The 57,484-nt window shown below is 49.2% G+C and carries 56 protein-coding genes and 3 other annotated features (1 of these 59 cut by a window edge); of the genes, 43 read left to right on the forward strand and 13 right to left on the reverse strand.

Going from position 1 to position 57,484, the window contains the following annotated elements; genetic code table 11:
* The coding region (locus C508_RS0111075; protein WP_018703637.1) for a helix-turn-helix domain-containing protein at positions 1-194 on the reverse strand (194 nt) is incomplete at its 3' end.
* Positions 195-362: 168 nt separating this feature from the next.
* Positions 363-689, reverse strand: a complete 327-nt coding sequence (locus tag C508_RS0111080; protein ID WP_018703638.1) for a DUF1904 family protein — start codon at positions 687-689, stop codon at positions 363-365.
* Between the two features lie 144 nt (positions 690-833).
* On the opposite strand from C508_RS0111080, the gene C508_RS0111085 reads away from it, so the two are divergent.
* From C508_RS0111085 to mobB, 7 genes are all read left to right on the forward strand, one after another.
* Complete coding sequence (locus C508_RS0111085) at positions 834-1,331, forward strand: GNAT family N-acetyltransferase (RefSeq protein ID WP_018703639.1); 498 nt, start codon at positions 834-836, stop codon at positions 1,329-1,331.
* A gap of 99 nt (positions 1,332-1,430) precedes the next feature.
* On the forward strand, positions 1,431-2,234 hold the full coding sequence (locus tag C508_RS0111090) for a penicillin-binding transpeptidase domain-containing protein (RefSeq protein ID WP_018703640.1): 804 nt from the start codon (positions 1,431-1,433) through the stop codon (positions 2,232-2,234).
* Positions 2,235-2,247: 13 nt separating this feature from the next.
* Entirely contained in the window at positions 2,248-3,186 is a 939-nt protein-coding gene (locus tag C508_RS20715) for a molybdenum cofactor synthesis domain-containing protein (protein ID WP_018703641.1), read from the forward strand.
* Positions 3,187-3,199: 13 nt separating this feature from the next.
* Positions 3,200-4,216 (forward strand): molybdopterin-binding protein, encoded by a 1,017-nt coding sequence (locus C508_RS0111105; protein WP_018703642.1) that lies wholly within the window; start codon positions 3,200-3,202, stop codon positions 4,214-4,216.
* A 23-nt stretch (positions 4,217-4,239) separates the two neighbouring features.
* Positions 4,240-5,466, forward strand: a complete 1,227-nt coding sequence (locus C508_RS0111110) for a molybdopterin molybdotransferase MoeA (RefSeq protein ID WP_018703643.1) — start codon at positions 4,240-4,242, stop codon at positions 5,464-5,466.
* A 9-nt stretch (positions 5,467-5,475) separates the two neighbouring features.
* Positions 5,476-6,075 (forward strand): molybdenum cofactor guanylyltransferase, encoded by a 600-nt coding sequence (gene mobA / locus C508_RS0111115; protein WP_018703644.1) that lies wholly within the window; start codon positions 5,476-5,478, stop codon positions 6,073-6,075.
* On the forward strand, positions 6,065-7,192 hold the full coding sequence (mobB, locus tag C508_RS20720) for a molybdopterin-guanine dinucleotide biosynthesis protein B (protein WP_018703645.1): 1,128 nt from the start codon (positions 6,065-6,067) through the stop codon (positions 7,190-7,192). Before mobA ends, mobB begins: the two co-directional genes overlap by 11 nt.
* A 134-nt stretch (positions 7,193-7,326) precedes the next feature.
* Here the strand turns inward: mobB and C508_RS0111130 are convergent, their stop codons facing one another.
* Positions 7,327-8,733: a sodium:solute symporter family protein gene (locus tag C508_RS0111130; RefSeq protein ID WP_018703646.1), complete on the reverse strand. Its 1,407-nt coding sequence runs from the start codon at positions 8,731-8,733 to the stop codon at positions 7,327-7,329.
* A gap of 158 nt (positions 8,734-8,891) precedes the next feature.
* Positions 8,892-9,099 (reverse strand) — a binding site (T-box leader).
* Between the two features lie 158 nt (positions 9,100-9,257).
* On the opposite strand from C508_RS0111130, the gene C508_RS0111135 reads away from it, so the two are divergent.
* Both C508_RS0111135 and C508_RS0111140 read left to right on the forward strand, forming a co-directional pair.
* A complete protein-coding gene (locus C508_RS0111135) occupies positions 9,258-9,920 on the forward strand; it encodes a cytochrome c biogenesis CcdA family protein (protein ID WP_018703647.1) in 663 nt (220 codons plus the stop codon).
* Between the two features lie 9 nt (positions 9,921-9,929).
* Complete coding sequence (locus C508_RS0111140) at positions 9,930-10,499, forward strand: TlpA family protein disulfide reductase (protein ID WP_018703648.1); 570 nt, start codon at positions 9,930-9,932, stop codon at positions 10,497-10,499.
* 164 nt (positions 10,500-10,663) lie between these two features.
* On the opposite strand, the gene C508_RS0111145 is transcribed toward C508_RS0111140, so the two are convergent.
* From C508_RS0111145 to C508_RS0111170, 5 genes are all read right to left on the reverse strand, one after another.
* Complete coding sequence (locus C508_RS0111145; RefSeq protein WP_018703649.1) at positions 10,664-11,422, reverse strand: energy-coupling factor ABC transporter ATP-binding protein; 759 nt, start codon at positions 11,420-11,422, stop codon at positions 10,664-10,666.
* Positions 11,419-12,231 carry a cobalt ECF transporter T component CbiQ gene (cbiQ, locus tag C508_RS0111150; RefSeq protein WP_018703650.1) on the reverse strand — a complete coding sequence of 271 codons (813 nt, stop codon included), beginning with the start codon at positions 12,229-12,231 and terminating at the stop codon, positions 11,419-11,421. Before cbiQ ends, C508_RS0111145 begins: the two co-directional genes overlap by 4 nt.
* Positions 12,232-12,279: 48 nt before the next feature.
* On the reverse strand, positions 12,280-13,302 hold the full coding sequence (locus C508_RS0111155) for an energy-coupling factor ABC transporter permease (RefSeq protein WP_018703651.1): 1,023 nt from the start codon (positions 13,300-13,302) through the stop codon (positions 12,280-12,282).
* Between the two features lie 234 nt (positions 13,303-13,536).
* A complete protein-coding gene (locus C508_RS0111165; protein WP_018703652.1) occupies positions 13,537-13,953 on the reverse strand; it encodes a cupin domain-containing protein in 417 nt (138 codons plus the stop codon).
* A gap of 78 nt (positions 13,954-14,031) precedes the next feature.
* Positions 14,032-14,475 carry a MarR family winged helix-turn-helix transcriptional regulator gene (locus C508_RS0111170; protein ID WP_018703653.1) on the reverse strand — a complete coding sequence of 148 codons (444 nt, stop codon included), beginning with the start codon at positions 14,473-14,475 and terminating at the stop codon, positions 14,032-14,034.
* A gap of 151 nt (positions 14,476-14,626) precedes the next feature.
* On the opposite strand from C508_RS0111170, the gene C508_RS0111175 reads away from it, so the two are divergent.
* The 13 genes from C508_RS0111175 to C508_RS0111245 all read left to right on the forward strand — a co-directional run bounded on the left by C508_RS0111175 (position 14,627) and on the right by C508_RS0111245 (position 30,528).
* Positions 14,627-14,965, forward strand: coding sequence for a zinc ribbon domain-containing protein YjdM (locus tag C508_RS0111175; RefSeq protein WP_018703654.1), 339 nt, complete (start codon positions 14,627-14,629; stop codon positions 14,963-14,965).
* A 463-nt stretch (positions 14,966-15,428) separates the two neighbouring features.
* The gene (gene thiS, locus C508_RS0111180; protein WP_018703655.1) at positions 15,429-15,623 is read left to right on the forward strand and encodes a sulfur carrier protein ThiS; all 195 of its coding nucleotides are present in this window, start codon (positions 15,429-15,431) and stop codon (positions 15,621-15,623) included.
* Position 15,624: 1 nt separating this feature from the next.
* The gene (thiF, locus tag C508_RS0111185) at positions 15,625-16,437 is read left to right on the forward strand and encodes a sulfur carrier protein ThiS adenylyltransferase ThiF (RefSeq protein WP_018703656.1); all 813 of its coding nucleotides are present in this window, start codon (positions 15,625-15,627) and stop codon (positions 16,435-16,437) included.
* A 3-nt stretch (positions 16,438-16,440) separates the two neighbouring features.
* The gene (locus C508_RS0111190) at positions 16,441-17,205 is read left to right on the forward strand and encodes a thiazole synthase (RefSeq protein WP_018703657.1); all 765 of its coding nucleotides are present in this window, start codon (positions 16,441-16,443) and stop codon (positions 17,203-17,205) included.
* A gap of 2 nt (positions 17,206-17,207) precedes the next feature.
* Positions 17,208-18,362 (forward strand): 2-iminoacetate synthase ThiH, encoded by a 1,155-nt coding sequence (gene thiH, locus C508_RS0111195; RefSeq protein ID WP_018703658.1) that lies wholly within the window; start codon positions 17,208-17,210, stop codon positions 18,360-18,362.
* A gap of 2 nt (positions 18,363-18,364) precedes the next feature.
* The gene (locus tag C508_RS0111200; protein ID WP_018703659.1) at positions 18,365-18,967 is read left to right on the forward strand and encodes a thiamine phosphate synthase; all 603 of its coding nucleotides are present in this window, start codon (positions 18,365-18,367) and stop codon (positions 18,965-18,967) included.
* Positions 18,968-19,596: 629 nt separating this feature from the next.
* Entirely contained in the window at positions 19,597-21,009 is a 1,413-nt protein-coding gene (locus C508_RS0111215) for a sigma 54-interacting transcriptional regulator (RefSeq protein ID WP_018703662.1), read from the forward strand.
* A 28-nt stretch (positions 21,010-21,037) separates the two neighbouring features.
* Positions 21,038-24,556 (forward strand): pyruvate:ferredoxin (flavodoxin) oxidoreductase, encoded by a 3,519-nt coding sequence (gene nifJ / locus C508_RS0111220; RefSeq protein ID WP_018703663.1) that lies wholly within the window; start codon positions 21,038-21,040, stop codon positions 24,554-24,556.
* 121 nt (positions 24,557-24,677) lie between these two features.
* The gene (locus tag C508_RS0111225) at positions 24,678-25,205 is read left to right on the forward strand and encodes a ferredoxin domain-containing protein (RefSeq protein ID WP_018703664.1); all 528 of its coding nucleotides are present in this window, start codon (positions 24,678-24,680) and stop codon (positions 25,203-25,205) included.
* 448 nt (positions 25,206-25,653) lie between these two features.
* Positions 25,654-27,369 (forward strand): LytS/YhcK type 5TM receptor domain-containing protein, encoded by a 1,716-nt coding sequence (locus C508_RS18415; RefSeq protein WP_018703665.1) that lies wholly within the window; start codon positions 25,654-25,656, stop codon positions 27,367-27,369.
* On the forward strand, positions 27,344-28,102 hold the full coding sequence (locus C508_RS0111235; protein ID WP_018703666.1) for a LytR/AlgR family response regulator transcription factor: 759 nt from the start codon (positions 27,344-27,346) through the stop codon (positions 28,100-28,102). Before C508_RS18415 ends, C508_RS0111235 begins: the two co-directional genes overlap by 26 nt.
* Positions 28,103-28,248: 146 nt before the next feature.
* Positions 28,249-30,030: a carbon starvation CstA family protein gene (locus C508_RS0111240; protein ID WP_039797337.1), complete on the forward strand. Its 1,782-nt coding sequence runs from the start codon at positions 28,249-28,251 to the stop codon at positions 30,028-30,030.
* A 216-nt stretch (positions 30,031-30,246) separates the two neighbouring features.
* Positions 30,247-30,528, forward strand: a complete 282-nt coding sequence (locus tag C508_RS0111245; protein ID WP_018703668.1) for a CC/Se motif family (seleno)protein — start codon at positions 30,247-30,249, stop codon at positions 30,526-30,528.
* 58 nt (positions 30,529-30,586) lie between these two features.
* Here C508_RS0111245 and C508_RS20845 read toward each other — a convergent pair whose 3' ends face one another.
* Positions 30,587-30,712, reverse strand: coding sequence for a hypothetical protein (locus C508_RS20845; RefSeq protein ID WP_018703669.1), 126 nt, complete (start codon positions 30,710-30,712; stop codon positions 30,587-30,589).
* Positions 30,713-31,224: 512 nt separating this feature from the next.
* On the opposite strand from C508_RS20845, the gene C508_RS0111255 reads away from it, so the two are divergent.
* The 6 genes from C508_RS0111255 (at position 31,225) to C508_RS0111280 (ending at position 36,937) form a co-directional block, all read left to right on the forward strand.
* Positions 31,225-32,181, forward strand: a complete 957-nt coding sequence (locus C508_RS0111255) for a bile acid:sodium symporter family protein (protein ID WP_018703670.1) — start codon at positions 31,225-31,227, stop codon at positions 32,179-32,181.
* A gap of 134 nt (positions 32,182-32,315) precedes the next feature.
* The gene (locus C508_RS18420; RefSeq protein WP_018703671.1) at positions 32,316-33,212 is read left to right on the forward strand and encodes a PhzF family phenazine biosynthesis protein; all 897 of its coding nucleotides are present in this window, start codon (positions 32,316-32,318) and stop codon (positions 33,210-33,212) included.
* Positions 33,209-34,120 (forward strand): alpha/beta hydrolase, encoded by a 912-nt coding sequence (locus tag C508_RS18425; RefSeq protein ID WP_018703672.1) that lies wholly within the window; start codon positions 33,209-33,211, stop codon positions 34,118-34,120. Before C508_RS18420 ends, C508_RS18425 begins: the two co-directional genes overlap by 4 nt.
* Before the next feature lie 67 nt (positions 34,121-34,187).
* Complete coding sequence (locus C508_RS0111270) at positions 34,188-34,595, forward strand: MerR family transcriptional regulator (RefSeq protein WP_018703673.1); 408 nt, start codon at positions 34,188-34,190, stop codon at positions 34,593-34,595.
* A gap of 24 nt (positions 34,596-34,619) precedes the next feature.
* Positions 34,620-35,741: a DUF362 domain-containing protein gene (locus tag C508_RS0111275; protein WP_018703674.1), complete on the forward strand. Its 1,122-nt coding sequence runs from the start codon at positions 34,620-34,622 to the stop codon at positions 35,739-35,741.
* Between the two features lie 113 nt (positions 35,742-35,854).
* On the forward strand, positions 35,855-36,937 hold the full coding sequence (locus C508_RS0111280; protein ID WP_018703675.1) for an aromatic acid exporter family protein: 1,083 nt from the start codon (positions 35,855-35,857) through the stop codon (positions 36,935-36,937).
* 59 nt (positions 36,938-36,996) lie between these two features.
* On the opposite strand, the gene C508_RS0111285 is transcribed toward C508_RS0111280, so the two are convergent.
* Positions 36,997-38,016, reverse strand: a complete 1,020-nt coding sequence (locus tag C508_RS0111285; RefSeq protein WP_018703676.1) for a TRAP transporter substrate-binding protein — start codon at positions 38,014-38,016, stop codon at positions 36,997-36,999.
* A 14-nt stretch (positions 38,017-38,030) separates the two neighbouring features.
* Positions 38,031-41,102: a bifunctional diguanylate cyclase/phosphodiesterase gene (locus tag C508_RS19510; RefSeq protein ID WP_018703677.1), complete on the reverse strand. Its 3,072-nt coding sequence runs from the start codon at positions 41,100-41,102 to the stop codon at positions 38,031-38,033.
* A gap of 247 nt (positions 41,103-41,349) precedes the next feature.
* Between C508_RS19510 and C508_RS0111295 the strand changes: the two genes are divergently transcribed.
* The 6 genes from C508_RS0111295 (at position 41,350) to C508_RS0111320 (ending at position 46,959) form a co-directional block, all read left to right on the forward strand.
* Positions 41,350-43,119 carry an ABC transporter ATP-binding protein gene (locus tag C508_RS0111295; RefSeq protein WP_018703678.1) on the forward strand — a complete coding sequence of 590 codons (1,770 nt, stop codon included), beginning with the start codon at positions 41,350-41,352 and terminating at the stop codon, positions 43,117-43,119.
* A gap of 40 nt (positions 43,120-43,159) precedes the next feature.
* Positions 43,160-43,411: a binding site (T-box leader), on the forward strand.
* 266 nt (positions 43,412-43,677) lie between these two features.
* Positions 43,678-43,930: a binding site (T-box leader), on the forward strand.
* 54 nt (positions 43,931-43,984) lie between these two features.
* Complete coding sequence (locus C508_RS0111300; RefSeq protein ID WP_018703679.1) at positions 43,985-44,464, forward strand: PTS sugar transporter subunit IIB; 480 nt, start codon at positions 43,985-43,987, stop codon at positions 44,462-44,464.
* Entirely contained in the window at positions 44,461-44,952 is a 492-nt protein-coding gene (locus C508_RS0111305) for a GNAT family N-acetyltransferase (RefSeq protein ID WP_018703680.1), read from the forward strand. Before C508_RS0111300 ends, C508_RS0111305 begins: the two co-directional genes overlap by 4 nt.
* A 13-nt stretch (positions 44,953-44,965) precedes the next feature.
* Complete coding sequence (locus C508_RS0111310) at positions 44,966-45,730, forward strand: PTS sugar transporter subunit IIC (protein WP_018703681.1); 765 nt, start codon at positions 44,966-44,968, stop codon at positions 45,728-45,730.
* The gene (locus C508_RS0111315; protein WP_018703682.1) at positions 45,714-46,541 is read left to right on the forward strand and encodes a PTS system mannose/fructose/sorbose family transporter subunit IID; all 828 of its coding nucleotides are present in this window, start codon (positions 45,714-45,716) and stop codon (positions 46,539-46,541) included. Before C508_RS0111310 ends, C508_RS0111315 begins: the two co-directional genes overlap by 17 nt.
* 22 nt (positions 46,542-46,563) lie before the next feature.
* A complete protein-coding gene (locus C508_RS0111320; RefSeq protein WP_018703683.1) occupies positions 46,564-46,959 on the forward strand; it encodes a PTS sugar transporter subunit IIA in 396 nt (131 codons plus the stop codon).
* A gap of 92 nt (positions 46,960-47,051) precedes the next feature.
* Here C508_RS0111320 and C508_RS19515 read toward each other — a convergent pair whose 3' ends face one another.
* Entirely contained in the window at positions 47,052-47,942 is an 891-nt protein-coding gene (locus tag C508_RS19515; RefSeq protein WP_018703684.1) for a cupin domain-containing protein, read from the reverse strand.
* Between the two features lie 194 nt (positions 47,943-48,136).
* Here C508_RS19515 and C508_RS0111330 point away from each other — a divergent pair, with 194 nt between their 5' ends.
* From C508_RS0111330 to C508_RS0111345, 3 genes are all read left to right on the forward strand, one after another.
* On the forward strand, positions 48,137-48,466 hold the full coding sequence (locus C508_RS0111330) for a cupin domain-containing protein (RefSeq protein ID WP_051086811.1): 330 nt from the start codon (positions 48,137-48,139) through the stop codon (positions 48,464-48,466).
* Positions 48,467-48,787: 321 nt separating this feature from the next.
* On the forward strand, positions 48,788-49,798 hold the full coding sequence (locus C508_RS0111340; RefSeq protein ID WP_215731971.1) for a nucleoid-associated protein: 1,011 nt from the start codon (positions 48,788-48,790) through the stop codon (positions 49,796-49,798).
* 70 nt (positions 49,799-49,868) lie between these two features.
* Positions 49,869-50,381, forward strand: coding sequence for a hypothetical protein (locus C508_RS0111345; RefSeq protein WP_018703688.1), 513 nt, complete (start codon positions 49,869-49,871; stop codon positions 50,379-50,381).
* Between the two features lie 75 nt (positions 50,382-50,456).
* On the opposite strand, the gene C508_RS0111350 is transcribed toward C508_RS0111345, so the two are convergent.
* Complete coding sequence (locus C508_RS0111350) at positions 50,457-52,394, reverse strand: AsmA family protein (protein ID WP_018703689.1); 1,938 nt, start codon at positions 52,392-52,394, stop codon at positions 50,457-50,459.
* 274 nt (positions 52,395-52,668) lie between these two features.
* Between C508_RS0111350 and C508_RS18440 the strand changes: the two genes are divergently transcribed.
* From C508_RS18440 to C508_RS0111380, 6 genes are all read left to right on the forward strand, one after another.
* The gene (locus C508_RS18440) at positions 52,669-53,922 is read left to right on the forward strand and encodes a glycosyltransferase family 4 protein (RefSeq protein ID WP_018703690.1); all 1,254 of its coding nucleotides are present in this window, start codon (positions 52,669-52,671) and stop codon (positions 53,920-53,922) included.
* Between the two features lie 166 nt (positions 53,923-54,088).
* Positions 54,089-55,159, forward strand: a complete 1,071-nt coding sequence (locus C508_RS0111360; protein ID WP_018703691.1) for an HD-GYP domain-containing protein — start codon at positions 54,089-54,091, stop codon at positions 55,157-55,159.
* Positions 55,160-55,275: 116 nt separating this feature from the next.
* Positions 55,276-56,307: a threonine aldolase family protein gene (locus tag C508_RS0111365; protein ID WP_018703692.1), complete on the forward strand. Its 1,032-nt coding sequence runs from the start codon at positions 55,276-55,278 to the stop codon at positions 56,305-56,307.
* Positions 56,304-56,546, forward strand: coding sequence for a DUF2164 domain-containing protein (locus tag C508_RS0111370; RefSeq protein ID WP_018703693.1), 243 nt, complete (start codon positions 56,304-56,306; stop codon positions 56,544-56,546). Before C508_RS0111365 ends, C508_RS0111370 begins: the two co-directional genes overlap by 4 nt.
* 43 nt (positions 56,547-56,589) lie before the next feature.
* Complete coding sequence (locus C508_RS0111375; RefSeq protein WP_018703694.1) at positions 56,590-57,111, forward strand: hypothetical protein; 522 nt, start codon at positions 56,590-56,592, stop codon at positions 57,109-57,111.
* Between the two features lie 26 nt (positions 57,112-57,137).
* A protein-coding gene (locus C508_RS0111380) for a hypothetical protein (RefSeq protein WP_018703695.1) crosses the window boundary here: on the forward strand, positions 57,138-57,484 show its 5' portion. 40 nt of this gene lie beyond the right edge of the window; the window shows 347 of its 387 coding nt (coding positions 1-347); the start codon lies at positions 57,138-57,140; its stop codon lies off the right edge, out of view.

Consider the following 57,484-nt stretch of genomic DNA (forward strand, 5'->3'; position numbering starts at 1 on the left):
GGATACACTCGATTACTTTTCTGCGGTTTTAAGCCAGCTTCACCTTCTGACTGGTACTGAAAAATCCATCTCCTCACTAGTTTCTGATCAACTTCCAGAGTGTTTGCTATATCGGCTATGCGCATGCTTTTGGCCAAATACCTCTTGCAAGCATCTATCTTCAAAGTGGCCGATACTTTTTCTTTATGTGGCATAAAATTACCCCCAGACAAGACAATGTGTTTTTTCATTGTCCTATCTAGGGGTAGCATATCACTTTCCGAGTGCGGTCCTTTATCGATAAATAAAACGCTAAACGTCGTAGCCCTCCTTCGTACCCTCCATGTACTCCCTTTACTCCTGTTACCAGTCCGGTCTTCGTTTTAGAAATGAACCCCGTTTTCGTAGTACCGAAGCTCTTGCAATGGGATAAAGAATACATCGACTTGAGCGTGTCCGGCTAGGCGTATGTGGCGAGTGATTGCCTCGGCGGTACGGTCCTGTACGTCTTGGCCTCGTTCAAACCAATTGACTTGCACTAAGGGTGTTGCAGCTGTTCGCTGGCCGTCAAAATAATAGGTTGAAGCCGGCACTTCCAAGGTGAAGTAGTCTCGGGGACAGCCGACGATTTGTTCTAGTTCATCGACGAGGGCGGTGCTGAAGGCTTGGACGTCTTTGCCGGGAAGACCTTTGAATATCAATTGCGGCATCATGGTTCCTCCTGTTAATGAATTATAGTGTATAGCATTTCGCGCCAGAGGCGAATAGTTCCTGCTGGAAATGTTTGAGAGCAGGAATCCGGCAACGGGTCCAGAAAAATAGTATAAAAATAAGACAGAGAAGAGGTAACGGAAATGGCGGAGGTTGTTTTTCGGGAAATGCAGGAAGAATACTTGGATGCGGTGCGGGATATTTATCTGCACTATATCCTCAATTCAACAGCGACCTTTCATGCACGGCCGCTGACGCGGGAGGACATGCGGGAAATTGTTTTTTTTGAAAATGAAAAATATAAAACCTTTGTTATTTTTCGCGAGGAAGAGCTTTGCGGGTATGTGCTCTTGACGCAACATAAGAAAAGAGAAGCTTATGATACGACAGCGGAAGTAACCGTGTATTTGAAGCCGGGGTGCATTGGGGGCGGGCTGGGAAGTTTGGGCCTGCAGCATTTAGAACAATATGCCCGAAAGCAAGGGATTCATGTGCTGGTAGCTACGATTTGCGGCGAAAACGAAAAAAGCATTCGCCTAGTAGAACGAAACGGCTATTTTCGGTGCGCTCATTATAAAGAGGTAGGTCTTAAGTTCGGGCAATACTTAGATATTGTAGGGTATCAAAAAATTTTAGCGTAAGAAATCTGTCAGGATTGCTTTAGGAAAGCAATAGGAGACTGTTATGGTTTGCAGCAAGCGCTGCTTGTACAATGATTGCATACGAAAGGGGGAGTATGCATGAAATATGGATATAAGGTATTGTTGTGGCTGCTTCTTTGGCAGGGAATGGTTTTGGGGCAGGCTTTGGCCGCTCCCAGCGAGGTGCGTGAGGATTTAGCGGAGTATTTTCAAGGCTTTTCCGGGACTTTTGTATTATATGATTTGGAGACGGAGCGATATATTGTTTATAATGAAGAGCATAGCCGGAAACGATTGTCTCCCTGCTCCACCTTCAAGATACCGAATTCTTTGATTGGACTGGAAACAGGAGTCGTGGATAAGGAAGACGTATTTACCTTGAAAAAATGGGATGGGACCCGTTATGATTTTCCCTATTGGAATCACGACCACACGCTGGCGTCAGCCACGAAGGAATCGGTAGTCTGGTATTTTCGAGAATTGGCAAGAGATATCGGCGCTGTAAGAATGCAAAGCTATTTGCAAATGATCGACTATGGCAATAAAGATATTTCCGGCGGGCTGACGCAATTTTGGCTGGGTTCTTCCTTGCAGATATCGGCTCGGGAGCAAGTGCGGTTTTTGGCGCGTTTAGAGCGGGGAGAGCTGCCGTTTTCTCAAGATACGCAGGCCATTGTGTATAAGAATATCACTGTGGCGGAGAAAAATGGCGCTATCCTTATGGGGAAAACCGGTTCGCGCTTGCAGGACGGACATTGGAATTTGGGCTGGTTTGTTGGTTTGGTGAAAAAACAGGGAGAAACGTATGTGTTCGCAACCAATATTGAAGGAGCGGATGGGGCCATGGGAGGTAAGGCCAGAGAGATCAGTCTGGCGGTATTGAAGAAAATGAACGTATTGTAAGGAGGCGCTGGGGATGAAATCCTATGAAATGGCGGTTCTGGTTTTGAGCGACAAGGGCGCGCGCGGCGAGCGGCAGGATCTGAGCGGTCCTGCGGTTCGTGAAGTATTAGGCGCGCAGTATCCGGTTGTGTATTATAAAATGATCCCTGATGAAAAAGAGGAAATTATCCGGGAACTTTGCTATATTTGCGATGAACTGGCGCCGCCGTTGCTAATTACTTCCGGCGGGACCGGCTTTTCCGAACGGGATGTTACGCCGGAAGCGACCATGGAGGTAGTGGAAAAGCTTACGCCCGGCATTCCGGAAGCCATGCGCTTCTACGGCATGCAGAAAACGCCGAAAGCCATGCTTTCACGGGCGGTAGCCGGTATTCGGGGCAAGACGCTGATTGTGAATCTGCCTGGCAGTGTAAAAGGCGTGAAAGAGTCGTTGGAAGCCATTGCTCCGGCGTTGGCTCATGGCCTGGGGATTTTGCGCGGCGATGCCCAAGAATGCGGGCAGCCTAGTGCGGAAAAACGGGCGTCCGTGCTGGCGGTGAATCGCAGTGAGAAAAAAGGAGAAATCAAGGTTCCTATTGCTAAGGGATATTTTGCGGTGGATTGCGGCTTGCAGGGAGACGCTCATGCTGGAGACTGGCACCGTCAGGTGAGCCTCTTGGGCTATGAGAGTTTTGAGAAGATACGGCAACTGGGCGTAACTGATCTGGAACCCGGTGTTTTTGCGGAGAACTTGACGACAGAAGGCATAGAACTCTTTACGCTGCCTGTGGGAACTCGCCTCCAAATTGGCGAGGCGTTGCTGGAAGTGACGCAAATTGGCAAGGAGTGTCATCTAGGCTGCGCCATTCGCGAAAAAACAGGAGACTGCGTCATGCCCAGAGAGGGTATTTTTGCAAAGGTGCTAAAGCCGGGCTGGATTGCTCCAGGAGACTTGATTGAGATTGTAGCATAAGGGGTTGCAGAAAATGAAAACCATTAGGACGCAGGATGCGCTTGGAACCGTCCTGTGTCATGACATAACAAAGATTGTGCCGGGAGAGTTTAAAGGTCCGGCGTTTCATAAGGGTCATATTGTGACGGAAGAAGATATTCCCGTGCTTTTATCTTTAGGCAAAGATCATCTCTATGTATGGGAACTGCAAGATGGATTTGTACATGAAAATGACGCCGCCTTGCGTTTGGCCAAGGCGGTAGGCGGCGGTGGTCTTGCCATGACAGAACCGGAGGAAGGCAAGGTGAATCTTCTTGCCGAACAAGACGGTCTGCTGCTGATCGACGAGGAGCGCTTGCTGCGCTTGAATTTGCTGGGCGAAGTGGCGGTGGCTACCCGCAGCCAAGAACGGACGGTGAAAAAGGGCGATATTGTGGCTGGGATTCGTGTGATCCCGCTGGTTTTTGCAGAAGAAAAAATGCAGGAGGCAGAGGCCATCGCTGCGGAGATGGACGTCATTTCCGTACTGCCGTTCCAGCCCTGCAAAGTTGGGATTATTACAACGGGAAACGAAGTGTATTACGGCAGAATTGCTGACCGTTTCGGGCCGGTTGTAAAAGAAAAAGTGGAAGTCTTTGGCTGCACTGTGGTGCGGCAGGCGCTTGTGCCGGACTCGGCGGAGGAAATTGCCCAAGCGGTGCAAAGTCTACTGGCGGAAGGGTGCCAGTTGATTTTGACTACAGGCGGCATGTCGGTGGACCCGGATGATGTGACGCCGGCCGGTATTCGTCTGGCCGGCGCCAGAATTGTTTCTTACGGGGCGCCGGTTTTGCCTGGTTCGGTATTCCTGATGGCGTATATGGGAGTTGTGCCGGTACTGGGACTGCCGGGCTGCGTCATGTACAACAGTACGACTGTTTTTGACTTGGTGCTGCCCTTGGTGTTGGCTGGGAGGGTAGTAACCCGGGAAATAATCGCTCGCTGGGGCGTAGGCGGCTTATGCTTAAATTGCGAGAGCTGCCATTTTCCAGATTGTTCGTTTGGGACGTAATGAGATGAGGGAGGAGCGGCTTTGTGAAGAAAAATGTGTCCATGGAAGAGGCGCAGCAGCTTTTTGCAGCGCAGGCTGCGCCTGTGGGAGAACGAAAGATATCCCTGGCGGAAGCGGCGGGAAGCGTGTTGAGCCGGGATGTGTTTGCGCCTCTGGACTTGCCTCCTTTTGATCGTTCGCCCTTAGACGGCTATGCGCTGCGGGCGGCGGATGTCCGCCAAGCCTCCAAGGTACAGCCGGTGGCCTTGCGGGTTGTGGAAGAGGTGCGGGCTGGCTTTGTCGCTTCCCGGGAAGTAGACGAAGGCTGCGCCGTTAAGATCATGACCGGCGCGCCTTTGCCGGACGGAGCCGATGTAGTAGTGCCTTTTGAAGACGTGGAACGTAAAGGCGGCGTGGTGTGCATTACTGCACCAATGGCAAGCGGCAGCAATGTCATATATGCTGGCGAAGACTTTGCGGCAGGAGAATTGGCAGCTAAAAAAGGGGCTCTTCTAACGCCGCCTCTTGTGGGGCTGTTAGCCGCCTTGGGCATGGAAACGGTTCCTGTTTACGGGAAATGCAAGGTGGCTCTCTTCAGCACGGGGGACGAGCTGATAGAACCGCCGCAAGCGTTGCGGCCGGGGGCAATTTACAATTCGAATCTACATAGCCTGCGCGCCTATTGCCGCATGGCGGGCGCGGAAACCGTGGCGCTTGGTACAGCGGTTGATGAAGAAGGGGCGATTACAGCACAGTTGGAAGAAGCGCTGCGGCAAGCTGACTTGGTGGTGACCACAGGCGGTGTATCCGTAGGAGACTATGACTTGCTTCCGGCGGCCTTGCAAAAGGCGGGTGCCAAGGTTTTATTCCACGGCTTGGACATGAAACCAGGTTCGCCAGCTATGGGAGCGGTCTGCTGGGGTAAGCCGGTCTTGGCGCTTTCCGGTAATCCGGCAGCGGCGTTGATTGCCTTTGAGCTCGTGGGAGCGCCGCTTCTGAAAAAAATGCTGGGGTGGCAAACCGTTCTGCCGCAGCGGGTTGACGTTATTTTAGATGATGAGTTTGCGAAGGCCAGCGGGCAGAGGCGCTTTGTGCGGGTGCGGTTAGAGGTGCAAGGGACGCAATTGCATGCCAAACTGGCGGGGAAGCAGAGCAATGGGGCGCTGCAGTCTATGGTAGCAAGCAATGCTTTGTTGGATGTGCCTGCAGGCAGCGGGCCGTTGAAAGCAGGTCAGCTAGTTACGGCGGTGTTGACAGGACCTTTGGCGTAGGAGGAGAAGATGGCGGTAAGCGGCATTGTACTGGCAGGCGGGCGGAGCTTGCGCATGGGCAAGGATAAAACGCAGCTTATGTGGGGGCGGCATACGCTGCTGGAGAACGCGGTTTGCCGCCTGCGGGGTCTTGCGGACGATATACTTGTTGTTGGTAGCCTGAAAGATACATGTTGTTTGCCGGGAATCCGGCAAGTGCAGGACCGGTACGCGGGCTGCGGTCCATTGGGCGGCATTCATACAGGGCTGCTGGAGGCAAAACACGAGGCGGTCCTAGTTCTTTCCTGTGACATGCCTTTTGTAACCGCAGAATTGACGGCGTTTTTAGCAGCTAAGAAAGAGGGATTTGCCGCGGTAATTCCGCGTTGCCGAGGGCATGTAGAACCTTTGTGCGCAGTATATGCTCGCAGTTGCTTACCTGTTATCGAAGACTTGCTGCAAGCGGGGGATAATCAAGTGCGGCAAGTTTTTGCCAAGGTTAACACTTGTTATATAGAAGAAGCGGAATTGGAACGGTTTGGTGATGTGCAGCAGTTGTTTTTCAATCTAAATACGCCGCAAGATTGGCAGGAGGCTTTACGCCGCAAGGAGGTAGGGTATGGAAACTAACAAAATTCCGATCGTCTCCTTCGTCTCGGCTTGTTCCGGGGCCGGTAAAACGACCTTGCTGGAAAAGGTTGTAGCCATTTTAAAGCAGCGCGGCTTGCGTTTGGCGGTAATCAAGCATGATGCGCATCGTTTTGAGATGGACCACCCAGGCAAGGATACCTGGCGTTTAGCGCAAGCAGGAGCCGATGTCGTGGCCATTTCCTCGCCGGAAAAAGTTGCATTGCTGGAAAAGGTACCTGCTGAAAAATCACTGGATGAAGTGTCGGCTATGATTTCCGGCGTGGATCTCATTTTGACCGAAGGCTTTAAACAAGGCGGCAAGCCTAAAGTTGAAGTGTATCGCGCCGAACTCCAAGCGTCTCTACGCAGTTCCGCGGAGGAATTGCTGGCGATTGCCGGCGATGCGTCCTTGCCGGGGGTTCCTTGTTACGCCTTGGATGACGCGGCTGGGATTGCGTCGGAGTTGCTGCGTTATCTGGAAAGCTTTCAACAAAAGAAAAGTATGATAAAGAAGACAGCCGCTTTGCAGGTTGGGATCGTGCTATTTCCGCAAGTGGAAGAGCTTGATTTCATAGGGCCCTTTGAAACAATCAATTATGCTAATAAAATACGGCCCGATTCGATTCAGGTGCATCTGGTAGCGGAAAGGAATGAGCCGTTGCAGGCGTTTAATGGATTGCGGTTGTTGCCGGATTGTACACTGGCGCAGTGTCCGAAGTTGGATATTGTAATTGCCCCTGGAGGCAAAGGTCGCTTTGCAGCCATGAAGAATCCAGTGATTCAGGATTTTTTGCGGCGACAGGCAGTCTGGGCTCGTTATTTGACATCGGTATGCACAGGGGCTTTTTTATTGGCCGAAGCAGGGCTGCTTCTAGGTAAACGGGCGACTACCTACCACACGGCCATGGAGGAGTTAGCGGCTTACGGCGTGAAAACGGAAGCGAGCAAAGTAGTTCAGGACGGAAAGGTCATTACCGCGGGCGGTGTCAGCTCCGGCTTGGAACTGGGGTTGTATTTGCTGCAGTGTTGCTTTGACTTGGACTTAGCATGCGAAGTCGCGCGGAAAATAGAATATGAGGCGGGTTTGGATTTTTTGAATAACCTGTCACGGACTTAATCCGATAAAGCGATAATCGTGTAAGTAATGGGATACTATATGTGAATGAAAAGTTAATTGAGTGCATATGGAAAAGGGACTGCAGCTTTTTGGCCGCAGTCCCTTTGATTATTCTAGTTTGCTTATTTGGTTGCTTAGGCGCACTCTTCTTCGACAACCGCAATGCTCTCGCGGTCTAGCGCATAGGTAAGGAAAAACGTACCTAAACAGGCTAGCCATTCGAGATAAATCACATGCGGCAGGATGCGTACGGCCGGTACGGTCTGCCAGAGGACCAGAACGACGACGCCGGTGAGGATGGTGTTGAAAGCCGAATTTTTGCGGCAAAATCTGGGGGCGAACAGGGTGAACAGTACAATAACGCTGAAAGCCGCCATGAGGCTGAGGCCGATCATAAGCGTGCTGATAATGCCGCTGATGGTCATGGCCAAGGTCAGTGTTAAAAGGCCTAAAAGGACAACCGCGCCTTTTGTGATGCGCAGGAAATTTTGCTCGCTTACATTAGGATTGACGAATTTTTTATAGATATCCTGAGAAAACAAGGTGGCGGAGCTGAGCAGCAGGTTGCAGGCGGTAGAAACGTCGGCGGCCCAAAGGGCGGCCAGGGTAATACCTGCCAACACTGGGTCCAGGGACATAATGGCTTTCGGCAGCGCCAACGCAGGGCTGACATCAGGGAACATGGATTTCGCCATTACGCCCATGAGAGCGCTGACAAAGCCGATGGGGAGCATCATCAAGCCGCCGATAATGAAGCCGCGCTGAGCCGTGCGGACGTCTTTGGCGCCCAAGGAAATCTGGATGATGCTTTGCAGTGAAAGATTAACGGTGACAAGAACCACAATCCAGGTGATAATGCCCATAACGCCGACGCCGTCAAAAAAATCCATGTAGGGAACGTTTTGCGGCAACTGCAGTTGGAGCTTGTTCAAACCGCCGACCTGGCTGACGCCGACGATGGTAGCCAGGATAATACCGATGTATTTTAAACTGACGTTGAGGAGGTTGGAAAGGCTGGCGGACCACATGCCGCCGAGGGAGGTAATGCCGATAAATACAGCGGCGCTGGTCAGCATGCCTGTAGTCAAGGTGAAGACCTCCGGCATAAGGGCGCAGAGAATGCTGCCGCCGGCAATGTATTGTAAGGACATAACGACAAGCTGCACAATGATTTGGCAGGCAATGCCGGCGATCATGCCTTTTTTGTCATAGTAGCGGCCTAAAAGTTCCGGGATAGTGGTAATGTTAAGCTCACGATATTTTTTGGCGACCAACAGTCCCATGACGATGGCGCCGATGCCCCAAGCAGTGGTGTACCAGCCGGCAGACAAGCCCACCTTGTAAGCTTGCTCGGCTACGCCGATAGTGGAAGCGCCGCCGACAGCTAAGCCGACGATAGAGACGGTAATCAAGGGGGTCGTCAGCTTGCGGCCCGCTAAGACATAGTTCGTCGCCGAACCGGCGGAGCGGCGCTTGGCATAGTAGCTGATTGCGAATAAGAGCACAATATAAAGACAAACGATTAAAAAAGCAATATTCATAATTTCTACCTCCTGAAGTATCTTACCCATGAAAAAAGTATATGCTTTCTTTCAGGCTGGCCAGCAAACTGAAAGAAAAAACCGCCCCTCTGATAGAGGGACGGTTGAAGCCGTGGTACCACCCAAATTGAATCTTGAGAAATAAAAAAGAGTCGTACCGAAGGGGCGACAATGCCGCGGTACCACCCTGTTTCAATCCGAAGATCTACTCATACGCCCGTAACGTGGGCTTTGCGGCACAGCCTACTTTGAGTTCAGCCTGCAGTTCCGAAAGGAACTTCATTTCGTTTGTTCATCTGGCTTGCACCAACCGCCAGCTCTCTGTATGACAAGGACGAAACTACTTTCTTTCATCATCACCAGTAAACGCAATTCAATTGTTAAACTGATTATAGCTAGGTGATTGTATACTTGTCAACTGTTTTTTAGCAGATAAGGGCAACGGCTGAAAGGAATCGTGCTTTGAAAAGCGAATGTATGGTAAAAGAAACTGTAGTTAATCTGCATAATAGGAAAGGGATTTTATGGAGTACCTTATTTCATTTCTAGAAGGGATTATTACCTTTGTTTCGCCGTGTATGCTGCCTCTTTTGCCGTTGTACGCCGCTTATTTTGGCGGCGGCGCTTCTTCGGGCAAAGCGTTATTGCATGCGTTGGGTTTTGTCTTGGGCTTTACTTTGATTTTTGTTACCATGGGGGCTTTTGCGGCGACGGCAGGTTCTTTTTTGCGGGAGTACCAAGGACAGGTTGATTTGGTAGCTGGCGCGATTATTGTTCTATTTGGCTTGAATTATGCGGGGCTATTTTCAATTGGTTTTTTGAACCGTACCTATGCGGTTGACGTGCAGGTGCGTCCTTTGGGAGTGGGCTCGGCGATTCTTTTCGGCATGGTCTTTGCATTAGGGTGGACTCCTTGTGTAGGCGCTTTTTTGGGTTCGGCGTTGCTCTTAGCTTCGCAACAGGATTCGGAGGTTCGCGGTATAGTGATGCTTCTTTGCTATTCTCTGGGGCTGGGGATACCTTTTGTTATAGCGACGATGCTGCTGGATCATCTCAAAGGCGCTTTGGCGGCGGTGAAAAAAAATTATCATGTGATTAACAAGATTTGCGCGGCCTTGCTTATTGTTTTAGGCTTGTTAATGATGTCCGGTTGGTTGGGAGTGTTTTTAGGGATGCTTAGTTTTTAGGAGGCAATGATGAATAAGAAAATTTTAGCATTAGTAATTGTCTTGGTCGTTGTGCTGGTCGGAGCTGGCGTTGCGTATCGGTCACTGACGACAGATACGGGGACGCAAATAAAGCAAAGTCAAGAAGCGGCAAGTTCGCAGGGCGGAAAAACCGCTAAGCGACAGGCGCCTGATTTCTCGGTGTTGGATGCCGAAGGCAAACAGGTGTTATTGTCTTCTTTGCGAGGCAAGCCGGTTGTTTTAAATTTTTGGGCTAGCTGGTGCGGGCCTTGCCGAGAGGAAATGCCGGATTTCCAGCAGGTATATACATTGTACCAGGGACGCGTGCAGTTTATGATGGTCAACTTGACAGACGGCTCGCGGGAAACCCAGGGGAAAGCCGCGGAATTTGTGAGGCGCAATGGTTTTTCGTTTCCTGTATATTACGATACGAAACAAGAAGCGGTAAAAGCGTATGGCATTACCGCCATTCCTACGACCTTCATTTTGGATGCGGACGGGATGGTGGTTAGTCAGTCCCAAGGGGTTATGCGCAAAGAAGTCTTGCAGAAAACATTGGAGCAAGTGCTGGCGCGGTAATTAGACGGACACGGAAGACTGAAAGCGAGTTGAACAAGAGAACCTAATGAAAAACGCGGCCATTCGAATTTTTTCGAGTGACCGCGTTTTAATTCAATTCTATATTCCGTAACCCTCTGTTGTATCCTCTGATTCTCAGGTTCTCCTGTGCAAAAGTTTTTGCGTTACCCTTTCACCTTCGAGCAGATGGGGCATTTTTGCAAAGAGAAAGGCAGCTCCAGATGCGCCTGGGCTAAGAGATCTTGATCCGTAAAGATGCTTTGTGTGGGACCGTCGGCGAGGATGCGTCCGTTTTGCAGAACCACGGTACGCTCGCACAGTTCCAAGGCCAGGTCAAGATCATGAGTGGCAATGAGTTTGGTGTGCTGAAAGCTGCGCAAAAGCTGCAGCACACTGCGCCTCGCCCAAGGGTCTAGGAAAGCGGACGGTTCGTCCATAACCAAAATAGCGGGTTCCATGGCCAGGACGGTGGCGATAGAGACGACGCGCTTTTGACCGCCTGAAAGACGATACGGCGGACGATCATTGATATCCCAAGCGCCGACGCATTCCAAAGCCGTGCGGACGCGACGGGCTACCTCGTCGGCGGGAAGACCTAAATTTTGCGGACCGAAAGCGACATCTTCGTATACTGTCGGCATAAATAGTTGATCGTCAGGATCTTGAAATACCATGCCGACGGTGCGGTGAATATGATTTAAAGTTTCCTTGGCAACGGGAAACCCGCCGATATTTACGTCCCCGGCAGTAGGAAGAGCGGCGCCGCAAACATGAGACAGCAGTGTGGTTTTGCCGGAACCATTGGCGCCAACAATAGCGACCGCTTCTCCGTGCCCGATGTCCAAAGTGATATTTTGCAGAGCAGCGGTACCATCCGGGTACAGATATTGCACATCGGTAAAAGTGACTTTGTGATGACTCATGGGGAACCTCCTATCAATAGGCTGCCGAGAATTAGCGGTAGATTGAATTGGCGGCAGAGCAAAAAAAATGCGCTCCACGCAAGAAAATAGCCTGTATCACGGCTGCGCCAGGAGGGTAGGAGGTTGCCGGGCATTTCTCCGCTAAAGCCCCGGCAGCTCATGGCCTGGTAGATCCGTTCCGCTCGTTCCATACTGCGAAGCAGCCATTGTCCAAGAAGTGAGCCCCAAGCATGCATGGCTATGGCATTTCCCTGAAAAGAACGCATACGGTAGGCTTGCAAAATGCGGCTGCTTTCTTCTAATAATAGATGCAGATACCGGTAAAGAAATAATAGTTGAACCACAAGGGCTTTGGGGCAACCTAACGTACGTAAGGAGGCGCAGAGCGGCTGTAAGCCAGTCGTTGCAATTAGCAGCAAAGACGCGGATACGCTGAAAAGCAGCTTGCAGGCAATGACGCCAAAGGAAACCCAGCCTTTAGAGATAGTAAATCCCCCCGGTAATATGTAAATAGCTTGGTCAAAAAAAGGATTAAATAGGCCGAGCATGAGAACAACCGGGGCGGCTATCAGTAACCGTTTGGCGATGACGGCGGGAGGGATGCCGCCGAGAGTGCAGAGGCCAATCGGGTATAGGCAAAGCGGTAACAGCGCCGAAAACTCGTATTTATTAAAAGAAGCGAGGATGAGTAAAAACAACAGTGTTGTCAGCAGTTTAGTTGTGGGATGCAGCTGTTGAAGGAACGCTGTCTGAGAAGACAATGCTTCCAGACAACGCAAATCCAGCCAGGATGATTCGGCCTTAAGCATAGGCGCATGTAACTCGCTTTCTATTGGGATACAACTTTTTTAGGATACTTAATGATGTTTGGCGACATAGCGCAGGGCTTTTCCGGTGAAAAAAGCTAAGAATAAGGTGAGGCAAGCGCCAAGCATGCCAGCCACAGATTTGCCCGCGTCTACAGAAGGCCAGGAAGTATCTTTGCTATCAGCAGCTGCTTCTGCTGTTTCTTCGCTCTTGAAATTATAGTCCGGGAAGGGAGAGTACTTGTTTTGCCATTGTTGCACCAGCGCATGAACCTCACTACTGGCTGTCAATTCTTCTTGGCCGCTTGTTTCTGCGATAGACCACTCCAGCCCGTCTGGTTGTGTGGAGGCAAACCAGGAAAGACCGCCAGCGATGAAAAGGGCCAGGCAGAAGAAAGCAGCTAAACTAGTTCGATGTATGTTTCTAGTAGGAGCCGGGCCGGATAGTATGTGCGGCGCCGCTTGAGCCAGAAAGCTGACAACTGCTGCTACAACCAGTCCTTCCACTAAGCCGATGGCCAGATGGATGGGCTGCATCAGCAATACAAAGGTGCCAAAAGGAAGTTCGCTGATGCCGGAAAACAATGTTTCTAGAACTACGCTAAAAGCGCCAGCTTGCAGTCCTAATACACCGGCCAAAATGGAAGCAGCAAGGATGCGGCCTTTAGAAAAAGAGCCTTCGGCAATGGGCTTATATATATAGGGATAAGCCAGATAACAAGGGAAAAAGCCTAGGTTGAAAATATTACAGCCGAGCGCTAAAAGACCGCCGTCGGCAAAAAATAAAGCTTGGATCATTAAGATAGAAGCAATCGTGAGAAAAGCGGCATGAGGACCCAAAAGAATGGCCAAGAGCAGGCCGCCTCCTAAGTGACCGCTGGAGCCGGTGGCGGGAATGGAGAAATTAATCATTTGAGCGGCAAAGACAAACGCGCCCAATACGCCCATTAAGGGGACTTTGCGTTCTTCTAAATCATTTTGTACTTTTTTGGCAGCGTAAGCGGTCAGACAAGCGGTTACACCCCACATTGCGCCGCCAACTGCTGGAGAAATTAGAGCATCGGCCATGTGCATACAAAGGTCACTCCTTGTTGTCATTTTCTTTTTCTGGCGTCTTGCTCATCTCCGGCAAGGCGCACAAAAAAGCTCCAATCAGCTTGGAGCATGACTTTCGTAGTCATTTGACAACCTTCGTGGCTGTTTTATAGTACACAACATTCTACGTGCCGTGCTGATTTCCTTCTTAGAGTTGAGTATAAGAAAGAACCGAGTTTGCGAAAAAGTAAACTCGGTTCTTTCGTTTTCTTTTTAATGCATCCAGGAAGTTTTGGTATCCAAGAGGATACCGTCATCTCTGGTGGCCTGGGTTAGACTGTGTTCTTGCGCTTGAATGCAGACAAAGTAAAGGTCTTCGCTGTCGCTGGCTTTCCAACTGCGCTCGCCAGCAGGGGCAACACGAATCAGGGCGCCTTCTTGTACGGGAAATTCTTCGCCGTCCACAAAAAAGACGCCGCTTCCCCGTAAAATCAGATACAGTTCTTCGTTTTTCTTGTGAGCGTGTACAAAGGGCATGGCAGTGCCGGCGGCCAAGCGGTTTAGCGACATTTCGCAGCCTGTAAGGCCTAAGTCTTTGCCGACAAAAAGTTTTCCTGAGAAGCCGTTATACTCTTTCTCCTGTAGTGTTTCAAAAGGACCGGCATTTAAAATAGAATAATTTTTTTTCATGGTAGTTTCCTACTTTCTTTTTATTAGTGTACATACACCTGAACGTTTAAATGAAAATGGTTGGCTGCTTACAGACTCTTAGGGCGCTAATGCCTCTAATTTGTTTAGTAAGGCAGTTAGTTTAGCTGTATCTTCTTTGCCCAGATAGGTTAGGAGCAGTTCTTGCGCTTTTTCCCAGCAGGACCAGCCTTCTTCTGCGGTTTGCCGCCCTTGGGTTGTCAAGGAAACCAATTTGGTTCGTGAGTCTTTGCCTTGCTGTAAAATGATAAGACCGTTTTCCAAAAGCGGTTTCATATTGCGGTTTAACGTTGTGCGATCAATGCGCATGTTTTGAGCTAACTGGCTGATCGTCAACGCATCCGTTTCTTTGAGGCGGAGCAGCATGGACAATTGAGCGATGGTAATGCCGCATGGCTTGAGCTGTTCATCGTAGAACTGGGTGACAGCTCGCGATGCACGGCGTACATTCATGCAATTGCAGATGCTGGGTTGTTTAGGGTACGTAAGTAGTTTGTTTTTCATAGTTGCAGATTCCTTTGGTGCATATACACTTAATTATTTATAGTCTAAAGCTTACTTTAGTTAAAGTCAAGAATAAAGTATAATCATAAATTGAGAAAGTCTTTATGATATAATACAATGCAAAGAAAACCTAAGAATGGAGAATGTGTAGATGTCGACATTGCCAAATTGTCCTAAATGTAATTCCGAATATACCTATGAAGATCGGGGCCTTTTTATTTGTCCGGAATGCGCTCATGAATGGGCTGGCGGGGAAGCTGCAGCGACGGAGGAAGGCCTGGTAGTCAAAGACGCCCATGGAAACCGCCTTGCCGACGGCGACGCCGTGACCATCATCAAGGACTTGAAAGTGAAGGGAGCTTCTTCTTCCTTGAAAATTGGTACTAAAGTGAAGAATATCCGTTTAGTGGAGGGTGATCATAATATTGATTGCCAAATTGAAGGCTTTGGCGCCATGAAGCTGAAATCGGAATTTGTGAAAAAAGCCTAGTATTGCATTGTTATGCAAACAATAGTATACTGAAAAACAATTAAAGAAGCACAAAATGGGGAACACCACCAAAAGGGTGTCTCTTCGTTTTGTGCTTTTTGTTTTGTCGTCACTGTGAAGTCAGAACATAAGCTGTTGGCAAAAAAAGCAGATGGCAACATTGTATTTGAGACAAGATTTGCGCTCGCCTCGAAAAAATCGGCGCAGTCGGCAGTTTCTTAACTCGCTGCGCTCAAACAGGCGAAACTGTGCTCCGTCTTAGCCGATTTTTCGTCCTGCGGACCGTCTTGCTCCAATAAAAGTCTCAAATACAACGCCAGCCATCATGGTTGCCTTGCTATTGAAAATTTGTATTTACTCTCGTGTCCACCTTCTATTCTATTTACCCGTCACCCTCAGTCGTGCCCTCCCTATACTCCCTATACTCTTGTTTAAAATTCGTACCTAAAAGGAGGTGATCGTTATGCGTGTGAATGGCGAGAAAGTTTGCCTGGAAAAATCATTGCCCCTGGCGGCCTATTTGGCGGCAAGAGGTTTTGACTGCCGCATGGTTGCCGTGGAGCGCAACGGACAGATTGTGCCCAAAGCAGACTATGAGAAAGTAGAACTACAGGAAGAGGATATTCTGGAAATCGTGCGCTTTGTAGGAGGCGGCTGAGATGAAAATTGAAGTTAACGGCAACGAAAGGGAACTGTCCTGCCGCACGGCCTTTGCCGTGAGAGAGCAGCTGGGAAACGACACGGATGTGCTGATTGTCAATGGCTTTCAGACAGACGAGGATTGTGAACTGCAGGACGGCGATACGATAGCGCTCATTAAAAAAGGCGTGCTGCCGCCGCAAGCGGAATTGGAAAGCCTGATGCGCTCCCGCCATACGCCGCATGTGCACGACAAGCTTAAAGCAGGCAAAGTGGCGATTGCCGGTTTGGGCGGGTTAGGCTCTAATATTGCGGTTATGCTGGCGCGCATTGGCGTTGGCAAGCTGTTTTTAGTGGATTTTGACGTCGTAGAGCCAAGCAATTTAAATCGCCAAAGCTACTATGTGAGTCACCTGGGCCTACTTAAGACGGAGGCGCTGCAAGAACAACTGGCCCAAATTAATCCGTTTATTCAAGTGGAAACGCGCACGGTTCGCGTGGAAGAAGAAAATGTAGTGGAACTTTTTCAAGGGTACGACGTGATTTGTGAGGCTTTTGACAAGCCGGCGGCTAAGGCTATATTAGTGAACACAGCTTTAGAAAAGCTGCCTCAAGCAAAGATTGTGGCGGCTTCCGGCATGGCTGGTTTTGGCAGTGCGAATACGATACAAACACGACAGGTTATGGAACGGTTATATGTCTGTGGCGATTTAGAAAGCGCCGCTTGCCGAGGGCGCGGCTTGATGGCACCGCGCGTACAAGTTTGCGCCGGGCATCAAGCCAATATGGTGCTGCGCCTGCTTGTGGGCGAATTAGAAGTAGGAGGAATGTAAAAAATGACAGATGTATTGAAAATTGGCGGTCGAGAATTTAAGTCTCGCTTGATTTTAGGGTCGGGAAAGTTTTCATTGCCGCTGATCCAGGCGGTTATCGAACATGGTGAGGTAGATATCGTGACGCTGGCGCTGCGGAGAGCGAATGTGGGCGGTCAGGAAAATATCTTAGAATACATACCGAAGGGCATTACGCTGTTGCCTAATACCTCCGGCGCCCGCAACGCCGAGGAAGCGGTGCGTATCGCCAGACTGGCCCGGGAGCTTGGGTGCGGCGATTTTGTGAAACTGGAAGTCATAAGGGACTCAAAGTACTTGCTGCCGGATAATCAGGAAACCATTAAGGCAACGGAAATCTTGGCTAAAGAAGGGTTTCAGGTTATGCCGTACATGTATCCGGACCTAAATGCAGCCAGAGCCTTGGCTGATGCCGGAGCGGCGTCGGTCATGCCCTTGGGCGCGCCTATTGGCAGTAACAAAGGGTTGTGCACGAAGGAGTTTATTCGGATTTTAATTGAAGAAATTGATTTGCCGATTATTGTTGACGCTGGCATTGGACGTCCTTCGCAGGCCTGCGAGGCAATGGAGATGGGGGCGGCTGCGGTGATGTGCAATACGGCGATTGCCACCGCCGGCGATGTGGCGCAGATGGCGCGCGCCTTTAAGCAAGCAGTAGAAGCCGGGAGGGAAGGCTATCTTGCTGGTTTAGGACGGGTGCTGGACGGGGCGGAAGCTTCCAGCCCGTTGACCGGATTTTTGGAGGCGTAAGCATGGAAAAAGCAAGAGTCAATCATATGGAATACCAGCCGGGCATGGAGGCGCTGGAGTCGGATGTGCTTGAAAAGGTGCTGAAGCGGACTGCGGCGTATGAATACCAAAACTATACAACTACGGATGTGCGGCGCGTTTTGGCTAAAGAATCGATCTCGTTGGAAGATTACGGCGTACTGCTGTCTCCGGCGGCGGGAGACTGTTTGGAGGAAATGGCAGTGCGCGCTCGCTGGGAGACGCGTAAGCATTTCGGCAATTCCGTGCAGATGTTTACTCCTCTTTATATTGCCAATTACTGCGAGAATCACTGCGTGTATTGCGGTTTTAACTGTCAAAACCGCATTCATCGGGGCAAGCTGACGCTGGAGGAGATTGAAAGCGAACTGCAGACTATTGCTAAAACTGGGCTGCAGGAAATTCTGCTTCTTACCGGCGAGACGCGCAAGCAATCCGGCGTGGAATACATTGGCGAAGCGGTCAAATTGGCGGCGAAATACTTTTCGACCGTTGGCATTGAAATTTATCCTCTCAATTCGGATGAATACGCTTATTTGCGCGCCTGTGGCAGTGATTTCGTCTGCGTATACCAAGAAACCTATAATCCGGAAAAATACGAGCAAGTTCATTTGAGCGGACCCAAGCGCATTTTCCCCTATCGTTTTCACGCGCAGGAGAGGGCTTTGTTGGGCGGGATGCGCGGTGTGGCCTTCGGAGCGCTTTTGGGGTTGGACGATTTCCGAAAAGACGCTTTTTCCGTTGGCGTTCACGCTTATTTGATTCAGCAGAAATATCCTCATGCGGAGATTTCTTTTTCTACGCCGCGCTTGCGCCCGTATATCAACAATGCAGCCAATAACGCCAATGACGTTCATGAGAAACAACTGCTGCAGGTGATGCTGGCGTATCGTCTGCTCATGCCTTTTGCAGGTCTTACGATTTCTACCAGAGAGCGAGCCGGGTTTAGGGATCATGTCATTGGCCTTGTGGCGACAAAGATCTCTTCCGGCGTCAGCGTGGGCGTTGGCGGGCATAGCGAAGAGGAAAAAGGCGACGAACAGTTTGAAATCGCCGATCCCCGCAGCGTTGACGAGGTCCATCAAATGGTGCTGGCCCGCGGCTTGCAGCCGGTATATACGGATTATCTGCGGGTGTAATTATGGCGGAATTGATTTGCGTGACCCAGCGTAGTTTGTGTTCCGATGATTTTTTGGAGCGTATCCGCCGTTTGGCCCAGGCGAAGCCGCAAGCGATTTTGCTGCGGGAGAAGGATTTGGGGGAAGCGGATTATGAAGTGCTGGCGCGGGAAGTGCAGGAACGCTGCGCTCCGTGGGGCGTACGTCTTATCGTGCGCCGCTACGTTGGTGTAGCTAGGCGACTTGGTTTAAGGCAAGTGCATTTGTCCATGGAAGAACTGCGTCAGGCGGAACCTGGCATGTTAACGGAACTGCAAGTGGGCGTTTCGATTCATGCGGTGGAAGAGGCGACGGAGGCCCAGGCTTTGGGAGCGGCGTATCTTGTTGCCGGGCACATTTATACGACCGATTGCAAAAAAAAGTTGGAGCCGCGCGGCCTGGACTTTCTGCGCGAAGTGTGTCAGACAGTCAGCATACCTGTATTCGCCATTGGCGGTGTGACGACGGAGCGGGTGCCGGAGCTGCTGGCTTGTGGGGCAGCGGGCTGCTGTGTTATGTCAGGAGCGATGCAATGCTCTACACCGGAAGAATATATTTGCAGCATGCTTACGAAAAATCAAATATAAATAAAAAAACAAAACAAAAATGTAAAATGAATTATTGACAAAGGGAAATGCTTGCGGTATATTTTAAAACATCCTCGGAAAAATTTTATAAACAAAATGTGATGAAGGAACCTGTGCTTTTCGAAACCTGCTTCAGAGAGTCGGCGGTTGGTGCGAGTCGGCAGCAGCGTAAAAGTGCGAATCATTCCGGAACAGCAAGGCTGAAGCCTCTTGGAGGACTAGGCTGCGCCGGTCTCAGCTTCCTGCGGGAAGTGCAGTCGTTATTCTGCTAAGGTTGATGGACCTGATGAGAAACAGAGATAAACTCTGTAAAAGGGTGGTACCGTGAGAGCGACGCCTCTTGCCCCTTTAAGCTGTCTAGCTTAAGGAGCAAGAGGCGTTTTTGTTTTTAGAAGTGTGTCAAAGTGTTATACTTAATCTACAGAATAGAACAAAAATATCACGAAATCTTATATCTTTATCCGCTTGCCTGCAAGGGGGCGTAGAGCTGAAAGGCGCGCCAAAGCTGGATTTGAAAAGAAAATTCCGCAAAATTATGAACTTGGCATTTGAATTGCTTAGTCTTAATAACGTCGTGTTGACGCAAAAGCGGGCTAGAGCGGAAAGGATCAAGGAAAGGAAGGAAGTTCATGAGTTTATTGGCCTCGCATACGGAGGAAATGTTTTATACCATTTTGGATAATCTGCGGGAAGCCGTCAATGTAGTAGATACCAAAGGCTATATTACTTACGTGAACCCCAGCTCCGCCAATTATGCTTCTGCGCGCGTCGAGGACATGATTGGTAAACATATTACCGAGTACTATCCGCATGCAGCGCTCTTGGATGTAATTCGTGACCAAAAACCGCTGTTGGATCAAAAAATGGCGCAAGGAAATGGGCGGACCTTTATTGTGAATGCAGTGCCCTTGTACCGGCAAGGCGAATTTTACGGAGGCGTTTCCACGTTTCGGGACATTACTGAACTGGATGAATTGGCTCGGACGTTGGAGTATCTGGAAAATGAGTTGACTTTAAGCCAGGGAAGCGGTATTTTTGACAGCTTCATCGGCGCGGATGGATCTTTACGCAATGCGATTTTTAAAGCGCAGCGCAGTATTGCTTCGGTCGGCGGTCCGAGGCATTCGGTGATTTTGGGAGAGACTGGCACCGGAAAGACGATGCTGGCTCAGGGGATGTATCATTTTGCCCGCAAAATTGGCATTTTGAAGGAAGGCGCACCTTTTGTCGAGGTGAATTGCGCACAGTTTACCAATGCGGACATTGCGGCCATGGAGATCTTCGGTACTGATAAGGGGGCTTTTACGGGCGCCTTCGATAAACCTGGTCTTGTGGAAGTGGCTAATGGGGGCGTGCTGTTTTTGGATGAGGCTCATGCCTTGGTTCAGCACCAGACCATGCTGCTGAAGCTTATCGAATCCGGCTTAGTGCGGCGCATGGGAGGTCGGACCGAGCATGAAGTGGATGTCATTATTATTGCGGCGTCCAGCCAAAACTTAAAAGAAGTATTTTTGCCGGAACTTTACCAGCGTTTGGCTCAGTACCAGATTGAGCTGCCGCCGCTGCGGGAGCGCAGCTTCCAGGAAAAACAGCAGTTTTTGGAACAGTTCGTGGAGCTATACTGTCAAAAGGCGCAAGCCCGTTACAATGTGCGGCTGAAGGTTCATTTTACAAGCAGTGCGGCGGAGCTGCTTTTAGCGGCGGTTTTTGACCGCAATGTCCGGCAGTTCCGGGATGTAGTCAATGCTAGTATTGACGCTGTCGCGCCGATGGTGAATCATCTGTCGCAGGGGCATGAGCTGATTAAGCTGGTAGTGGACGAAGATGACATCCCCATGGCTATGCTGGAAGCGAAAAGCGTCATGAAAGATGCAGCTGCATCGGCGGCAAAGCAGGAGAGCCTGGAAGAGCTTCTTCTCAGTTTGTCGGCATTGGGTCTGGGGGTGCGCAAGATATCCGCAGAACTGAAACGAAGAGGGATTTCTTTAGCATACTATCAAGTGGCGTATAAGCTGAAAAAGCTGAAAAAAGATAGAGAATAGTTTGGGTAAAAAGAAAGGGGCAAGGACAATGAGTAGAAAAATGAAGACCATGGACGGCAACACGGCGGCAGCGCATATTTCGTATGCCTTTACCGACGTAGCGGCCATTTTCCCCATCACGCCTTCGTCGAATATGGCGGAGAGCGTAGATGAGTGGGCGGCGCAAGGGCGCAAAAACCTTTTTGGACAGACTGTGCAGGTTGTAGAAATGCAATCCGAAGGCGGCGCGGCTGGTGCGGTGCATGGTTCCTTGCAGTCGGGAGCGTTGACGACGACCTATACGGCGTCCCAAGGCTTGCTCTTGATGATTCCGAACATGTATAAGATTGCTGGTGAATTACTGCCTGGCGTATTTCATGTCAGCGCTCGGGTGGTTGGCGCTAATGCGATCAGCATTTTTGGCGATCACTCTGATGTGATGGCAACCCGTCAGACCGGGTTTGCGATGCTGGCGGAAAGCAGCGTCCAACAGGTCATGGATTTGTCGGCAGTCGCTCATTTGGCGGCCATCAAAGGACGCGTGCCATTCCTGAACTTCTTCGACGGCTTCCGTACGTCTCATGAAGTGCAGAAGGTCGAAATGCTGGAGTATGATGAGCTGGGGAAACTCTTGGATATGGAGGCGGTTAATTCCTTCCGGCGCGGGGCGCTTAACCCGGATCATCCGGTATTGCGCGGCACTGTGCAGAACTCGGATATTTATTTTCAGCAGCGGGAAGTATCCAATGGCTACTGGGAAAAGCTGCCGGAGATTGTTGAAGAATACATGGCGGAAATCAGCAAGCTTACCGGGCGGGAGTATCACTTGTTCAATTACTACGGAGCGCCCGACGCGGAGCGCTTGATCATTGCCATGGGCTCCATGTGCCAGACCGTCGAAGAAGTAGTGGATCATCTGAACGCCAAAGGCGAAAAGGTGGGCCTGCTGAATGTGCATCTGTACCGCCCGTTTTCACTGAAACATTTCTTCCAGCACATTCCGAAGAGCGTTAAGAAAATTGCCGTGCTGGATCGTACCAAGGAATTGGGCGCACCGGCGGAACCGCTGTACTTAGATGTGAAAAGCGCTTTTTACGGTACAGACTGGCAGCCTCTTATCGTCGGCGGCCGTTGCGGCGTAGGCGGCAAGGATGTTACTCCGAAGCACATTATGGGTATCTTTGACAACTTAAAGGCAGCGCAGCCTAAAGATCACTTTACTGTCGGTATTTTAGACGATGTCAGCCATTTATCTTTGCCGGAAGGTGAGGATATCGATACTACTGTGGCTGGAACCAAAGCTTGCAAATTTTGGGGTCTTGGCGCTGATGGCACGGTAGGCGCCAATAAATCTGCGATCAAGATTATTGGCGACAAAACCGATCTGTATGCGCAGGCGTACTTTGCGTATGATTCCAAAAAATCCGGAGGCATCACGGTTTCGCATCTGCGTTTCGGCAGCCAGCCAATCAAGTCTCCCTATTTGATTGATAAAGCTGATTTTATATCCTGTTCCCAACAATCTTATGTTGATAAATACGATTTGCTGGCAGGCCTAAAACCGGGCGGCGCATTCCTTTTGAACACCAACTGGTCTGCAGCGGAACTGGAAACCCATCTGCCGGCGGCGATGAAACGCTACTTGGCGGAGAAAAATATTCGTTTCTATACGATCAACGCTGTAGGTATTGCGCAAGAGCTGGGCCTTGGGGGCCGTTTCAACATGATTATGCAGTCGGCTTTCTTCCAACTGGCGCAGATTATTCCCATTGAAAAAGCCGTGCAGTACTTAAAAGATTCCGTAGTCAGCACCTATGGGAAAAAAGGCAATAAAGTGGTGGGAATGAATCACGCTGCCATCGACAAGGGGATCGCCGGTCTGGTACAGGTGAATGTGCCGGCAAGCTGGAAAAATGCATCATCGGCGGCTCAGAGTGCGCAAACGAATGACGTACCGGCGTTTATTAGCGACGTGCTGGTGCCGATGAACCGTCAGGAAGGAGACAGCTTGCCTGTAAGCGCGTTTCTGCCTCATGTGGATGGTACGTATCCTATGGGAAGCTCGGCTCATGAAAAACGCGGTATTGCCATTAATGTGCCGGAATGGCAGCCAGAAAACTGTATTCAATGTAATCAGTGCTCTTTCGTTTGTCCTCATGCCAGCATTCGTCCCATTCTGGTGAATGAAGCGGAAAAAGCGGCCGCTCCGGCAGGCTTTACCGTTAAAGACGCTGTTGGCGCGAAAGATCTCCATTTCCGTTTGGCTATTTCAACGCAAGATTGCACTGGCTGCGGCAATTGTGAACAAATCTGTCCGGCTAAAGTAAAAGCGCTGCAAATGAAGCCGTTGGCTTCACAGGAATCGCAGGTTGCCCTTTGGGATTATGCGGTGTCGCTGACTCCGAAAAAGAACCCTGCTAATCCCTTTACGGTCAAAGGCAGTCAGTTTGAGCAGCCGCTCCTGGAGTTCTCCGGCGCTTGCGCAGGCTGTCTGGAAACAGGCTATGCCAAACTGGTGACGCAGCTTTATGGTGATCGGCTCATGGTTGCTAACGCTACCGGCTGCTCTTCCGTTTGGGCGGGGAGTACGCCTTCGGTTCCATATACGACCAATCATCGCGGACACGGGCCTGCCTGGGGCAATTCTCTCTTTGAAGACAACGCCGAATACGGTTTGGGCATGGCGTTGGGCGTGAAACAACTGCGTCAGCAATTGGCGCAAAAGGTGGCGGAAGCCGCTGCCTTAGACTTGGGTGAAGAGTGGAAAAAGGCTTGTGCGGACTGGCTGGAACATTACGAGGAAGGCGAAGGCAGCCGGGAACGGGCGGATCGTCTCGGCGCCATGCTGGAAGGCGTAAAGAATCAAAATGAACTCTTGAGCTATTTGCATGAAAACAAGGATTTTCTTGTCAAGCGTTCTCAATGGCTCTTTGGCGGCGACGGCTGGGCCTATGATATCGGTTTTGGCGGTCTGGATCATGTGCTGGCTTCCGGCGAAGACATCAATGTGCTTGTGTTCGACACCGAGGTATATTCCAATACCGGCGGTCAGTCGTCCAAGGCGACGCCAGCGGCGGCTATTGCTAAATTTGCCGCCAGCGGCAAGAAAACCAAGAAGAAAGATTTGGGACTCATTGCGATGAGCTACGGCTATGTGTATGTAGCGCAAATTGCCATGGGCGCAGACAAAAACCAAACGCTCAAAGCCATTGCCGAGGCGGAAGCCTATCCAGGGCCGTCCTTGATTATCGCGTATTCACCGTGCATCAACCATGGACTTAAAGCTGGCATGGGCTGCAGTCAGCTTGAAATCAAAAAAGCGGTGGATTGTGGTTACTGGGCGATGTATCGTTACAATCCGGTCCTCAAGGAAAGCGGCAAAAATCCCTTTGTGCTGGATTCCAAGGAGCCGACGGCGGATTTCCGCGAATTCTTGCTGGGCGAAGTGCGTTATTCGTCTCTCTTAAAGCAGTTTCCTGAACAAGGAGAAGCTTTGTTTGCGAAGACAGAACAAGATGCCAAGGAACGCTTGGCTGTCTACAAACGTTTGGCAAGTCAAAGCGAATAAACAATACGTAAGGCAGTATGCAAAAGCATACTGCCTTACGTATAAGTGCGTACTTGTTTTTAAAGACCCTATTGCTTATGATGAGACCATAGAGTCAATTTGAAAACAAGGGGGATGCGCAGTGATTATTACATCTCAAGACGCGGAACAACGGGGCTTAGAGCAGGTGGCAGATCTAATGTGCGTAGCGGCGCGGACAGCGCCCAAGGCCAAAGGCGTGGATAATTTGGAGACATTGTTGGTTTCCGGTGAAGAAAAGGACCGTCTGTCCGCTGAAATGCGACGCATTGCGGTAGAATCGGGTATGGCCTTTTTTGATCGGGATGCAGGGTGTCTGGAAAAAGCGCCGGTGGTGCTGCTCCTAGGGCAGAAGGTTAAACCCATAGGTGTTAAGCCTTGTGGTTACTGCGGCCATGGCGACTGTGCCACCTGTGCGCAAAACGGCGGCAACTGCGCTATGAGCATCGGCGATTTGGGTATTGCTATCGGTTCGGCGGCGCATGTGGCGTCGGCGCATCATGTAGACAGCCGAGTTATGTTCAGTGCGGGTCGGGCGGCGCTCAATTTGAAGCTGTTTCCGGCAGAAGTAACCATTGCGTACGCCATTCCTCTCAGTGTGAGCGGCAAGAGTCCTTTTTTTGACAGGTAAGGAGCCAGTGATTTACTCGCTGTTCACGCCCAAATAGATCTTTTTCCGTTAAACTTTGTCAGAAATCCTCGGCAGAGCGCCGCTATGCCTTCGTTTTCTTCCTCGTTTAACAAAAAAATCTCTTATTGAGGCGAGGCGCTCATTAAATCATTGGCTCCTTGGAGTTCGCATTTTAGGTAGCGTACTCAGCGAAGTAGCAGCTCCTTGAAGTAGAATTACAAAAAGAAAAGAAGCAAAGCAATCGTTTGCCCAGCGATTGCTTTGCTTTTTTTAAAAATTTTGTGGCCCTCATGCGTACCCTCCGATTACTCCCTTTATTCTTGTTCAATTCCCGGGCCTCTCTGATTTCCTTACTTTCTTTTAATACAGACGGGCAGGAAGCTCTTTTATTTTGCCAGCGTACTCGCTAGAATAAGGAGAGTGGATAATCACAAACGAGGTGTGCATAATGGAAGATTCCTTGTTGCTAAAAATGGCGGAACGCATGAGTATTGCGGCGACGCTGGCTTTTTTACTTTCCCAGACATCGTTGTTGCAGCGGCTAAATTATCGGTCAGTGACCATTTTCGACAAAGTGAAGCTGGCTGTGATTTTCGGATTGATCGGTATTGTCGGTACCTATGCGGGCATTCCGGTGGACGATGCATTAGCCAATTCAAGGGTGGTAGGCGTCATGGCGGCGGGGCTTATTGGCGGGCCTGTCATGGGAGCTGCCGCCGGGCTGATTGCTGGCGGGCATCGGTATTTTTTGTTTGGCGGTTTTTCCGCTTTTTCCTGTGCCCTAGCCAATCTGGTAGAAGGGCTGTTTGCCGGGATGGTGCGCAAATGGTATCCTCATGCGGCGCTGCCTTGGTGGGTGGTACTGGCGAGCGGCGTTGTCGGGGAAGTGCTGCAAATGGCTATTATTTTGCTGACGGCCAGACCGTTCGACATGGCATTGACGTTGGTAGAGCATATTGCATTGCCGATGATAGTGGCTAACTCCATTGGTTTGACTATTTTTATGGCTATTATTCGTATGACTATGGATGTACAGCAGCAAGCTGGCGCGGCGCAGTCGCAAAAAGCGCTGGCGATTGCCGCGGAGACACTGGCTTATTTCCGGAAGGGCTTGGATGAAGCGTCTGCACAAGCGGCCGCTGATATTATCTATGCTACCGGCAGTTATCATGCTGTGGCGGTAACCAATGCTACGGAAGTACTGGCTTTTGTGGGAGATGAAGCGGAACACCATCGGGATCGGCGCCATGAATTAACGAAGGCTACCTTGCGGGTGTTGGATAGCGGCGAAATCTATGTAGCTAGGACGCGCGAAGAAATTGGCTGTCCTTGTGGTATTTGTCGCCTAGAGAGTGCCATTGTAGCGCCGTTGAAGCGGGGCGAGCAAGTAATTGGCAGCTTTAAACTTTACTATACGAATTCCAAGCTTTTAAATCAGTCGGATGTGGTTTTTGCCAAAGGATTGGCGCAGCTTTTTTCAATTCAACTAGAACTGGCGGAAATTGACCGCCAGGCAAAACTGGTAGCTCGGGCAGAGTTGAAAGCGCTGCAGGCGCAAATTAATCCTCATTTTTTATTTAATACGCTCAATACGATTACTTCGCTGATTCGCACCAAGCCCGATCAGGCGAGGGAACTGCTGCAGAAGCTGGGCTCTATTTTTCGCTTTGCTTTGCAAAAAGCGGGGCATGCCATTACCTTGGAAGAAGAGCTGGCGCAGGTGCGGGCGTATTTGGCGATTGAAAAAGCCCGTTATGAGGAAAAATTGTGTATTGAAGAAAATATTGATGAACGCTTAGGCGCTTGTCTAATACCGTCTTTGATTATCCAACCTATTGTTGAAAACGCTGTGGTTCATGGTTTGAAGCCTAAAGTAGAAGGCGGAACCATTTGGCTGGATGTGCAGCAGCGAGGCTCGGATGTGGTTATTGTGATTCGCGATGACGGCGCGGGTATGGATTTGCAGACGTGTCATCCCCTGGAGCAGAATTCAGTGGCGCATATTGGCATGCAGAATGTACATGAGCGTTTACAGGGACAATATGGCGGCTCCTATGGGCTGACCGTACAAAGCGCCCCGGAAGAGGGAACGGTGGTCACCTTGGTGCTGCCGTGCAAGACAAGGAGTGAAGAAGAGCATGCTCAGCAGCATCATTGTGGATGACGAGAGGCCGGCCAGAGACGAACTGTGCTACCTATTGTCGCTGGTTCCAGGCGTAGCGGTGAAGGGAGAAGCGCAAAATGCCGCCGAAGGAATACAGTTGGCGGCCCAGGAGCAACCGGATGTAGTGTTTTTGGATATTAGCATGCGAGATATGGACGGTTTGGCGGCGGCGGCATTGATTCGCAAAGTAGCTCCCGGGACGATGATTGTGTTTGCTACGGCTTATGATGAGTATGCTATCAAAGCCTTTGAATTGGGGGCGGTGGACTATCTTCTTAAGCCTTTTGAGGAAGAGCGGATTCGGCAGACAGTGCAGCGCTTGCAGGCATATCAAAAAGAGGAAAAACATGCGGCAGTAGAGCGGGTTGATGAAGTGCTGGAAGAGGCGAGAATTCAAATTGATAAGCTGCCCGTAGAAAAGAATGGCAGTATTCGTCTTTTGAATTATGGGGAAATTGTCTACGCTTATGCTAAAGCCGGCAATGTGACCGTTGTAACGGCAAAGGATGAAGCCATCTATAACGGAACGTTGTGTGAGCTGGAAGAACGCATGAATGGTACGCACATGATGCGGGTGCATAAAAGCTATGTAGTCAATTTAGATAAGATTCGGGAAGTGGTGCCCTGGTTTAAAGGAACCTATTGGCTAAAGATGGAGCATTATCCAGAAGTAGAAATACCTGTAAGTAAAAGCCAAATTAAAGAACTAAAAATCATTTTGGGCTTAAAATAACTTTATTTCCATTGGCATCCCATAATTTCCATTGGCAAGGCATTTTGTTCTGTTTATACGATATGCGTTTATTTATTGAATTTTGTATCTTATGCTGGAATTGCAGTATTACTAAAATTCAATATTTGGAGGCAAGTTGTATGGTTATGAATGGTTTGTATCTCGTTCTAATCTCGGCATTGGTTTTGAGCCTGTGCTATCGCTTCTATGGTGCCTTCATCGCCGCAAAGGTGCTGGCCTTGGACGGAAAGCGTCCAACACCGGCTGTTGTGCATGAAGACGGTCATGATTATGTGCCCACCAACAAATGGGTGCTCTTTGGACATCATTTTGCCGCTATTGCTGGCGCAGGTCCGTTGGTCGGACCGGTCTTGGCGGCGCAGTTTGGTTATCTGCCGAGCATGTTGTGGATTCTGATTGGCGCCTGTTTGGGCGGCGCGGTTCATGACATGATTATCTTATTTGCTTCGATTCGCCATGACGGTAAATCCATTGCGGAAATCGCCAAAGAAGAAATCGGCCAATCTGCAGGCTTGGCAGCAGCTATCGCCGTTATCTTCATTTTGGTCATTACCATGGCCGGCATGGGGATTGCCGTGGCAAATGCGCTCTTTAACAGTCCTTGGGGTGCTTTTACCGTAGGGGCTACCATCCCGATAGCTCTTTTCATTGGTGTTTACATGCGTTACCTGCGTCCCGGCCACATCGGCGAAGCATCTTTCGTTGGCGTGGTTCTGGTGATTGCGGCGGTTGTAGGCGGTGCTTGGATTCAGCATTCTTCATGGGCTCCTTTCTTCACACTAAGCCGCGTGCAACTGGATATCATTTTACCGCTGTATGGTTTTGTGGCCGCCGCACTTCCTGTATGGCTGCTGTTGGCGCCTCGAGACTACTTGAGCACCTACATGAAAATCGGCACTATTGGTGCGTTGGCCTTGGGGATTATCATTGTGCAGCCGCAGATTCATATGCCTGCAGTGACTTCGTTCATCAGCGGCGGCGGCCCGGTTGTGCCTGGCCCGGTTTGGCCTTTTGTCTGCATTACCGTAGCTTGCGGCGCTATTTCCGGTTTCCACTCGGTTATTGCGACCGGTACGACACCAAAAATGCTGACCAATGAAAGTGAAATCCTGCCTATCGGCTTTGGTGCCATGCTGGCGGAATCTTTTATCAGCGTCATGGCTTTGATTGCTGCAACCAGCTTGATTCCTGCGGATTATTTTGCAATTAACAGCGTGCCCGAAGCGTTTGCGAAATTAGGTATGAACGTCCAAGAACTGCCTATGCTTTCGCAAATGGTAGGAGAAAATGTGGCTGGCCGTCCCGGCGGTGCTGTTTCGCTGGCGGTGGGCATGGCCCATATTTTCTCGCAAATTCCTGGTTTGGGCGAATTTATGTCCTTCCTCTATCACTTTGCCATTATGTTTGAAGCCCTCTTTATTTTGACGATCATTGATGCCGGCACTCGTGTTGGCCGATACCTGCTGCAAGAAGTAGGAGGCATGATTTACAAGCCGTTGGGAGACGCCAACTGGACACCCGGCGTTGTCTTCACAAGCGCACTGATTTCCTTTGCTTGGGGTTACTTGATTTTTGGCGGCTCGATTGCCTCCATTTGGCCTCTTTTTGGTCTTTCCAATCAGCTTTTGGCTAGTATGGCGTTGGCTATCGGCACGACGATGCTGCTTCGTATGGGCAAAGCCAAATACGCCTGGGTTACCCTGGCGCCGCTTTGCTTCATGCTGGTGACGGCGGTAACCGCTGGCTTCTATAACATCTTTGAGTTCTACCTGCCTAAAGGGCAGTTGCTGTTGGCGGGGGCCAGCGTGGTCATGATGTTCCTCATTGTCTTTGTCATTGTGGACTCTGTTAAAGTATGGCGGTCTATTTTGAAAGATACGCAAAAGAACTTGAAACAAGCCATGTAAGGTAAACGAAAAAATGTCCCTGGAAACGGCAGTAAGCCAGCTCCGGGGACGTTTTGTTTCCATGCCGGAATTTGTAAAAGGAACCGCGAAATACACTTCCTGTTGTCTCTTGTACGCTAGAGAGAGATTTGCTACAATAAGAATACAACGGATAATGATTATGAAATACTATCTTTGAGATTTTTGCTATCGCGAGTTGAAAAACGGAGGACGACTATGCTGACTTTTACAGAACCGGCCCGCTCTTTGGCTCGGGAAAAGAAGAAACCTGTCTATCTGGAAATGGCGCCGATTATCAATGAATGCTGTTTTGCTATGAGAGAGAGTCCGGCAGTGCGTTTTGGCGAACCTAGGGATAAAAGCTTGTATCAACTGGCTTCCATTGAAGGCTTGTCCGTATATGTACCCAAGGAACTGCCCGATATTCCGCTGAAGATCAACGTGCGCAATATTTTGGGTTGGAAAACCTTATTTGTAGAAGGTTGGAAGCTGGCGTAAGGTTTATATTAAAAATAAAGAACCGCTTTGCCTCGCTTAAAGGGGAAAGCGGTTCTTCTTACTTTTTCTTGCTGTTTTGTTGCTGCTTGCGCGCTTGTTCCGCTTGGCGGCTAGCAAAGAATTGAGTGCTTTTTTTAGCGGCCAGCTGATTTTTATAGCTGCTTTTGTCGGAAATTTTGCCCATGATCATACCTCCTATTGATTCTGTTTCTATTGTAGCATGAATCAATAGACATGTGGGGAGAGAAGTTTGTTGTGAGTTCCATATAACAAAAAAAGCATAAAAACATAAAAATGTTGACATGTGTGTAAATGTAGATTATAGTAAGGCTGTGGCAAAACTGGAAAATTTCATACGTAAATGTAATGAGGGAGAACTCTTGCTTTTATGTCGTTTCAGAGAACCGGCGGGTGGTGCGAGCCGGCAACGAAGGAAACAGGATCGTCGCTCCTGAACAGCAACGCTGAAACCGCAGGGAGTAGGCCGCGCCGGTCTCGGCTTTCTTTAGAAAGTGCAGCCGTTAACCTGCTAGGGTTGTTGGACCCGATGAGAGACAGATGATTTCATCTGTGAAAAAGGGTGGTACCGCGAGAGTAGCCTCTTGCCCCTTTGAGTCTTGGACTTGAAGGAGGCAGGAGGCTTTTTGTTTTGCCTGAATAGCGGTTGCGTACATAAAAAACAGGAGGAGAATGAACATGAAAATTTTAGAAATGCTGGCGCGTGGAATTTGCAAAGGAATGCCGTTGTGGGTGGTGATTTTTTCAGCGCTGGCTTTTTTTCAGCCGGCGCCCTTTAAGGCAATTGGTCCCTACATTTCCTATATGTTGGGGATTATCATGTTGGGGATGGGGCTGACCATGTCCTTAGAGGATTTTCGCTTGGTTTTTACAAGGCCTAAAGATGTCTTTTTCGGCGTGTTTTTTCGCTATTTGATTATGCCGATCGTTGGCGTCAGTATTGCCTATGCGCTGGAACTGCCGCCGGCGCTGGCGGCGGGGATGGTTCTTTTGGGAGCTTGCCCCAGTGGTACGGGGTCCAACGTGATGACGTATCTGTCCAAAGGCGATACCGCTCTTTCCGTGACGGTGTCCAGTGTAAATACTATTTTAGCACCGGTACTGACGACCTACTTGTTTTCCTTATTGGCGGGCGGCTTGATTCCTATTGACCTTTGGGGGCTATTTCTGGATAGCGTCAAAATCGTACTAGTACCCGTTGGGCTAGGTGTTTTTTTGCATACCATTGCGCCCAGTGCGGTCAACAAGATGACCAAAGTGGTTCCTGCAGTATCGGTTATCTTTATTGTGGCAATTATTGCTTCAGTTGTGGCATTAAATGCGTCGAAGATGGCGACGATGGCTTTAATCATCTGTGCTGCTGTGTGTATCCATAACGTGGTAGGATTATTGTTGGGATACACCGCCGGTCGCGCCGTGGGGATGCCTGAGAAAAAATCGCGCGCCATTACCTTTGAAATTGGTATGGAAAATTCCGGCTTGGCCGTGGCCTTGGCGTTGGCCCATTTAGATCCTATGGCGGCGCTGCCGGGGGCGTTAATGAGCGTTTGGGAATACATTATCGGTAGCTTATTAGCGGGATATTGGGCCAGTAAGCCAGTGGAAGAAGAGGCGGAGCAAGAACTGGCGGCGTAGCAGGAGCTGTCTGGTAAATGCAGAATAAAGCTATGGTTGGTTAACTCCGACTATAGCTTTATTTTATTGGGAGGTTTTTTCGTGAGCAGTTATTGGCGAATTGTGTCGACTCTTTTGCAGGAGGCGAAGAGCTGATGCGATATTTTCATGTAGATGTTTTTGCAGATAAGCCTCTGCAAGGTAATGGCTTGGCAGTGTTTTTTCCGCCGGAAGCTGGAATTGAAGACGGTGGTTTACTTGCTATGGCGCAGGAGTTTAAACAATTTGAAACCATCTTTTTATATCCGCAGGCGCCAGGAAGGGCGCGAGCGCGCATTTTTACGGTGGAGGAAGAGCTGGCTTTTGCAGGGCATCCGGTGTTAGGGGCGGCAGCGGTTTTGCATGAACTCCATTATCCAAGAGAGGAGCAGGCGGAGTTGCAGATTGTGTTGCCTGAAAGCGAGGTTGTTCTGCGTTCCACACGCCTTGCGACGTCGTTTCGAGTGGAAATGGAGCTGGAGAAGACGCACTTCGGTCATTCTCTTTCAGCGGATGAAGCGAAAGTAGTAGCTGCGGCTTTGCAGTTACAGCCGGACGATTTGCACGCAGCATATCCGCTGGAGGTGGCGTCTAACGGACTGCCGTACTTGTTGGTGCCAGTGCGGCAGCATCTGGAGGAAGCAAGAATTGTAGCGCCGGACTTTGCAGAACTCTTGGCTTTATGGGGGGCGAAGTTCGTATATGTGTTTCAGCCGGAGACGCTGGAGGCGCGCACCTGGGATAATCAGGGGTTGGTGGAAGATGTGGCTACCGGAAGCGCGGCAGGGCCTTTATATTCATATCTTGTGCGCCATGGACGCTGCCGTAAAGGCGAACGCATTACTATCAGCCAAGGGCGGCAAGTGGGCCGTCCCAGTCGGATCTATGGTTGGGTGGCAGAGGATGACAGGGTGACCATCCAAGGAGAAGTAGTCTTTTTTGCCGAGGGAATGTTGGCTGCGAGTGTTGCAGAGCGTTTTGCTAGGAGTGAGGCAGCAGGAGGGAAAGCATGAAGGCTCTTTGGAAAAAACCGCTGCGCTTATTTGCGTTGGCAATGGCTGTGATAGGCGTTTTTATCATCGGAATCTCTGGGTACGTAGGCTGGAATTTGACCCACCCTCCGCGCAAAGCGCTGCAGACAACGCCGGCGGTAGTTGGCTTGTCCTATGAGCCGGTGAGCTTTGTCAGCCGCCAAGATGGTTTGGATTTGCAGGGGTGGCTGCTTAGAGCGCCGGAAAACCGCTTGACCGTAATCTGCTCGCACGGGTATCGGCAAAATCGCGAGCAGGCGGATGTGCCGCTGTTGCCGCTGGCGAAGGTGTTGGTAGAGCACGGCATGAACGTGCTGCTTTTCGACTATCGCAATAGCGGCGAATCGGCGGGGCAGATGACTTCCGTGGGGCAGTACGAAGTAAGAGACCTGCTGGGGGCGGTGGACTACGTGCACAGCCGCCAAGACTTGAATCCCAAGGTGGCGCTCTTAGGATTTTCCATGGGCGCCGCAACGGCTATTCTGGCGGGAGCGGCGGAGCCATCGATTGCGGCGGTAGTTGCTGATGCGCCTTTTGCAGACTTGACCCGGTATTTAGAGACGAATTTTTCGGTATGGACGGGATTGCCGGCCGTGCCCTTTAATCGGACGATCTTGGCGGTAACTCCTATCTTAACGGGATTGCAGCCGGAAAAAGTAAGTCCTGTACAGGTTGTGGGAGAGTTTGCCGGACGACCGCTGCTCTTAATTCACGGCGAGGCGGATGAGGATATTGCGCCGGAGAATAGTTGGGAATTGCAGCAGGCGTATCCGGCGGCGGAGCTGATGCTTGTAGCTGGGGCGCGCCATGTGAAAAGCTACCAGCAGGAGCCGATGCATTATGAAGCGGCGCTTTTAAATTTTTTGCGAAAAGTGGAGATTGCCCATTGACTTAGAGCGCGCTCTAAGGTGTACTATGAGTGTCGGGAGTATCTTGCAGGCATGCGGAGGAAGCGGGATGAATTACACTATCAAGCAGGTGGCTGAGCAATTTTCTATTTCAGCGCATACCTTGCGATATTATGAAAAAGAAGGGCTGTTGCCGCTGGTGATGCGGGATGAAAACGGAAATCGCCTTTTCGGCGAGGCGGATTTGGAATGGCTGGTGCTGATTCGTTGTTTGCGTGATACCGGTATGTCTGTGGGGGAGATTAAAGCGTATGTAGCTCTTTGTCAGCAAGGAGATGCTACCATTTTTCAACGACGCGAAATAATTGCGCAGCATAAACGGGATGTAGAGAAAAAAATCTGCCGCATGCAGGAATACCTGACTCGAATTGACCGGAAACTGCAAGGGTATGACGCGTTTATCGCTGGAGAAAGCTCCTGCGTTTGTCAGCCTGTGCACAGCGCGGCTGGAGATTAAAAAATAATAGTAGGAGGGTCTTTTATGGAAAAAGCAAAGGTCTATTTTACCAATATGCGGGCGACATCCAAAATGAACTTGCTTCAAAAGTTAGAGCATTTGGTGAAAAAAGCAGGAATGACGGATATTGACTTTAAGGAAAAATATGCGGCTATTAAGATTCATTTTGGCGAGCCGGGCAACTTGGCCTATTTGCGTCCTAACTATGCCAAGGTCATTGTAGATGTGATTAAGGCGCAGGGCGGCAAGGCGTTCTTGACAGACTGTAATACCCTCTATGTGGGGCGGCGTAAAGATGCGTTGGAGCACATGGACGCGGCCTATGAAAACGGTTTCAATCCCTTTGCAACCGGTTGCCAGATTATTATTGGCGATGGTCTGAAGGGTACGGATGAAGCGTATGTACCGGTAGTCGGCGGCGAGCATGTCAAAGAAGCGAAGATTGGCCGGGCTGTTATGGACGCGGATATTTTTATCAGCTTGACCCATTTTAAAGGGCATGAATTGACCGGTTTTGGGGGCGCCTTAAAAAATATTGGCATGGGCTGTGGCTCCCGAGCCGGTAAAATGGAAATGCACAGCGACGGCAAGCCGCGGGTACGGGAAAAATCTTGTGTAGGTTGCGGCGCTTGCGCTAAAATTTGCGCTCATAGCGCTATTACGATCACTGCGAAAAAAGCTAGTATTGATCATTCCATTTGCGTAGGTTGCGGTCGTTGTATCGGAACCTGTCATTTCAACGCCATTGCGGCGGCTTGGGACGAATCAAACGATGTTTTAAATAAGAAAATTGCCGAATATTCCTGGGCGGTACTGAATGACCGGCCGCATTTCCATATCAGTCTGGTCGTGGATGTGGCGCCGTTCTGCGATTGTCATGCAGAGAATGACGTGCCGATCATTCCAGATTTAGGCATGTTTGCTTCTTTTGACCCCGTAGCGCTGGACATGGCCTGCGCCGATATGGCTAACAAGGCGCCAGCCATTCCCGGCAGCCATTTGGGCGAACAACTGGCCGCTCGCAAAGATAGCACAGAGGCGGATCATTTTTGTACGGCCCATCCGGAAACCAACTGGCTTTCCTGCGTGGACCATGCGGAAAAGCTGGGCTTAGGCACGAAAAAGTATGAACTCATTGAGGTCTAAAGTTTTTTAACCGGAATAACGGCAGGATTTTGCCGTTAAAGGCGAGAAATACCCATAACTTGGCTGCAGTGAAGCGGCCTTGGTATGGGTATTTTCAATTAGGGGATGACGTTTTGAAAATTGGAGCTAGAGTGATTAAGACCGGTATTGCCGTGGCAGTTACCATGTTTATCTGTAAGCTGCTGGATCTAGAACCTGCTTTTTTTGGGGCTGTGTCAGCGGTTATTAATATGCAGCCTTCTATTTTTTTGAGCTTTCGGGCGGCTAAGGATCAAATTTTAGTCCATATTTTAGGGGTTTTGGCGGGCTTTTGCTTCGGCTATTTTTTGGGGGTGACGCCTCTTTCGGCAGGCTTGATTGTTATTTTGCTTATTCCCCTGTATATCAAGCTGGACTTGCACAGCGGCATTACCATGGGGATTGTGGCAGCTCTATTTGTGCTGAGTTCCAGTACAGAGGAGTTTTTGGTGCATGCCCTGGCGAGAACCGGCGTTATTTTTGTCGGTTTGGGCGCAGCGATGCTGATCAATGTGGTTTTGTGGCCGCCGCGTTATAATCAAGCGTTGAAAGGAAAATTGCGGCAGGCCAATGAAGCGGCGGTGCTTTATTTTTGCCGGGCGGTCCAAGAATATGTGGGGCTGGAGGGGAGTGAACAACCCCACATTGAGCCGGAAGAGAAGAAACGGATTTATAAACTGAATAAGGAAGCCAGGCAGCTCTTGGAGTTGATGAGCCGCGAGCGTTATTTAGGGGTGGCCTCCAAGGAGCAGCCGAAGGAGTGGCTGACGCAGGCGGAAAAACTGATTGATTATAACGAATCCATTGTAAAAAAAGCAAACCGTATTTTTGATTTGCTGCCTACGCGGGTGGAACGACGACATGACGTGGGCGATCCTCCCGTGAGCGAAGAATTTAGGGCGATTTTAGAAGTGCTCGAAAGCGGCTGTACTATCGTCATTCGGGTAAACGGCAAGCTGCGTACGGTGATTATTGACGAAGGAACGGTGCAAGTAGAAGAAATTAGCGAGGAATATTGGGAAGCGCTGACCCATGCCATTGAGCAATGGCAGCCGCGCTTTGAAGGAAGCTATTACATGCATGGCCTGCTGGAGGTGGCGGTGATCGCCAATGAAATCAAATGGGCGACGCGGCAAGCGAAAATTTTGCTGCAGGAAAGCATGGAAGCAGAAATATGAAGCAGGGAAAAACGAAACAGGCGATGGAAAACGCAAAGATGCGCGTTCCAACGCCTGTTTTATTGCCGCAGTGCGTCAATTTGTTGCAGTAGATCGTTGGCCTGCTGCCCGTAACGGCGCACGTATAATTCGCGCAACGGGCGGGCCTTGGTAAAGAATTCTTCTATGTTTTCCACTTCGTTGATTTTCAGGCCTTTGTTGCGCAGTTGCTGAAGCAACGCTGCTTCCTCCGAAGCGACCAGCTCACGTTCGTAAGCCTGGGCCTCCTTGGCGGCATCCAGCAAGAGGTTTTGCTGCTTATGGGATAGCGATTGCCACGTCTTTTCGCTGATGAGGAGCACTTGAATAAAATATTGATGATTAGTAAGGGAAAGATATTTTTGCACTTCGTAGAGTTTGTTGTGGAAAACTAGAGAAATCGGATTCTCTTGGCCATCCAGAACTTGTTGTTTTAAAATATCGTAGGTCTCGCTAAAGGGGAGCGGGGTGGGGAGGGCGCCTAAAAAATTTAATCCTTCTATGCTGGCTTGGCTTTGAGGTACTCGCAGACGCAGTCCTTTTAGATCTTGAACAGTACGAATCGGTTGGCGGTTGTTCGTAATTTGACGTGCGCCGGCGTCGAAATAACAAAGTACGCGCAAGCCGCTTTGTTGGAGGTTTTTATCTATTTCGCGTCCAATGGGGCCGTCAAAAACACGCATCTCATGTGCTTTGTTTTGGTATAAATAAGGCGTATCAAAAATAGCTGTTAACGGTTCATAGGTGCTTAGAAATCCTACGGACGAAGTACCCATATCGACGGTACCCATGCGCATGTTTTCGTTGCGGTCTCGCATGCTGCCCAATTTGGCATTAGGATATACCTGGATTTCCAGAGAGCCCCCTGAACGTTCGCGAACTAAGTCGGCTAATTTTTGAGCGCCGCGGCTCTCGTGCGACGTGGCGTCAGTTTCCGTTCCCAGACGGAGGACTTTTTTATCTTCGGAAATGGTTAGCGGTAAGGAAGCGCACCCTATGAAGAGCAATAAGCTCAGAACGATAAGAGCTAGAGCGATGCAACGGAAACGATACGCGAACATGGATACGCCTCCTGTCAGGTTGTGTGTTGTTGCGCTTGCTTTTTCAGCAAAAGCAGAGCTTCTTCGGCAGGGACGGGACGACTGAAGTAGTAGCCTTGGATGAGATCGCAACCATAATGGAGAAGATAGTCCATCTGCTCCTGGGTTTCTACCCCTTCAGCGACGACTCGCAGTTTTAGGCTTTGAGCAAAATGAATCAGCGAGTTAACGAGGCTGTCGTCTTCTTGGGTAATGATGGTGTCAATAAAGGATTTGTCTATTTTTAGAATCTCTACGGGGAAAAGACGTAAATGCGTGATTGACGAGTAGCCGGTGCCGAAATCATCTAAGGCCAAGGTGACGCCTAAATTTTTCAACTGCTGCAGTTTGGCGCAGCTTTCGTCAAGCGCTGTTAATAAAGCGCTCTCGGTAATCTCAAGCTCCAATTGCTGTGCTGCAATACCGGATTCTCTTAAGGCATTCTGGACGGTAGAGACAATCTGCTCATCGGCTAATTGTTTTGAGGAAAGATTGACTGCGATGCGAATATGCTCGTAGCCTGCAGTAGAAAGCGTTTGCAGAAAGCGGCAGGCTTGTTGCAGTACCCAGGCGCCAATTGGAATGATAAGCTGGCTTTGCTCCGCAAGCGGAATAAAGCGAGCTGGTGAAACATTTCCGTGGATAGGGCTTTGCCAACGTAAGAGTGCTTCAAAAGCTGCTAGACGATTGTCTGCTAAGGAGAGCTGCGGCTGAAAAACGAGCGATAATTCATCATTTTCCAGGGCGCGTCGGAGGCTGTTGGTCAAAAGTAGTTTTTCTTGAGCTTCACGCAACATGTCGTCTTCAAAAAAACGCCAGCAGTTGCGACCGGCCGCCTTGGCGGCGTACATGGCGTTGTCCGCTTTTTTAATGAGCTCTTCAACCGAAGTGCCGTCGCGAGGATAGGAGGCAATGCCTATGCTGCCGGAAATGCGAACGGTAGTGGCGGACAAAAGATAATCATGACATAAATTTTGCACCAGTAAATCAGCAAGGCGGCTTAATTCCGTCGGATCGACACAGCCAGGCAAAAGGGCGATGAATTCGTCGCCACCGAGGCGGGCGATGAATGCATTATAGCGTGAGAGGGTTTCTGATAATTTTTGTCCGGACGCAATAATAATAGTATCGCCGGCGAAATGACCGAAATTGTCATTGATGCTTTTTAAATCGTCCAAATCGACGAAGAAAATGGAACCGCTTCGCAGCCCATTCTGTTGCGGACGAAGCTCATCTTCGAGGCGAGCCATCAAACTGGCGCGATTTTGCAGGCCTGTAAGAGCGTCCTGAAAAGCAATGCGGCTAATTTCTTCATGAAGCTCTTTGCGTTGCGTCAACTCTGCCTGCAGGCTTTGTTGCAGTTGCGCTCCTTGCAAAGCCAGTACGACCAGATCCGCGTATTGCTGCAGCATGTTTCGTTCATCTAAAGCCAAAGGTCGAATCGCATCTTGCCAGGTTAATGTTAAGCAGCCGATGAGTTGCTCGTGGGAGGTTAGCGGCACCATGATGGCTGTGCGGAGTTGGTTCCAGGGAGGGCGGTTTATGCGGTTGGAGAAAGCTTGGTAATCTTCCGTGTATTGCAGTTCTTTAGTGGCGAGGAGCTGAGGGAAGAGTCCTTCGTTTTCAAGCAGCGCTCCCCCTAAATAAGCGCTATGGCTGCCGTTGGCATAGCGTACAACCATAGTATCTTCTTCCCAAAACGCGATGTGCCCATCTTGGGCGTCGGCTAACTGTAATGCACTATCCAGCATGCTTTGCAGTTGAACATCCAACGCAGCGGTATTGTCCGCTAACAACTGCACCATTGCTTGATGCTGGCGTTCGCGCAGACGTAATTGAGCTTCTTTTTCTTCGCGGCTCCTAATTTCGCTATGCAACTGATCATTATTTCGGTGCAGCTCATCGGTGACAGCCAACAATTCTTCATTCATAGCGACTAGCTCTTCATTGGCTGCCGTAAGCTCAACTTCTGCGCGCATTCGTTCCGAAACTTCTTCTTGCAGAACGCTGTTGGTTTGGCGAAGCTGCTGGCTGCCTAAATCAATGGCGCGGCTTTGGCGCAGTAATAAGGCGGAAAGACCGGCAAAAATGAGGAAAGAGAGTAAGCCGTGAGTTAGAGCGGTATTGCGGAGCGGAGCTAGGGCTAAATTTTTGTCCTGTACCGTTAAAATGGCCCAGGAAGCGGAATAACCGGGTAGGCGGATGGGGGCATAGGTGCAGAAAAAAGTTTCTCCGCCTTCGGCGGTATATTCTTTCGTTCCTTGGGCGCCGTTGAGTGCAGCTTTAGCAGCTTCCTGCAAGCCGGATGGAAGAGAAATGTTGCTGGTGGTCAGTTGGTAATTATTGTTCTCTAATACAACCTGGCCTTCAACATCGCGAGAGACTAAGGTTTTTTGTGCAAGTTTATAATTATAGTGTTCGTTTGTTTGCTGCGAGTCTGGGTGAACCACGACGGTTCCTTCCTGGTCTAGTACATATACATAACGTTCGTCACTGCGATAATACTGACCAACTCGTTCTTGCAGCCCGTCAACACGTATTAAAGCAGCCAATACAGCAGTTAGGGCATCGTCTTGAAAAACAGGAAAAAAGAGGCCGATGACTGTAGATGGGCTTTGTTGATTGCTGCTGAATGAATAGAAGGAAGGACTGATAAACGGTTGGGGGTCTTGCAGTATTTGCTGAAACCACCACCGATCTGGACGAGTGGCGGCGAGGCCTCGTACACGAGCCGTTTGGACGCCATCGGGGACGCGCTGGATAATAAGATTTTCAAACAAACCTTGTTGGGAAAAACGATCCAAGAGATAACGTTGCTGCTTTTGAGGAGAGGCGCTTTTGATTTCCGCGTCTTGTGACATTTCACTTCCTATGCGAAAGGCCATTTCTAAAAAGGAAGCTACACTAAGCGCCACCGTTTCGGAATAAATCTTATTTTCTTCACTGAGGCGCCGATAAGCGGAAGTTGATAAAAAATAGTAATTAGCGGTATTGAAAAGGAGAAATGCCAATAAGCCCAGAACAATAATTCGTAGAGAAAAATGCATGCTATTTTGTTGCTGAGGCATACTGCACCTCCTTGTACGTAGTGAGAAAAGAAAAAGTATAAATTTTATAGTTGATGTAATATTCTGGCGGGATCTTGGAGAATCCTTCCTTTTACGGTAACTCTTTGGGAATTAACGGTGAAAATACACATAAGGTGACAAATTTCCTATATGGTTGGGGGTAAAGATGAATTGGCATAGGAAGTTTTGTTTCTCGGGGCGTTAGCTAAGTAAAACCAAGATATTTATTTAAACGGAGATGTGTTGGATGTCAATTGTTCAAGGATTTTTGCATTACTATAAACCGTATAAACGTTTGTTTTACACCGATATGATTTGCGCCGTTCTGGTTTCGATGATTGATTTGGTATTTCCTCAGGCGCTCAATTATTTGACTAAAAATTTTTTGGTGACTCAGACTGGAGAGTTTGTAGCTATCGTTGGCTATCTTGGCGCGGGTATGCTGGGATTGTATTTGCTACGTTATGGTTGTCAGTATTATATTACGACCTGGGGCCATGTGATGGGGGCTCGTATGGAAAGCGATATGCGTCAGGACTTATTCGAGCAATTCCAGCGCCTCTCTTTTTCCTACTATGACCGTAACAACACCGGTGAGATGATGTCCAAGGTGGTTTCCGATCTTTTTGATATTTCTGAGCTGGCCCATCATGGTCCGGAAAATATTTTTATTTCCTGCTTGAAACTGGCTGGCTCCTTTGTGTTGCTGTTGTTTATCCATGTGCCGCTGACGCTGCTATTGTTTGCGGTGGCCTTAAGTATGACCTGGTTTAGCTACTATCAAAACAAAAAAATGAAGGTCATTTTTATGGAGAATCGTCAGCGTATCGCGGCGGTTAACTCGCAAGTACAGGACAGCCTTGCGGGTATCCGGGTGATTAAATCATTTGCCAACGAAGAGCTGGAAAGAGAGAAATTTCGCCGCAGCAATGAAGAGTTTTTGGATTCCAAGGAACGCGTTTACAAGCTGATGGGCCGCTTTCACGCAGGCAATGGCTTGTTGGAAGGCGTACTATATGTGTTGGTTTTGGTGAGCGGCAGCTATTTTGTGTCTCAAGGCCAACTGGCGGCCACTGATTTGGCTGTATATGCCTTGTACATTGCGATTTTTCTTAACCCGTTGGATGTGTTGATTCTCTTTTCGGAACAGTTTCAGAAAGGGTACGCCGGTTTTCGGCGCTTTGCCGAGGTGATGCAGATGCGTCCAGACATCGTGGATCGGGAGCCGGCGATGGAAGTAGAGACGGTGCAGGGATGTTTGGAATATGAAAATGTCTCCTTTGCGTATGAAGACAATCCGGCAGTATTGCATCAGGTGAACTTTACGGTGGAAGCGGGACGGACGGTGGCGCTGGTGGGCCCTTCCGGCGGCGGGAAAACGACGATTTGTTCGCTCTTGCCCCGCTTTTATGATGTAACTGAGGGGGCTATCCGTATTGACGGACATGACGTACGGGATTGGAAATTAGCTTCCTTGCGCAGCGCCATTGGCTTGGTGCAGCAAGATGTATATTTGTTTGCGGGCACGATCCGAGACAATATTTTGTATGGACGCCCGGATGCCACGGACAGCGAAGTCATAGCCGCCGCTAAGCAGGCCAACATTCATGAATTTATTACTTCTTTGGAAAACGGTTATGATACGTATGTAGGAGAGCGAGGCGTGCGTCTTTCAGGCGGCCAGAAGCAGCGCATTTCTATTGCCAGGGTGTTTTTGAAAAATCCGGCCATTTTGATTTTGGATGAGGCAACTTCGGCGCTGGACAATGAGAGCGAGCGTCATATTCAAAAATCGCTGGAGCAGCTGGCGAAGAATCGTACCACCTTGATTATCGCGCATCGCTTGAGTACCATTCGCCATGCGGATGAAATTGTTGTCATTAACGAGGGCCGTATCCAAGAACGGGGCACTCATGGTGAGCTGCTGGCGAAAGACGGTTTGTACGCTCGTTACTACGGTATGCAATTTGCAGGGATGGACGTCGAAAATGACATGAATGCAGCAACTTCTTCTTGACTTTTGTAACAAGGTGTACTAACCTCTAAAACAAGTGAATGATTTGGCGAGGAACAGGAAGAGTACATATGCTGTCTTTGGCATAGCGAGCTGGTGACCGGGTGACCGGAGGTGAGATGACCAGCCCAATAGGCATAGGGAATGGGCCTGTGAGCCGTCCACCGAAATCAGAGTAGGCTGGACCGGGAGCTCCCGTTAACGAGCTAGGATATCGGCGGCAGCCTGTATTTGAAAAAAGGAAAGGCATAGCCTTTCAAACTAGGGTGGTACCGCGAACCATTTCGCCCCTTTCGGGTGGAATGGTTTTTCTTTTTTTTGAGCTGCTGACTTGCTTGTATCACGCGCCAGAATCGTTCTTTTTCCGTCTGGCTGCGGCAGAGCAACCTTGAAAGAGCGCCGCTATTCCTGCGGTCACTCTTACTTGTCAGGCGGAAAAATTACTTCTTCTGGCGGTGCACTCGCGAAGCCAACAGCTCTCTGGAAGTACGAAAGGGACAACGGAGAGCAGTGCGCTCAGAGTAAAACAGAGAATATAAATGGAGCTGACAATGGCTTCATGAAAAAGCGAAGAACGGGAAGAGTACATGCAGCACTCTCGGGTGCAGCGAGTCGGCGGCCGGGCGACCGGAGGTGAGATGGCCGATGCTGAGAGCGTATGGAATGGCCCCGGGAGCTGTCTGCCGAAGGAGACTGTAGGCCAGACCGGACGCCGCCGTTAACAGGCTAGGGTATCGGTGTAGGCCCGTATCCGAAGAAGGAAAGGCGCAGCCTTTCAAATCAGGGTGGTACCGCGAGTCAATTCGCCCCTTACAAGGGGAGTGAATTGGCTTTTTTATTTTAACTTAAAAAGTGGAGGCTGATAAAGATGAGTGGAATTGTTTTATTTCGGATTGACGAGCGTTTAGTGCACGGGCAGGTGGTGACAGCGTGGCTGGGGCATACACAGGCGGAGGAAATTTTGGTAGTGGATGATGCAACAGCCCAAGATAGTTTGTTACGCTCGATTGTAAAAATGGCAGTGCCGCCGCAGGTCGAGGTTCAAATTGCTGCACTGGAGGAGGCGGAGGAATTGCTGGCGGAGCTGGAGCTGGAAGCAAGGGTGATGGTGATAGTGAAGCATCCGGAAAGCGCGCGAAAAATACTGGAACAGTATCAAGGAATGGCTTTAGAAATCAATATGGGTAACGCCGGTATGGCTGCGGGACGGAGCAAATTATCGTCCAGCGTCTATTTGACGGAAGCCGAGGTAGAAGAGCTGCACCGCATTGAATCTTTGGGGCATGCAGTATATCTGCAGACAGTTCCGGGGACGGAGCGGAAACTATTGGCCGAGGCGTTGCTATGAGTGGAAATAAGGAAGACGTTTCTGTAAAAACAGCGGATAAGTCAGATGCTGAAAATATTTTGATTTTGCAAAAAGAAGCGTATGCAAGCGAGGCGGCGTTGTATGGAAAATGGGATATTGAGCCCTTGCGCCAAACCTTGGAAGAATTGATAGCGGAATGGGAGGAGCAAGTAATATTGAAGGCTTGCGCAGGAGGCGTGTTGGTAGGGAGTGTTCGCGGTCGGGTGCAGGGAGAGACTTGCTATGTGGGAAAATTGATGGTGAAACCAGAGCTGCAGAACCAGGGTGTTGGCAAGAAGTTGTTGCTGGAGTTGGAAAAACAGTTTCCTGCGGCAAGGCGGTTTGAATTGTTTACAGGAGAAAAAAGTCTAAAAAATTTGCATGTCTACGAAAAGTTGGGATATTGTCCAGAGCGCACGCAAATAGTTGACGATAACTTAACCCTTGTTTTTTTGGCGAAATACCGGAAAACAGAACGGAAAGAATGAGGAGGCGAAAAATTTGTTTGTAGAAGCGGTATTGATTGGGCTATTGACTTGGTTGGCCGGAGGACTTCTTTCATTATCTCTGAGCTGGACTCTCTACATGGGAGCGCCGCTGATGGGCGGCTTGCTGGTAGGGCTTATTCTAGGAGATGTATCGTATGGGGTACAGACTGGGGCTATGATTCAAATGGCCTATATTGGCTATATTGCTACCGGGGCGACATTGCCGGCGGATTTGGCGCTTGCAGGGTATTTGGCAGTGGCTTTGACCATGATTTCCGGGCAGCCGCCGAGTGCAGGCATTACCTTTGCGGTGGCCCTGGGATTGTTGGGCTTGTTTATTCGCCAGGCGAAGCTGACGATAAACTCTCTTTGGGTACATAAAGCGGATGGTTATGCGGAAAAGGGAGATACTAGGGGGATTATCCTTATGAATATTGGCGCATCCCAACTGGTTCCCTTTGCACTGTACTTTATCCCTACTTTTTTAGCGATCTATGTGGGCGGGGATTATTTGAAACAGCTGCTGGACGCCTTGCCGAAGGAAGTGGTCGACGGGCTGCGTGTGACAGGAGGGTTGTTGTCAGCGTTGGGTTTAGGGTTGCTGTTGAAATATCTTTCTCGGGGATATTTGCTACCCTTTTTGTTTTTGGGTTTTGCCATGGCAGCCTATGGCAAACTGGATATTTTGGCAGCGAGCATTATCGGTACAGCATTGGCCTTTTTGCATGTGACCTATCGGTATGGGATTGGAGGAGAGAAAAGTGGAAAACGACGTTAAAGATAAGGTGGTTCTCACCAAAGGAGATTTGGTTAAATCGTTTTTATGCTGGCATAGTTTTTGTCAGTCTTGCCACAATTATGAACGTATGCAAGCGTTGGGGTTTACGCATGCAATGATTCCCATTCTGACGCGCTTATATAAAGATAAGGCAGATATTGCCGCCGGTCTTAAGCGGCATTTGCAGTTTTTTAATACAGAGCCAAACATTGGTTCCGTGGTGCCGGGCATTATGGCGGCATTGGAGGAACAGCGCGCCAACGGCGCGGAATTGTCTGATGAGACGATTAATAGTCTGAAAACCGGCTTGATGGGGCCGTTAGCCGGCGTAGGTGATACGGTGACCCAAGGGTTGGTGAAAACCATTTTACTGGCTATTGCGGTAGACATGGCAGCGCAAGGATCGGTGCTGGGGCCTCTTTTCTTTTTCTTCTGCTTTACAACCTATACTATGGGCATTGGCTATTTTCTTTATATGCAAGGGTATCGCTTGGGGCGGGACGCCTTATCGAAAATGCTGGAAGGCGACTTGGTCAGCCGGATTACGGAAGGGTTAACCGTGTTGGGCTTGATTGTCGTTGGGGCTTTGGCGGCGACGCGCATTCCTGTAAGTACAGGCATTACTTTTGAAATCGGTAAAACGGCAGTGAAGCTGCAAACCATGCTGAACAGCATTATGCCTGGTTTGTTAAGCTTGTTGACATTACTGCTGGTTTGGTATTTGCTGCAAAAAGGCAAGTCTGTGCTGTGGATTTTAGGTTTGATGTTTGTTGTCGGTTTTGGCGGGGCGTATTTCAAAATTTTAGTATGAGGTATTTTGGGGAGGCGTTTTTTTGATAGGAGTTATAGTAGCCAGTCACGGCGGATTGTGTGGAGAACTTTTAAAGACGGCGGAGATGATTTTAGGACCGACGGTACAAACGGGGGCGGCGTCTTTGGCGGCAGGGACGTCGCTGTCGGATTATGCGGCGGCATTGCGGCAGGCTGTGGATGAAGTAAAACAAAAAGCTGGCGTATTAGTTCTGGTCGACTTAGCTGGTGGCACGCCCTGCAATGTCGCCGCCGTGCTAGCGGCGCAAAGCGAAGAAATAAAGGTCGTGACAGGCGTCAATCTGCCCATGCTTTTGGAAGTGCTTAGTCGTCGTGAAGGACTTTCGCTAGAGGAACTAACAGAGAGGGCAGTGGCTGCCGGTCTGGGCGGCGTTTGTTGCGTAAATGCAAAGAATTAAAGTGAAAAAAGGAGCCAACTGTTCCTGCTTGCGCAAGAACAGTTGGCTCCTTTTCGGGGGAGATCAGAATCGCAGTAGTCTAGGTGGAGGAGTTATTCAAGGAAGTTAGCGTCGCCGCCGGCAGGCAAAGCGGGGGTGAAAATGGAGACGAACTGCAAGTCTTCATCAGCTCCAACACGGGTAGCATGCACGTTGCCGCGAGGATTGACATGGACGTCGCCAGCTTTGACTTGTTTCCATTCGCCGTTGATTAAGAGTTCGCCGCTACCGCCCATGACAATGACGATTTCATCGGTTGTGGAATGGAAATGGCTTTTCGCTAAAGTTCCTTTGCCACCGTCACGAAGCATGACCACGCAGCGAGGCGAGGTGAAAATGGTTTGGCTGGCAATTTTGGGATCTTCCGGTTTTGCGTTGACTTTGTACCATTCTTGATAATTGGCTAAGATTGCAGTCGGCGGCTTGGAATCGCTTAGGCCGACAGGAATAACCGGCGCTTTGCCGTCGGTGAGGAAGTTGGCGTCGCCGCCGTTAGGCAGAACCGGTGTGAAAATAGAAACAAATTTTAGGTCGTCGCTGCCTGCAACGCGGGTAGCGTGAATGTTGCCGCGCGGGTTGATATGTACATCACCGGCTTTGACTTGCTTCCACTCGCCGTTGATCAAGAGCTCGCCGCTGCCGCCCATGACGACGACGATTTCATCGGTTGTGGAATGAAAGTGGCTTTTGGCTAAGGTTCCTTTGCCGCCGTCACGCAGCATGACTACGCAACGGGGGGAAGTGAAGATGGTTTTGCTGGCTATTTTTGCTTCATTGGGCTTTGCTTCGGCGGCGTACCAGTCGTCGTAGGCAGCTAAGACCGCCGTGTTTGGCGTGGAATCGGTTAGGCCTGTGGGAATAGCGCTTTGCGCTGCGCAAATGGCGGCGCCGAAAAGAAAAAGCGCAGCGGCGAGACAGAGAAATGTTTTGACTTTAAATTTCATAAAATACAACTCCTTTTCTAAAAATAGGTAATGATTTTAAATTCTGTAAATTTCTGCCTAATCCTGCTTGGAAATGGGAAAATGGCAGGTATGGGGTATACAGAAGGTTTTTAGCAAAAAAAGAAGAACTCTTTTTTTGAAAGTCTTTGGGAGTTGCAAGGGTCAGCAGTGGTTTTAGCGCAAATTGAGGGAGGATGCGAAAAGTGATTGTAAAACATACAAAAGCGACACAGGAAATGCTGCCTGGACTGGGACGAAAAACACTGGCTTATGGAGAAAAAGGCTTAATGACTCAGTTTGAGCTGAAGGCGGGAGCGGAATTGCCGGCGCACAGCCACCCCCATGAGCAAATTGGCTACTTGGTATCTGGCCGCATTGTTCTAGACATTGGTGGCGAAAAGCAGGAGATGGAACCTGGTGATAGCTGGGCCATTCCAGGGGATGTGGTGCATTCAGCACAAACGCTCGAAGACGCAGTGGCGATCGAGGTTTTCGTGCCGGTGCGGGAAGATTATCTGGACTGAGACAGCCAAAGACCGCTTTCGCTAGGTTGACTGGCGGAAGCGGTCTTTTTTAATATACCAGGATTTATAAAACGAACCGCCAAACACACGAAAAACGCGAAAAAGGTTTTCAAGGGGCAAGATCTTTTTTATAAATGGCGGCATAACTGTCGTATCCTTCTTCTACTCCCTTTATTCCTGTTGAAAATTATACCTCGTAGCCCTCCTGCGCATCCTCGCGTGACTCCGGTTCTCCTGTTCAATTCCCATATCCCCCGGTTTCCTTCTTTTGATTGGTTACTGTATAATCTATAGAAGAATAAAACTGCAATGAAGGAATAGGTGAGCCGAGTGTTAATTATCAGGCAGGCGATTTTGCATATTTTAGATGTCAATTCCGGGGTGACGGTGTTTTCTGAGCGGGAATTGGACGTGCATAGCGAAAGTGTAATTTCATTTTTGACCAAGCATTTGGAAAAATCTCATCAAGATCAGAATGCGAAGAACGGCGTTTTTTTACCGGAGAGCCCTTGCCGGAGGCTGGTAGAGGATTATTTGGCGCAGCGTACAGGTTTTATTGATTTTTCCATGTCCATGGCGGAACGGCTCCATGCGGCTATGTCGGAAGAAGACGAGTGGGAGTCCGCAGATTTAATTGTATGTGATGTTGCAATCGACGAACGGCGATATGTGGTTTTGTTGAAATGTAATAACCGGGTAGGTTTTACCCATCAGGTGGTGCAGGAAGACGATAAAATAAAGAACGAGATTATCAATCACTATGCAATTTTACCGGGCTTGGCGCAGAAGCTTGATGAATACGCCTTCATTGATGCGTCCTCGTTTGCTGTGCGCTTTGTTGACAAAAAGCGTCTGGTGAATGGGGAAGAAGCCTATATTCTGCCGGAAAAAGTATTGTTCTGTACTAGCAGTATTTCGCCGCAGCGTACCATGAAATTGGTTAATACGATTGCTAAAAAAGTGGCGGAAAATCATGGCGAAAGCGCTGTGGCGGCGGTTACTAAAGCCAAGACGCTGATGGTGGAGCACACGGAAAGTTCGGAATATCTGGATCCAGTGCAAGTAGGGCGAGAGGTTTTTCATACTTCGCCAGCGATGCAGCAAGAGTATTTGGAAGAAGTACATAAAGCAGGCATTAGTGAGGCTGTGCGTATTGATCGGGAATTTTGCGCTAAAAAAGGCAGGCAGCACAAGATAAAGACCGATACAGGAATCGAGATTTCTTTTCCTGTGGACTATTTTGAGAACAAAGAGTATATGGAGTTTATTAACAATCCGGACGGGACCATTTCCATTGCCTTGAAAAATATCGGCAAGATTATCAATAGATAAAACGAGAAATAATCGAAAAACGGAATCCTCCCTTTGTTGTCCTAGTTTAACTCGGATAGGAGATTAGAAAATGTTTTCTTGGCGTATAACAAAATATAAACCTGACTATCGTGATGAACTAGGGAGATATACTAAGAATGAGTGGACATCATTTTCTCAAATTGGGGATGAATTTAACGGCTACAAATTTACCAAGGAAGATTATGTTATTGTAGAAAACGCTTATGTTGATACAATAATGGCGTTTATGAGTAGTAATAATATAACATCATTAAATGTCGATGGCCTTGAAAAACGTAAATTTCAAAAACGAAAAGATGATGTATATTCTGATGAGATGATTAATTTATATTACAATTTAAAAGAAAATGATGTTATAAATGTAGAAGCAATAAAAAATCTGTCTAGGATGATTTTGAGAGAAGATATTTGGTGTAAACTAGAAAAAGAAAATACGATGTTTATTCATTTTGGTTATGATTATTATATGTATGTTGGTAGTTATCAATCTTGCGAAAAGGTCATTGAAGAAATTACAAAGAAGGGGCTTTTTGTAGAAAAATATGAGTCTCCATATTCGTGAATTTTAGGAAACGAAGCGAGGGGGTGGTTCTCCTCACTTCGTTGTTTCGAGGTAATCTGCCATTGAGGGCGGTTGTTATCGAAAGAGTTCTTCGCGCAGTTTGTCGGTGATTGCTTTTTTTACTTTCTTCGTTACTTCTTCTTTTAATGCTTCTTCGCTTGTGGGGAAGTTGTTTTGGCGCAGCTGTTCCAGTATCTCTTGACTTAATTGGTCGGGATAAAAAGTTCCCCAATCGGTTTGGATGCTCAGATTGCTGACTTGTGCTTCGGCAGAACCTTCTTTGATAAAGTCGCCAGAAAGCGTTCGAAAGTTTACGCCGTAAGCTTTACCATTTTGAATGGAAAAGCGGCCTTGGGTGGTGACGGAATTCCCGTGCCCATAGGCTGTTCCCCACATTGATAAAGGACCGGATACATCTTTGGCTGTTAGGCGTGAGCTATCGAGACCGCTCCCGGATAGGGATAGGGAGTAACTTTCCGCCGCCGTATCGACAGGGCCGCTGGCTGAAATGGAGCCGCCGGTCGTGTTGCCATGAGCGGACTGCAAGTGCAAAACTTGCCCTTCATATGAGAACGATCCATAGATGTTTTGGACGGACATGTCACTCAATAGAAGGCTGGCAAGAGAGAACTCCCCTGTTAAGAGCGGCGTTGCTGCTGAACCGGAAAGGCGAGCGTCGATTACCAACGGGCCGTTGGCACTTAGGCTTGGCAGGATGGCTGAGGGGTTTCCGTCTGGCATGTAGATGGCAAGGGCTAGTTCTTTCGTATCATTCATGCCAATCGTTCCACTGGCGGCAAGGGAGCCGCCAGTCGTGTCTCCATAAGCAGAGTGCAGACGCAGCTGTTGGCCGGTGTAAGAAAAAGAGGCGTTAATATTAGTGATGATTGCGTTGCCGCAGCGAAGGCTGCCAAGCGTGAAATCGCCAGTTAGCACAGGGGCGAGGGCTGAGCCGCTAAGGCTGGCTTGCATAGCAAAAGGACCGCTGACATTTAAGCCGGGCAGTAGTGCGGCAGGGTCGCCAGCCGGCATTTGGAGCGTAAAATCCAGATCTTTTTCATTCGGTATTATGGATAGGCTTCCAGTGGCGGTGACAGGTTGTTCGTGATATAGCGTATGGATGTCTTGAAAGTAGATGCGGTTATCTTGTTTGGCAAAACTGGCGCTACACTGGGTCAAATTGACGGAGCCGGTGAGGGAAACATTCGAGAAGCTTCCCGATAATTGTTGTATCTCCATGGCGCCGTCTGGCTTTTTACCAAGCTGTATAAGCAGTTCGTCAAGAAAACCTTCGGCTATTTTAATAGAGTCGTCGGAGGAGGTCAGTCCCAGCTTGTTCAGATCCAGTTTCCTGGCGGTTAAGGAGAGTTTTGCCTTATCAAAATCTCCCCACTGTCCGGCGAGCATGAAGGTGGCTTGATCTGCAAGTCCGGCGATGGAAAGTTCAAATGGGTCATTTTGGTGAAAATCAATTTGACCGTGAAGCTGTTCGACCGTTTTGGTGAAAAAATTTGTTTGTATATGTGCCGTGCCATCGCGAATTTCTACAAGTGCGGCAAACTGACTTTCTTCAGTTGTCTTGGGTTTAAGCAAGCCGTTCCAGTTTGAGCTTTCTTGAGTATAGGTGAGCCATATTTCTGGCCGTTCTATAGTTACGCTGGTAATCAAATGGGGACCAAGCTGTCTGTTTAGCAAATCAAGCCAATCATAGTGCAGTTGTATCCGTTCAATGGTAGCTAATTGTTCACCCGTAGCGTTTAGAATTTGCACGTTTTTAGCTTCGATGACACCGAGGATGGTTAAGTCAATGGCAGCTGCGACAATCTGGCCGTTTATAGCTGCATTAGCTTGTGCAAGGAGAGATTCTTTTGCTTCTTGCTGAATTTGGCAGGCGACAGATTGAAACCAGAAGTATCCTAGCAGTAATAGTACAATGAATAAGATCGAAAAGATTTTTTTCTTGCTTCCGATGCTCCTTTTTTCTGGCGCCGGGGTTTCATTCTGCTGGATCACGGGGCAGTCACCTCCCGATGTTACGTTGCGTGGCAGGCAAGGCAGTGGACCATGGGAATATATGTATGTATCTTCTCGTTGGGATTCAGTTTCCCCTGTGCATTTGACTGCGAATTATATCTTTAACCAGTAAAAAATAAAATATTGGAAATGAGAAAAGGTTGTTGCCGTATTTTGGGAAATGGCAGCGGCCTTTATTTGTTAAAGCAGGAGATTAAGAAATGAAGAAAGAAAATTCGGAATGAAAGTTGTGTAGTTGCGAAGGAGGGAGAGAATGCGAATTTTGCTCACCAATACAGGGCCTTGGGGAACCGGCAGTGGCACGGTGGCGGATGCCGTCATGCAGGAATTGGCGCGGCGGGGGCATGAAGTTATGGCCTTCTTTCCTGATACCGGTTTGCCGGGCGTTGATAACGACAAGTACTATTTACACCCCGAACGCTATCGGATCGCGGCCTTTCCAACCACTTACGCCGGAGTGGAGTTGTATACTTTTCCGCTTATTATTCCGGATCCTAATCCGCGTAACTATCATGACGCTTGGACTTTCAAGAAATTAAGCCGGGCCCAATTGCGGGCGTATTTCGGGTATATGAAACAGGAATTGCAGCAACTGCTAAATGAGTTCCGGCCGGATATAGTGGAATGTCAGCATATATGGGCGTTGGACCGAGTTGTACATGAACTCGGCTACCCTTATATTGCAGTTGCGCATCATAGTGACCAGCTTGGCTTTCTGTATGACGAGCGAATGCGCGGACTCATTTTGGAGTCAGCGGGTAACGCCGGTTTTATTTTTGCGATTTCCGATTATGTAAAGCAAGAAGTGCTTCGTTTGTACGGTCTGACGCCAGAGCGGGTCGTTACGATTCCGAATGGCTATAATCAACAGCTTTTCCAGCCGGTGCGCCTTAATCGTCGGCAGGTGCTAGAACGATTAGGTCTAGCGCATTTGGAAGCATTGCCGCTGATTGCTTTTTGCGGCAAAGTATCAAAAACCAAAGGCATCGATGTATTGCTGCAGGCTAACCGTATCATTCAGCAGCATCATCCGGCGGCATTGCTGATTTTAGGGAGCGGTGATTTGACGCAAATTTGCCAAGGAATTTCCGGACCCTATTCGTTAGAGAATGTAATTTATTTAGGTCATTGTCCGCAGGAAGAATTGGCGCTGCTTCATAATCTGGCGACCTTGAGCGTGTTGCCCTCTCGTACAGAAGGGTTTGGCATTGCCGCCTTAGAGGCTATGGGCTGCGGCAAGCCGATTGTGGCAACCCGTGTCGGCGGTTTGGCTGACTTTGCGGTAGGAGGCTTGGTTGAGCCAGAGGATGCTCTTGGCTTGGCGGAGCATATTTTGAGGGTGCTGCGGCTGAATGATAGAGACTATAATTCCTTATGCGCCGAAGCGCTGAGCGTAGCGCATCGGTATTCTTGGCGGATGCTAGTGGAGCGTAGGCTGAGTTATTATGAAACACTTATTGAAAAAAATAAGAAAAAGATAGGCCGGAATCGTTTTCGAAACAGTTAAATTTTTGCTATAATCTATAGAGGTGGAAGAAATGGGTCGCAAGACCTGCAAAGGCGAGACTTTTGCAGAGGAAGAATGACTGTTGTTGAAAGTGTAGCCGGAGCAGGAAGTTGGAGTGATGAATAGCTGGTTTGCGGTAGCAGCATGATTTTTGGAGGAAGCACTTGTGACGATAAGAAAGAAACAACGTCTTTCCTTGGATGAAATACATGAAGGTATGATTGTAGCGGAGCCGGTCTTTTTTGAAGAAGATCGCCCTGTGTTTTTTAGTGAAGGAAGTATCGTTACGGCTCGCTTGATTCGGTGGCTCAAACGCGCTGGACAAAAGGAACTGAGCGTATATATTGAAGAACAGCCGGCTATGCCGAAAGAAGCAGCAGGACGTACGTACAAGCTGCTGCTGGGCGGGATGCAGGACATCTTTCAGTCTCTGCGCAAAGGAGCGGCTCTTCAAGATGGGCAAGTGAAGCAATTGGCGGAAAAGGCGCTAACCGCTGTGCACCAGCCGGATATTTTTCATGTGTTGAATATAGCGGGTCAGTATGATGAGGATTTAATTGTTCATAGTTTGCATGTGGGGATGTTGTCAGGGCTTTTAGCGCTTTGGAGCAAATTTGATGCAGAGTGTGTTAAAGCGGCGTTGATAACAGGATTACTGCATGATATAGGGAAAATTCGGGTTCCCGAGCGTATTTTGAAAAAACAGGACTCCTTGCTGCCTCATGAGTTATCTGTATTTAAGGGATATCCTTTTTACAGCTTTCAGATGCTACAGGGGAATGATTTGCCGGAGAAGGTGTTGGAAGGAGTACTATACCATCGGGAACGTCTGGATGGCAGCGGCTATCCGGAACGTCGCGAAGGCAGCGACATTCCCATGGAGGCGCAAATTGTCGCGGTAGTGGACGAGTATATTTCCTTTTGTTCAAAACAGAAAAATGGCGCTGTTTTAGCGGCGCTGGCGATGATTTTGGAAGAGATGCACATCCGCTTGAATCCTGTATTATGCTTGACCTTGGTAGAGCGGCTGAAAGAAATGTTAATTGGGGCCGATGTAACCTTAGACGACGACAGAAAAGGAAATATTATTCAATTTTCGAAGCTGTTGACCTTGCGGCCATTAATCAAATTATCGGGAAATGATGAGTATATTGATTTGGAAGTAGAACCGCAGCTACAGTTTAGATTGACCGGCGATGTGGCTCAGTTCTGGACAAATCAAGGGAAAAACAGCTAACATATGAAAAAAAGAAGCTCGTCTGCAACTGCGTTTAGGCAGCCGGCAGGAGCTTCTTTAGTTTTGAGGGAATAACATAATAAAATATTTATCAAAACAGAAGCGAGGGTTAAGACGTGTATAGTTTTAAAAATGATTATAGCGAAGGGGCGCATCCGAGGCTGCTGGCAGCGTTAGGCGCGTGCAATTTTGAGCAGGCCGAAGGGTATGGCTTGGACCGTTATACACAGGCGGCTGTGAAGCTGCTGAAGCAGCTTGTGGAGAATGAGACGGTGCAGATTCACCTCCTATCGGGAGGGACACAGACCAATCTGACAGCCTTGGCGGCTTTTTTGCGACCCCATGAGGCGGCCGTAGCGGCGCAAAGCGGTCATATTTTGGTGCATGAAACAGGCGCGATTGAGGCAACTGGACATAAGGTGCTGAGTGTTCCTTCAATAGACGGCAAAGTGAGTCCAGCGGCTGTAGAAGCCATGGTTTTATCGCATGGCGATGAGCATATGGTTAAGCCGCGCTTATTGTATCTTTCACAGCCTACGGAAATCGGGACGTTGTACTCGGCTTTAGAGCTGCAGGAGTTAAAGAACCTTTGCGAACGCCTGGATTTATATTTATATGTAGACGGCGCCCGGCTTGGTTCCGCTCTTTGCGCGCCGGGAAATGATGTGGACTTGCCAGAACTTTGCCGCTTGGCGGACGCGTTTTATATCGGCGGTACAAAAAACGGCGCTTTATTGGGAGAAGCTTTGGTTATTGTCAAAGAAGAACTTAAGAAGGATTTTCGCTATCAAATGAAACAAAAAGGCGCTCTTTTAGCAAAAGGGCAAGTGATGGGCGTGCAATTTCAAGAATTGTTCCGAGACGGTTTGTACTTTGAACTAGCGCGACGCGCGAATGCGTTGGCGGCGCGACTGCGCCAAGCGATTGCTGAAGCTGGTTATTCGCTTTTAGCGCCAACGGTGACCAACCAGGTGTTTCCTGTGCTGCCTAATCAACTAATTGCCAAGCTGGAAGAGAAATTTTCATTTTATGTATGGGAAGCGGTGGATGAAAGCCATTCCGCTATTCGCCTTGTGACATCTTGGGCGACGGAGGAAGCGGCGGTAGAGGCGTTTGCTATCGCTTTAAAAGGGAATGCTGGCCGATGAAGCAAGCTGTAATTGCGCTAGCGCCGGAAACTAAAAAAATGCTCATAGCGAATTTGCAGAACTACTACAGCATAGAGCGTGAAGAAGAACTTAGCGAATTTCAAGCAGCCTTGCTGTTAGAGTTTATTTTGTCCGACATCGGCGTTTATATTTACAATCAAGCGATTTCCGATGCTCAGAAGTTGATGCAGCAAAAAACGGAAGAGCTCTTTGTTTTGGAAAAAAGAATCAAAGCGTAAGGCGACAGGGTGTTAAGGAGAAAAAAGAATAGGAGGGATATCTTTGAAGAAAATAATTTTATGCATGGCTTTATGGGTAATGACTTTGCTGGGAGGCGCAGCTCAAGCGCAGGATCTTTCGGACAATCCGATTGATCAAGCGTTTGCGGCAGATTTAAATACAGGGCGATCGACCTATGAGCTGAATTATGTGACGAGCGAGTATTGCAAGGCTTGGAAGGCGGAACTAGAGCATGCCGGAGACATTCTTAAAGGGCAATACGTCTTCGATGCGGATAAAGAAAAGATAGATGCCTATGTAGCAGCAGTGCAGCAAGTGAGTAAGCAGGCGGGCGATGTAGAGCGTCTAAACTTGTCGGACACGGCGATGGATCCGGTGCAGCGGCATGTGGGAACCGGTGCGACCAGCGCGGGTTTGCTCGCTCAGGCGCGAACCTATAAGGAAGCGACGCTGTTTTTGATTCGGGCGTATGGCGGCAATAACCCCAAAGAAAAAGCGGCCTATCGGTATCTTTATGCAGGACAAGGAATTGATTGGGACGCAGTGAGGAAAAAGGCTCAATAAAAGGGAACAGGAAGAGGGATCTTTGAATGAAGAAAAGTATATGGGCGCTGTGCCTTTGCTTGTTAGTGTTGACTGTTTGGGGCGGCGCCGCGTCAGCGAAGCAGCCGATGACTTGGCAAACTACAATTATTGATGAGGCGCAGGGTTCTTTGTATATTCGAGGCTATTTCAGCAATAGCCCTGCCGGCAAAACCGTGGATCGAATTGATTGGTTTCAGCCTAATCTAGTGCTTCTTTGCCATGATGGCTCCAAAGTGTCTGTTCATGCCAAAGACATGCGTGCGCAGGCTTGTTATATACCGCCGGGAGGAACGCAGGAAATGCTTTTTGTAGTGCCTGCGCCGGTAAAATCATGGAAAAGCTGGACCATGAA

It is taken from the genome of Anaeromusa acidaminophila DSM 3853, from assembly GCF_000374545.1.
Taxonomy (GTDB): domain Bacteria; phylum Bacillota; class Negativicutes; order Anaeromusales; family Anaeromusaceae; genus Anaeromusa; species Anaeromusa acidaminophila.

Coding starts and splice junctions, on each gene's coding strand:
- C508_RS0111080 (WP_018703638.1), bottom strand. CDS start 689: ATGCCGCAATTGATATTCAAAGGTCTTCCCGGCAAAGACGTCCAAGCC.
- thiF (WP_018703656.1), top strand. CDS start 15,625: ATGAAAATTGAAGTTAACGGCAACGAAAGGGAACTGTCCTGCCGCACG.
- C508_RS0111300 (WP_018703679.1), top strand. CDS start 43,985: ATGAGTGGAATTGTTTTATTTCGGATTGACGAGCGTTTAGTGCACGGG.
- C508_RS18415 (WP_018703665.1), top strand. CDS start 25,654: ATGGAAGATTCCTTGTTGCTAAAAATGGCGGAACGCATGAGTATTGCG.
- C508_RS20715 (WP_018703641.1), top strand. CDS start 2,248: ATGAAATCCTATGAAATGGCGGTTCTGGTTTTGAGCGACAAGGGCGCG.
- C508_RS0111275 (WP_018703674.1), top strand. CDS start 34,620: ATGGAAAAAGCAAAGGTCTATTTTACCAATATGCGGGCGACATCCAAA.
- C508_RS0111085 (WP_018703639.1), top strand. CDS start 834: ATGGCGGAGGTTGTTTTTCGGGAAATGCAGGAAGAATACTTGGATGCG.
- cbiQ (WP_018703650.1), bottom strand. CDS start 12,231: ATGCTTAAGGCCGAATCATCCTGGCTGGATTTGCGTTGTCTGGAAGCA.
- C508_RS0111330 (WP_051086811.1), top strand. CDS start 48,137: ATGCGAAAAGTGATTGTAAAACATACAAAAGCGACACAGGAAATGCTG.
- nifJ (WP_018703663.1), top strand. CDS start 21,038: ATGAGTAGAAAAATGAAGACCATGGACGGCAACACGGCGGCAGCGCAT.
- C508_RS0111240 (WP_039797337.1), top strand. CDS start 28,249: ATGAATGGTTTGTATCTCGTTCTAATCTCGGCATTGGTTTTGAGCCTG.
- C508_RS0111245 (WP_018703668.1), top strand. CDS start 30,247: ATGCTGACTTTTACAGAACCGGCCCGCTCTTTGGCTCGGGAAAAGAAG.
- C508_RS0111130 (WP_018703646.1), bottom strand. CDS start 8,733: ATGAATATTGCTTTTTTAATCGTTTGTCTTTATATTGTGCTCTTATTC.
- C508_RS0111135 (WP_018703647.1), top strand. CDS start 9,258: ATGGAGTACCTTATTTCATTTCTAGAAGGGATTATTACCTTTGTTTCG.
- C508_RS0111370 (WP_018703693.1), top strand. CDS start 56,304: ATGAAGCAAGCTGTAATTGCGCTAGCGCCGGAAACTAAAAAAATGCTC.
- C508_RS18420 (WP_018703671.1), top strand. CDS start 32,316: ATGCGATATTTTCATGTAGATGTTTTTGCAGATAAGCCTCTGCAAGGT.
- C508_RS0111235 (WP_018703666.1), top strand. CDS start 27,344: ATGCTCAGCAGCATCATTGTGGATGACGAGAGGCCGGCCAGAGACGAA.
- C508_RS0111285 (WP_018703676.1), bottom strand. CDS start 38,016: ATGTTCGCGTATCGTTTCCGTTGCATCGCTCTAGCTCTTATCGTTCTG.
- C508_RS0111140 (WP_018703648.1), top strand. CDS start 9,930: ATGAATAAGAAAATTTTAGCATTAGTAATTGTCTTGGTCGTTGTGCTG.
- C508_RS0111090 (WP_018703640.1), top strand. CDS start 1,431: ATGAAATATGGATATAAGGTATTGTTGTGGCTGCTTCTTTGGCAGGGA.
- mobA (WP_018703644.1), top strand. CDS start 5,476: ATGGCGGTAAGCGGCATTGTACTGGCAGGCGGGCGGAGCTTGCGCATG.
- C508_RS0111305 (WP_018703680.1), top strand. CDS start 44,461: ATGAGTGGAAATAAGGAAGACGTTTCTGTAAAAACAGCGGATAAGTCA.
- C508_RS0111170 (WP_018703653.1), bottom strand. CDS start 14,475: ATGAAAAACAAACTACTTACGTACCCTAAACAACCCAGCATCTGCAAT.
- C508_RS0111165 (WP_018703652.1), bottom strand. CDS start 13,953: ATGAAAAAAAATTATTCTATTTTAAATGCCGGTCCTTTTGAAACACTA.
- C508_RS0111255 (WP_018703670.1), top strand. CDS start 31,225: ATGAAAATTTTAGAAATGCTGGCGCGTGGAATTTGCAAAGGAATGCCG.
- mobB (WP_018703645.1), top strand. CDS start 6,065: ATGGAAACTAACAAAATTCCGATCGTCTCCTTCGTCTCGGCTTGTTCC.
- C508_RS0111200 (WP_018703659.1), top strand. CDS start 18,365: ATGGCGGAATTGATTTGCGTGACCCAGCGTAGTTTGTGTTCCGATGAT.
- C508_RS0111175 (WP_018703654.1), top strand. CDS start 14,627: ATGTCGACATTGCCAAATTGTCCTAAATGTAATTCCGAATATACCTAT.
- thiH (WP_018703658.1), top strand. CDS start 17,208: ATGGAAAAAGCAAGAGTCAATCATATGGAATACCAGCCGGGCATGGAG.
- C508_RS19515 (WP_018703684.1), bottom strand. CDS start 47,942: ATGAAATTTAAAGTCAAAACATTTCTCTGTCTCGCCGCTGCGCTTTTT.
- C508_RS0111105 (WP_018703642.1), top strand. CDS start 3,200: ATGAAAACCATTAGGACGCAGGATGCGCTTGGAACCGTCCTGTGTCAT.
- C508_RS0111145 (WP_018703649.1), bottom strand. CDS start 11,422: ATGAGTCATCACAAAGTCACTTTTACCGATGTGCAATATCTGTACCCG.
- C508_RS0111215 (WP_018703662.1), top strand. CDS start 19,597: ATGAGTTTATTGGCCTCGCATACGGAGGAAATGTTTTATACCATTTTG.
- C508_RS18440 (WP_018703690.1), top strand. CDS start 52,669: ATGCGAATTTTGCTCACCAATACAGGGCCTTGGGGAACCGGCAGTGGC.
- C508_RS0111190 (WP_018703657.1), top strand. CDS start 16,441: ATGACAGATGTATTGAAAATTGGCGGTCGAGAATTTAAGTCTCGCTTG.
- C508_RS0111270 (WP_018703673.1), top strand. CDS start 34,188: ATGAATTACACTATCAAGCAGGTGGCTGAGCAATTTTCTATTTCAGCG.
- C508_RS0111155 (WP_018703651.1), bottom strand. CDS start 13,302: ATGCACATGGCCGATGCTCTAATTTCTCCAGCAGTTGGCGGCGCAATG.
- C508_RS0111295 (WP_018703678.1), top strand. CDS start 41,350: ATGTCAATTGTTCAAGGATTTTTGCATTACTATAAACCGTATAAACGT.
- C508_RS20845 (WP_018703669.1), bottom strand. CDS start 30,712: ATGGGCAAAATTTCCGACAAAAGCAGCTATAAAAATCAGCTGGCCGCT.
- thiS (WP_018703655.1), top strand. CDS start 15,429: ATGCGTGTGAATGGCGAGAAAGTTTGCCTGGAAAAATCATTGCCCCTG.
- C508_RS0111345 (WP_018703688.1), top strand. CDS start 49,869: ATGTTTTCTTGGCGTATAACAAAATATAAACCTGACTATCGTGATGAA.
- C508_RS19510 (WP_018703677.1), bottom strand. CDS start 41,102: ATGCCTCAGCAACAAAATAGCATGCATTTTTCTCTACGAATTATTGTT.
- C508_RS18425 (WP_018703672.1), top strand. CDS start 33,209: ATGAAGGCTCTTTGGAAAAAACCGCTGCGCTTATTTGCGTTGGCAATG.